The organism is Flavobacterium sp. TMP13, from assembly GCF_050847115.1.
GTDB lineage: Bacteria > Bacteroidota > Bacteroidia > Flavobacteriales > Flavobacteriaceae > Flavobacterium.
Map to the genome: position 1 here is coordinate 3190001 of NZ_CP193656.1, position 57671 is coordinate 3247671.

Here is a 57671-nt window from a genome sequence, read left to right on the forward strand (position 1 = left end):
GAGCCCTGTGTTTTTGATAAACAGTCGCCTGGACCTCTTCACTGCGGCCAGCATTGCTGCTGGCGACCTTTCTCCCGAAGTTACAGGTCTATTTTGCCTAATTCCTTAGCCATGAATCTCTCGAGCACCTTAGGATTCTCTCCTCGACTACCTGTGTCGGTTTGCGGTACGGGTACTAATTACCTGAAGTTTAGAGGTTTTTCTTGGAAGCCCTTAGGCGCACTATCTATTTGTCCGAAGACTCCTAGTACTATCGTATTTCCCCAAGCCGCGTGGATTTGCCTGCGCAGCTTATAGGTAGGTACTTCAACGAACTATTCCGTCAGTTCGCGGCGCTTTCATCACTCCGTCACCCCATCACAGTAATCAGTAGTACGGGAATATTAACCCGTTGGCCATCGACTGTCCCTTTCGGGTTCGCCTTAGGTCCCGACTAACCCACAGCTGATTAGCATAGCTGTGGAAACCTTAGTCTTTCGGTGTGCGGGTTTCTCGCCCGCATTATCGTTACTTATGCCTACATTTTCTTTTCTAACCAGTCCAGCATGCCTAACGACACACCTTCAACCCTGTTAGAATGCTCCCCTACCACTTACAATAAATTGTAAATCCATAGCTTCGGTAATATACTTATGCCCGATTATTATCCATGCTCGTCCGCTCGACTAGTGAGCTGTTACGCACTCTTTAAATGAATGGCTGCTTCCAAGCCAACATCCTAGCTGTCTGGGCAGACGAACCTCGTTCTTTCAACTTAGTATATATTTGGGGACCTTAGCTGATGGTCTGGGTTCTTTCCCTCTCGGACTTGGACCTTAGCACCCAAGCCCTCACTGTTATGAAACATTATATAGCATTCGGAGTTTGTCAGGAATTGGTAGGCGGTGAAGCCCCCGCATCCAATCAGTAGCTCTACCTCTATATAACTTTACGCATAACGCTGCACCTAAATGCATTTCGGGGAGTACGAGCTATTTCCGAGTTTGATTGGCCTTTCACCCCTACCCACAGATCATCCCAAGACTTTTCAACGTCAACGGGTTCGGTCCTCCACTGTGTGTTACCACAGCTTCAACCTGTCCATGGGTAGATCACACGGTTTCGCGTCTAACACTACTGACTAAAGCGCCCTATTCAGACTCGCTTTCGCTACGGATCCGTGGCTTAACCACTTAACCTTGCCAGCAACGTTAACTCGTAGGCTCATTATGCAAAAGGCACGCCGTCACCCCACGAAAGGGCTCCGACCGCTTGTAAGCGTATGGTTTCAGGATCTATTTCACTCCGTTATTCACGGTTCTTTTCACCTTTCCCTCACGGTACTGGTTCACTATCGGTCTCTCAGGAGTATTTAGCCTTAGCGGATGGTCCCGCCAAATTCAGACAGGATTTCTCGTGTCCCGCCCTACTCAGGATACCACTATCCTTTACATTCATTACCTATACGGGACTATCACCCTCTATGGTTCTACTTTCCAGTAGATTCTAATTCTTCATGCAAGAAATATCGTGGTCCTACAACCCCAATATTGCCGTAACAACATTGGTTTGGGCTAATCCGCGTTCGCTCGCCACTACTTACGGAATCACTTTTGTTTTCTTCTCCTCCGCCTACTTAGATGTTTCAGTTCAGCGGGTTTGCCCACCTATCGGTGTACTATGTCTTCAACATAGTGGGTTGCCCCATTCAGGTATCTACGGATCAATTCGTGTGTGCCAATCCCCGTAGCTTTTCGCAGCTTATCACGCCTTTCATCGCCTCTGAGAGCCAAGGCATCCCCCATACGCCCTTATTTTGCTTATTGTACTACTCTTTAAGTCTAAAAAAATAAGTACTACGTATTAAGTTTACACCAAATACACAAAACTTACTCATTCATAACTAAAAAGTGTTCTTTCTACTTATTTTTTTACTATTTTCTTATCTCAATATGTCAATGAACTTTTTTCCTTTCGGAACTGTGGAGAATAACGGAGTCGAACCGTTGACCTCCTGCGTGCAAGGCAGGCGCTCTAGCCAGCTGAGCTAATCCCCCAATTTAATTATGAATTGTGAATTATGAATTATGAATACCATTCATAACTCCTCAACTCTAGAATTTCTTCTTCTTTTTAAGTAATTAGTTGTCTCGGACAGACTCGAACTGTCGACCCCTACATTATCAGTGTAGTACTCTAACCAGCTGAGCTACGAGACAATATGATCTTTTGATTTAAGTGATTTGATTCCCTTTGCTCTAGATCCTAAAATCCAGGGCTGAAAATCAGCATTAAACAATCATAAATCTGTACCTTTTACTTAATTGTATTATTTGAACTAACAGCAGAGTAATAAAATAAATCCTTCTTGAAACCAATAAAAATCTTCGTCTTTTTCCCAAGAGTGCAATAAATTGCTAACACTTAGGCTCTAGAAAGGAGGTGTTCCAGCCGCACCTTCCGGTACGGCTACCTTGTTACGACTTAGCCCTAGTTACCAGTTTTACCCTAGGCAGCTCCTTGCGGTCACCGACTTCAGGCACCCCCAGCTTCCATGGCTTGACGGGCGGTGTGTACAAGGCCCGGGAACGTATTCACCGGATCATGGCTGATATCCGATTACTAGCGATTCCAGCTTCACGGAGTCGAGTTGCAGACTCCGATCCGAACTGTGACCGGTTTTATAGATTCGCTCCTGGTCACCCAGTGGCTGCTCTCTGTACCGGCCATTGTAGCACGTGTGTAGCCCAAGGCGTAAGGGCCGTGATGATTTGACGTCATCCCCACCTTCCTCACAGTTTGCACTGGCAGTCTTGTTAGAGTTCCCGACATGACTCGCTGGCAACTAACAACAGGGGTTGCGCTCGTTATAGGACTTAACCTGACACCTCACGGCACGAGCTGACGACAACCATGCAGCACCTTGTAAATTGTCTTGCGAAAGATCTGTTTCCAAACCGGTCAATCTACATTTAAGCCTTGGTAAGGTTCCTCGCGTATCATCGAATTAAACCACATGCTCCACCGCTTGTGCGGGCCCCCGTCAATTCCTTTGAGTTTCAAACTTGCGTTCGTACTCCCCAGGTGGGATACTTATCACTTTCGCTTAGCCACTGAGATTGCTCCCAACAGCTAGTATCCATCGTTTACGGCGTGGACTACCAGGGTATCTAATCCTGTTCGCTACCCACGCTTTCGTCCATCAGCGTCAATATATTAGTAGTAACCTGCCTTCGCAATTGGTATTCCATGTAATCTCTAAGCATTTCACCGCTACACTACATATTCTAGTTACTTCCTAATAATTCAAGTCTAGCAGTATCAATGGCCGTTCCACCGTTGAGCGATGGGCTTTCACCACTGACTTACTAAACCGCCTACGGACCCTTTAAACCCAATGATTCCGGATAACGCTTGGATCCTCCGTATTACCGCGGCTGCTGGCACGGAGTTAGCCGATCCTTATTCTTACAGTACCGTCAAGACTCTACACGTAGAGTTGTTTCTTCCTGTATAAAAGCAGTTTACAATCCATAGGACCGTCATCCTGCACGCGGCATGGCTGGATCAGGCTTGCGCCCATTGTCCAATATTCCTCACTGCTGCCTCCCGTAGGAGTCTGGTCCGTGTCTCAGTACCAGTGTGGGGGATCTCCCTCTCAGGACCCCTACCCATCGTAGCCTTGGTATGCCGTTACCATACCAACTAGCTAATGGGACGCATGCTCATCTTTTACCGATAAATCTTTAATTACATCTTGATGCCAAGTCGTAATACTATAAGGTATTAATCCAAATTTCTCTGGGCTATCCCTTTGTAAAAGGTAGATTGCATACGCGTTACGCACCCGTGCGCCGGTCTCTAAGTAGCAAGCTACCTATACCCCTCGACTTGCATGTGTTAAGCCTGCCGCTAGCGTTCATCCTGAGCCAGGATCAAACTCTTCATCGTATATTGTGCGAGACAGATAAATCTATCTCTATTTATTTTTGACTCCGAATTATCTAGTGGTTATTCTCAAAATCTCTCGATTCTATTACTCTTATTCTTTGTTTTGAAATCTCTCTCAAAACGGCTGTCAATTCAATATGTCTAGGAACGTATTCTTCTGTATTTTAAAACCTCAATTCTCACTTGTTTAAGTGTCTCTCAAGGCGGCTGCAAAAGTACAAACTCTTTTCTAATCTCACAAGAAAAAAATGAAATTTATTTTGAGCCTTTTTACAAACTCTAAAACCATTCTTCCTTGTCAGTATCTCAAATGACTTGCGCCTTTAGCGGGGTGCAAATGTAAAACGTTTTTTCTTAGTACACAAACTTTATTTTGATATTATTTTTGAAGAAAATCTCCGCTGTAATATCTCAATTCGTAGTCAGTAAAAAGTAGAACGTGTCGCTGTTGCGGGTGCAAAAATAGTCACTTTATTTACATAAACAACCCTTTTTATTGCATTATTTCAATCTTTTTTTTAATAAATTCTTAACTATTTGGAAACCTTAATCTTGTGAATACTTTATACTATTCTCTTTTTAGCATTTTACATCGCTTTCGATCGGTTTCTTAGGATTAACGTGGCTTATTTGCTTTTACTCTACTCCTCTTTCTTGCTTCTGGTGGGGTTTTAAGAGAATAAGTTGGGTATTAACTTTTAACTCTATCAAAACTTCCCTGTTTTTATTGGGTTTTGAGAGGTTTAGATATCGCTTTCCAATAATACTAGGACTTCGAACTCGATTCAGTTAATCTTACTGCTGTATTTACTCCTTATATATAGGTAACAGAAACTTGCTTGATCTGAAACGCAAAATTTAAACAGAATAGCTAAATCCTAGCCCTGGTAGCAGCGGCATCCTTCTATTGCTTTCTTTAAGCAATAGAAGATACAGCGAATGACAGGAAATAGCTCCTAAATATAAAAAACCTTCGTATACCTATATATTACGATAGATGTTGAAAGATTTATGAAAAGATGATTACCATGGAAATAATTTTTACTTAGATCGTAAATTAATCTCAAAGACGAATTGGAAATGTAAATGTTAATTTATAAAGCCAGAATATGAGATTTTTGAAATTCAACTCAGAGCAAGCAAGAAATTCAAATTTATCCATGCGCTTAACAATACCATTGATCCTTTACTAAAGCTATCATGAACAACAAAACACGTTTAACAAACTCAATGATTTATTGAATAGTTAAAAATAAAAAAACCTCCAAAATCAAAAGATCTTGAAGGTTTATATTCTGTGGGCGATGAGGGGTTCGAACCCCCGACCCCCTCGGTGTAAACGAGGTGCTCTGAACCAGCTGAGCTAATCGCCCTTTCTTAAAGGTGTGCAAATATACAGCTAGAATCGGTAATTGCAAGCCTATTTTAAAAAAATTTTGAATATTTTTTGTGTATCCCTATTTTAGGTTTAGAAACCAGCAATTTAGCCCACTTAGTAAAAATGTAATTTTTTTTGTATTCAAGTGGTATAGTTATACATTTGTAGCAATAAATTAAAAATAAATGGCAAGATTTAAAGAAAACGATTTACCGAAAGCTAAATTAGACTCTAATTCCCTTCAAAAAGCACTACGAATTTTCAAATATGCTAAAAATCATAAATGGAAATTTTTCCTCGGTTTATTCTTCTTATTGCTAACCAGCGCTACAGCACTCGCTTTTCCGAAATTAATGGGAATGCTGGTAGACTGCGTAACCAATAAAGATTTGGGAAAAGCAAACCAAGTCGCACTAGGACTAATGGTAATCTTAGTTCTACAAGCCATTTTCTCTTTCTTCAGAATTTATCTTTTTGTGAATTTTACCGAAAACTCACTCTCTAATATTCGTTTTGCACTGTACGAAAATCTGATTAAATTACCCATGTCGTTTTTCTCACAAAAGCGTGTTGGTGAACTAAACAGCCGAATTAGTGCTGATATTTCGCAATTGCAAGATACCTTTACTACAACAATCGCCGAATTTTTGCGTCAGTTAATTTTGATTATAGGTGGTTTTATAATTTTAGGAAACATTAGTCCTAAGTTAACTTTTATGATGCTTGCAATTGTGCCTTTGGTTGCTGTTGCTGCCGTAATTTTTGGTCGTTTTATTCGTAAATACGGTAAAAAAACACAAGATAAAGTGGCAGAAAGTCAAGTCATTGTCGAAGAAACTTTGCAGGGAATTACCAATGTAAAAGCATTTGCAAATGAGTGGTACGAACTGCAACGTTATAAAAATAAGATCACAGAGATTGTAAAAATTGCAATTAAAGGTGGACAATATCGCGGCTACTTTGCTTCATTTATTATTTTATGTCTGTTTGGTTGTGTAGTTGCTGTGGTTTGGTATGGTATTACGTTGACTATAAAAGGTGAAGTTGAAGGTGTTGGAGATCTTATCTCTTTCATTTTGTACACTACTTTTATAGGTGCTTCTTTTGGAGGAATTGCCGAAATGTATGCTCAAATTCAAAAAGCAGTTGGAGCAACGGAGCGTGTTTTTGAACTTTTAGACGAAGTACCAGAAAAGATAAATTCTAGTCCAAATCCGATTGTCGAAAAAATCAAAGGTAATGTTTCCTTCAATACTGTTTCTTTTAGCTATCCTTCACGTAGCGAAATTGCCGTTTTAAAAGATGTTAGTTTTGAAGCTAATTTTGGTCAAAAAATTGCTATCGTTGGACCAAGTGGTGCAGGAAAATCTACAATTGCTTCACTCCTGCTTCGATTTTATGATATCGATAATGGCGAAATACTAATTGATGGAAAAAGTATCTATGACTTTGAATTAGAAAATTTGAGAGGCAATATGAGTATCGTTCCTCAAGACGTTATTTTATTTGGAGGTACAATTAAAGAAAATATTGCTTATGGTAAGCCAGATGCATCTGATGCAGAAATTATGGAAGCAGCCAGACAAGCCAATGCATTGAACTTTATCGAAGGATTTCCAGAAAAAATGGAAACATTGGTGGGAGAAAGAGGAATCAAACTTTCGGGAGGGCAACGCCAACGAATTGCAATTGCTAGAGCTTTGCTGAAAAACCCTAGTATTTTAATTTTAGATGAAGCTACCTCGTCACTAGATAGCGAAAGTGAAAAACTAGTTCAAGAAGCACTTGAAATTTTGATGGAAGGAAGAACTAGTTTTATAATTGCTCACCGTTTATCAACTATACGTAGAGCAGATCAGATTTTAGTTTTAGATGGTGGGAAAATTACCGAAAAAGGAACACACCAAGAACTTATCAACTTAGAAAATGGGACATACAAAAATTTAAGTAATTTGCAGTTTACCAACAACTAATGATATAGGCACACAAGATTACAGTTCATTATAAAATAAAAAAGATTTCACAATACGTGAAATCTTTTTTGTTATTACTTAAATATTTTTTGTAAGTATTATTCTTTTCTTCTTTTTCGTTCTGTCTTAATCAGAGTCAACTCGCGATTGGTTTGACCGGCCACAGAAGTATTTTCTTCGGCACGGCGAATCAAGTACGGCATAACATCTTTCACAGGTCCAAACGGTAAATACTTCGCTACATTATATGCGTTTTCGGCGAGGTTGTAGCTAATATTATCGCTCATGCCGTATAGCTGCCCAAACCAAATGCGTTCATCATCATTTTTAATGCCTCGCTCTTGCATCATTCTCATTAATTTATAAGAACTAATTTCGTTATGAGTACCTGCAAAAATGGACATTTTATCAATATGATCTAACATATACATAACTGCTGCATCATAATTTATATCGGTTGCTTCTTTTGATACACAAATGGGCGACACATAATTTTTTTCTACCGCTCTCGCATTTTCTTTTTCCATGTAGGCACCACGAACTAATTTCATACCAATAAAAAAGCCTTCCTTTTTTGCAATTTCATGCAATTTTTTTAAATAATCCAAACGATCCCAACGATACATTTGCAACGTATTAAAAATAATCGTTTTTTGGGTATTGTATTTTTGCATCATATTAAAGACCAACTCGTCCGCAGCATCTTGCATCCAGCTTTCTTCGGCATCAATTAATAAAGCAACGTCTTTGCTATGTGCGGCACTACAAACAGTATCAAAACGAGCCACAACTTTTTCCCACTCTGCTTGTTCTCTATCATTCAATTGCTTTTCTGCACCTACTCTTTCAAACAATTCAAACCGACCTAAACCAGTTGGTTTAAAAACTGCAAATGGAATTGCCATACGTTCTTTTGCAAACTCAATTGTTTTGAGCGTCATCATTAGTGCGGCCTCAAATTGCGCCTCTTCTTCTTTTCCCTCTACAGAATAATCTAAAACTGAAGAAACTCCTTTAGTATACATTTTATCAACAACCGACAAACAGTCGTCTTCATTTACTCCTCCACAAAAATGATCAAACACAGTAGCACGAATTAATTTTTCGACTGGCAAATTCGCTTTCAAAGCAAAATTAGTAACGGCAGTTCCTATTCGAACCAAAGGTTGATTGGCAATCATCTTAAAAAGAAAGTAAGCGCGCTCTAACTCTGTATCGCTTTTTAATGAAAACGCAACTTGTGTGTTATTGAAAATATTTTCCATTATTTGTTATATTTTTATGCAAATATAGAGAGAGTTTAAATAGAATTTAGTTAAAAATGACTTATTTTGTACTTTCAATAAACCTATAAAAACATGGAATCAATACAAGCCAATAATTACCCTATTCATTTTAACGAGAAGGCTTATGAAGCGTTAAACAACCACTTGCAAGAGCACAAATATTCTAAGATTTTTATCATTGTTGATACTCAAACTAATGAATTTTGTTTGCCTGAGTTTTTACCGTTACTAGCAACCGAAATTAGTTTAGAAATTATTGAATTTGACTCGGGAGAAATCAATAAAAATATTGATACATGCATCGAGATTTGGAAAGTATTAACCGAATTAGGTGCCGATAGAAAATCGTTGATTATTAATTTGGGAGGAGGCGTTGTTACTGATTTGGGAGGTTTTGTGGCATCAACTTTTAAACGAGGCCTTAATTTCATACATGTTCCAACAACATTGCTATCCATGGTTGATGCTTCTGTTGGAGGGAAAACTGGAGTTGATTTAGGGAATTTAAAAAACCAAATTGGTGTTATTAATGTTCCTACAATGGTCTTAATTGATACCAATTATTTACAAACACTTCCACAAAATGAAATGCGTTCAGGCCTTGCCGAAATGCTAAAACATGGTTTGATTTACGATAAAAAATATTGGGAGCAATTTTTGGATTTAAATGCAATTGATTTTGCCGATTTTGATGCGCTAATTTACCGATCTGTTGAAATTAAAAATGAAATTGTAAAACAAGATCCTACTGAGAAAAACATTCGCAAAGCTTTAAATTTTGGTCATACCTTAGGTCACGCGATCGAAGGATATTTTCTGGAAAATGAAAATAAGACAACTTTGTTACATGGAGAGGCAATTGCCATTGGAATGATTTTAGAAAGCTATATTTGCTTAGATAAAAAGTTAATTACTGAACAAGAATACCAACAAATAAAACAAACTATTCAGAATATATACACGGATGTTGATTTTGAAGAAGCCGATATTGACCCAATTCTTGATTTATTGATACATGACAAAAAAAATGAGTACGGATTAATTCAGTTTGCGCTTATAGATGGAATCGGTAAAATAATTATTAATCAATCAGTTGAAAATGCTTTAATACTCGAAGCTTTTAAAGATTATAAATCTTAGTCTTTTTTTAGTACAAAAGCTTTGGTTTGCGTTTATATTATTTTTTACATTTGCGCCAATGAAACGGAATCAAAATACCAAGCAGTTTAGTTCGCATAGAAACAAAAGCAATAGTTCTTTGATAAGAATATTGAACCGTTTTTATGGCGTAATACGAAATTTTTGTTTCGATGTATTTCAACTCTCTAAAGCAGAGCATGGAAATTTAGAAATTGTGTATGCAAATATTAGGGTTTGATTTTTAGACCGCATTAATAATCTAAAATTTAAAAATCTCAAATATTTAAAAATAAATGAACACAAAATATTCAGATCTAATCAATCAAACCTATTATTTTCCTCAAGAAGAATTCAAACTAAATAAAGATAATCTTCAGTTTCATAACATTGACTTGATGAAATTGGTAGAGCAATATGGTACGCCCTTAAAGTTTACGTATTTGCCTCAAATTACAAACAATATAAAAAAAGCTAAAGCTTGGTTTAGAAGTGCGATGGAAAAAAACAATTATGATGGTAAATATTACTATTGTTATTGTACTAAAAGCTCTCATTTTGAATACATTATGAATGAAGCTTTTAAAAATAAAATTCACATCGAAACTTCATCTGCGTTTGATGTTAACATCGTTGAGAACTTACTAGAAAATGGTAAGATAAATAAGAGCACTTACGTACTTTGCAACGGATTTAAAAGAGACGAATACGTTACAAATATTGCACGATTAATCAACAACGGCCATAAAAATGCGATTCCGATTATTGATAATTTTGAAGAATTAGAGTTGTTGCAAGCTCAAATTAAAGGGAAATTTAAAATTGGTGTTCGAATAGCAGCTGAAGAAGAGCCTAAATTTGAATTTTATACTTCACGTTTAGGTATTGGTTACAAAAACATTGTTCCTTTCTATAAAAGAGAAATTAAAGAAAATAAAAATTTGGAACTGAAAATGTTGCACTTTTTTATTAATACTGGTATCAACGACAATGCCTACTATTGGAATGAGCTGGTTAAATGTATCAAGGTATATGTTTCGCTTAAAAAAGAATGTCCAACTTTAGACAGCTTGAATATTGGTGGTGGTTTCCCTATCAAAAACTCGTTGGCTTTCGAATACGATTATCAGTACATGATTAATGAAATTATTAATCAGATAAAAATTGCTTGTGACGAAGCTGAAGTGGCTGTTCCAGACATTTTTACAGAATTTGGATCTTTTACCGTAGGTGAAAGTGGCGGTGCTATTTATCAGATATTGTATCAAAAGCAACAAAATGACAGAGAAAAATGGAACATGATCGACTCTTCATTTATTACTACTTTGCCGGATACCTGGGCGATAAACAAACGTTTTATCATGTTGGCTGTAAACCGTTGGAATGATACGTATGAACGAGTTCTATTGGGTGGATTAACTTGTGATAGCGATGATTACTACAATTCTGAGCAGAACATGAATGCTATTTATTTACCAAAGTACAATAAAGAAAAACCGCTGTATATTGGCTTCTTTAACACTGGAGCGTACCAGGAAACAATTGGTGGTTTTGGCGGATTGCATCACTGTTTGATTCCTCAGCCGAAACACATTTTAATAGACCGTGATGAAAACGGAATCTTAGCGACCGAAGTATTTTCGGAACAGCAAACATCTGATGAAGTTTTAAAAATCTTAGGTTACCAAAAGAAACAATAAAAATTAACACTTTAAAAAACTTCTGTATATAAAATTTAGTATTTTGCAGAAGTAATTTTGTGTAAAAAAACTTTAAATAAAAAGGATAATGAAAGGACCAATAAGTCAATTTCTAGAGAAGCATTATTTGCATTTTAACTCTGCTGCTTTAGTAGATGCGGCCAAAGGCTATGAACAACAACTAGCTAATGGTGCTAAAATGATGGTAACTCTTGCAGGAGCTATGAGTACTGCCGAAATCGGAAAGATTTTTGCAGAAATGATTCGTCAAGATAAAGTACAAATTATCTCTACAACTGGTGCAAATCTGGAAGAAGACATCATGAACCTAGTAGCGCATTCTCATTATGAAAGAGTGCCAAACTATCGTGATTTAACTCCAGAGCAAGAGTGGGATTTAATGGAAAGAGGTCTAAATCGTGTAACGGATACTTGTATTCCAGAACATGAAGCATTCCGTCGTTTGCAAAAGCATATTTTTAAAATTTGGAAAGATGCTGATGACAAAGGAGAACGTTATTTACCGCATGAATATATGTACAAAATGCTTTTGTCAGGCGTTTTAGAAGAATATTACGAAATTGATTTAAAAGACAGTTGGATGTATGCTGCGGCAGAAAAAAACTTGCCTATTATTTGTCCAGGTTGGGAAGATAGCACAATGGGAAATATTTTCGCATCCTACGTAATCAAAGGAGAATTGAAAGCTTCTACGATGAAATCTGGAATTGAATACATGACTTTTTTGGCTGATTGGTATCCAAAAAATTCAGCTAACGGAATTGGATTTTTCCAAATCGGTGGTGGAATTGCAGGAGATTTTCCAATTTGCGTGGTTCCGATGTTGTACCAAGATATGGAAATGCCAGAAACTCCTTTTTGGAGCTATTTCTGTCAGATTTCAGATTCTACAACAAGCTATGGATCGTATTCTGGAGCAGTACCAAACGAAAAAATTACTTGGGGTAAACTGGATATTAAAACTCCAAAATTCATTATTGAGTCGGATGCAACCATTGTTGCTCCTTTGATTTTCGCATATTTATTAGATTTATAGTAGAACTTTATGAAAAGAGTAATAGTTGATTACGCTAAACTTACGAACGAAATTTTAAACTTATTAGTTGAAAAATTTCCTGATGGTTACGATGATTCGGATGTAATCCGTTTTCGAAATGCGAAAAACGAGCTGATTGAAGCCGTTGAAGTTCGTACCGAGGACACTATTTATTTAGTAAAAATTAGTACTAAATTAGCCGATAGAATCGAAAATTATGACGAAGACGACGAAATTGATGTAGAAGTTGATATTATCGAGCCAATCAAAGGCCTAGATATCGACGAGGATATCGATGACGAAGATGAAGACGATTCAGATAAACCAGACAAAGATGGCGAAGACGATGATGATGAAGACAAAGATGTTGCAGAAGACGATGAAGAGGACGAAGACTAATCACTCATTCTATTACAGATAAAAAAAAGGGCTATAAATTTTATAATTATAGCCCTTTTTCTATTTGCTGAAAATCAATCTATTTCTGGCGTTCTTTTAATACTGCAACCACATCATTCAATTGAAAACCTTTAGCTTGCAACAGAATAAGGTAATGAAAAAGTAGGTCGGCGCTTTCGCTTAAAAACAAGTCGGCATTGTCATCTTTAGCTTCAATAACCACTTCAACGGCCTCTTCTCCAACTTTTTGCGCGATCTTATTGATGCCTTTCTCAAACAAAGAAGCCACATAACTTTTCTCCGAATCAGCATTTCCTCTTCGTACCTTAATGGTATTTTCTAACTGCGAAAGAAATCCGAAATTCTCGTTGTTCGGCTCTTGCCAACAAGTATCTGCTCCTGTGTGACATGTTGGTCCAGCAGGTTTTGCCTGAATTAACAGCGTGTCACCGTCGCAATCGTTCTTGATGTCGACAAGGCTTAAAAAGTTACCACTCTCCTCGCCTTTCGTCCAAAGTCTTTGTTTAGAGCGGCTGTAAAATGTTACTTTTTGAGTATCTATGGTTTGCTGCAGCGATTCTTCGTTCATGTAACCCAACATCAACACATTTTTAGTTACTGAATCCTGAATTATAGCCGGAATTAAACCGTGTGCGCTTTTTGTGAAATCTACGTTCATATTTTAAGTATTAAGTTTTAAGCTGTAAGTATTAAGTAAGTCTATCTAAAAAGTTTTATTTATTGATACGATTTTGCACTTAATCCGTACTACTTACTATTTCATCCTTACGACGATATTATTATTCTTCAATTCTTCTTTTAACGCTTTAATTTCAATTTCTTTAAAGTGAAAAACACTGGCGGCTAAAGCGGCATCTGAATTTCCTTCTATAAAAGTATCTACAAAATGTTGGATATTTCCCGCGCCACCAGAAGCGATGATGGGAATGTTAATTAAAGTCGATAATTTAGCTAACGCTTCGTTTGCAAAGCCATTTTTGGTGCCGTCGTGATCCATTGATGTAAATAAGATCTCTCCAGCACCACGCGTCGCAACTTCTACTGCCCAATCAAATAAATTCAGTTCTGTTGGTACTTTTCCACCGACCAAATGCACGATCCATTGTCCGTCAATTTGCTTGGCATCGATAGCAACCACGACACATTGTGATCCGAATTTTTGTGCCAAGTCGTTGATTAATTGCGGATTTTTGACAGCCGATGAATTAATTGACACTTTATCTGCACCGTTGTTTAGCAAAACGGCAACATCTTCGACAGACGAGATTCCGCCACCAACGGTAAAGGGAATATTGACTTGTGAAGCCACAGAACGAACCATATCGATTAACGTTTTTCTGCCTTCCTCAGTGGCCGAAATGTCTAAAAAAACCAACTCATCTGCTCCTTCATCTGAATACAGCTTTGCCAATTCTACAGGATCTCCGGCATCACGCAAATCAACAAAATTTACGCCTTTTACGGTTCTTCCGTTTTTGATATCTAGACAGGGGATTATTCTTTTTGCAAGCATGATTTTTGTTATTGTTACGCAGAGATTCGCAAAAGAGTCACAGAGTTGCCCAAAAATTTTGTGGATCTTTGCGATTTCTTTGTGCTGCTTTGCGAAATTATCTATTTATTTAAAATATAGTTTTCCAATTGTTTCAACGTGATTCTTCCTTCGTAAATTGCTTTTCCAATGATTGTTCCTTCGCAACCTAATTCGCCTAATTTAGGTAATTCGTCAAAGGTTGAAATTCCACCCGAGGCGATTAGTTTTATACCTTTTGCTTCTGCTAAAATCTTTTCGTACAAATCAAAACTTGGACCTTCTAACATCCCATCTTTGGCAATATCAGTGCAAATTACATACTGAATTCCCTTAGATTGGTATTCTTGAATAAAAGGAACTAATTCTTGATCAGAATCTTCTAACCAACCTGAAATAGCTACTTTTTCATCTTTTGCGTCAGCGCCTAAAATGATTTTATCCGAACCGTATTCTGCAATCCATTTCTCAAAAATTGCTCTATTTTTTACAGCAATACTTCCACCTGTAATTTGGTTGGCACCACTTTCAAAAGCAATTTTCAAATCAGCATCCGACTTTAAACCGCCACCAAAATCAATTTTTAATTTGGTTTGAGAAGCGATTTGCTCCAATATTTTGTAATTGACAATTTTGCTCGATTTTGCACCATCCAAATCTACTAAATGTAAATATTCGATTCCGTGCGCTTCGAATGATTTCGCTACTTCTAGCGGATTTTCGTTGTAAATTATTTTGGTACTGTAATCTCCTTTGGACAAACGAACGCATTTTCCGTCGATGATGTCTATAGCTGGTATTATTCTCATTTATTTAAGTCTTAAAGTTTCATAGTCTAAAGTTGTAAAGTCTCTAAAATTCAAATTATATTTTTAAAAAATTGCCTAAAATTTTCTCTCCCACATCACCACTTTTTTCTGGATGAAATTGGGTTCCGTAGAAATTATTATTTTCTAAAGCCGAAGAATATTCTAACTCGTAATCTGTAGTTGCAATGGTTTCATCGCAAATTGGCGCATAAAAACTATGTACCAAATACATGTATTCTTTGTCGGCAATTCCTTTGAAAAGATCTGATTTCAAATTGTAAATAGTGTTCCAACCCATTTGAGGCACCTTTACTTGAGACGTAAATTTAATTACATTCACATCAAAAATCCCAAGTCCCTTTGTATTTCCTTCTTCGGATGATTTACACATCAATTGCATGCCCAAACATATTCCTAAAACGGGTTGCTTTAAGGTCTGAATCAGCTTATCCAAACCACTTTCTTGCAGCATTTGCATCGCTGAACTCGCCTCACCAACTCCTGGGAAAATAACTTTATCTGCGCTTTTTATTTCGTCAGGATTGTTACTCAAAACTGCTTTGTAACCCAATCTTTCGATAGCAAACATAATACTTTGAATATTTCCTGCACCGTAATTTATAATAACTATATTCACTTGTATAAGTATTAATTATTAAGTCGTAAGCATTAATTATTTAAATACTTAACACTTACAACTTACTTCTTACATTTAAAGCATCCCCTTCGTTGAAGGCAAAATCATTTTCTCTGTATCTCTTTTTACAGCGACTTTTATCGCTTTTGCGAAAGCTTTAAAGATGGCTTCGATTTTGTGATGTTCATTATCGCCTTCCGCTTTGATATTGATGTTGGCTTTTGCACCATCAGAGAATGATTTAAAAAAGTGAAAAAACATTTCTGTTGGCATCTTACCCACCATTTCGCGTTTGAATTCGGTTTCCCAAATCAACCAATTTCTACCACCAAAATCGATAGCAACTTGCGCTAAACAATCGTCCATAGGCAAACAGAAACCATAACGTTCGATTCCTAATTTATTTCCTAATGCTTTAGCGAAAACTTCACCAAGAGCAATAGCTGTATCTTCAATAGTATGATGCTCGTCTACTTGTAAATCACCAACCACTTTAATCTCTAAGTCCATTTGTCCGTGACGCGAAATTTGGTCTAGCATGTGGTCAAAAAAGGCAATTCCGGTATCAATTTTACTTTGTCCCGTTCCGTCCAGATTCAAATTAATGTAAATATCGGTTTCATGTGTTTTTCTAGTTATAGAAGCCGTACGTTCTTCGAGTTTTAAAAATTCATATATTGTTTTCCAATCCATAGATTGCAAAACAATGGTATCGTTTAGCTCTTCTCTTTTAGCACTGATTTCTTCGCTTCCAGCTCCATCAGTAGTATTCATAAAAATAGCTTTGGCACCTAAGTTTTTAGCTAATTCTACATCAGTCAATCGATCTCCAAGAACAAATGAATTTGCCAAATCGTAATTTGGATTATCAATATACTTAGTTAACATTCCGGTGCGTGGTTTGCGTGTTGGCGCATTGTCTTCAGGAAAAGAACGGTCCACAAAAATATCATCAAAAAGTACCCCTTCGTTTTCAAAAGCTCTTAAAATGAAATTTTGAGTAGGCCAAAAGGTATCTTCAGGAAAACTAGCTGTTCCTAAACCATCTTGATTGGTTACCATTACCAACTCAAAGTCTAACTCATTGGCGATTTTAGCCAAATATTGAAAAGCTTTGGGATAAAATTCTAATTTATCTAAACTGTCTAATTGGTATCCTTCTGGTTCCAAAACAATCGTTCCGTCACGATCTATAAAAAGTACTTTTTTCATTATTTATTTTTTTAAACGCAAATTTCACAAATTTTAATCTTTGAAAGTCTATTTGTTTTAAGTCTTATTTTAATATTCTATTCCAAAGCTATTGCTTTTTTTAAGTAAGGATCTCAAATTAATACACAAAAATAACATGCGCTAATTTGTCAAATCTCTGTTTAAATAGCCAATAGTGCTTCTATCAATTTTTTATTTTCTTCTGCTGTTCCGATAGTCAGTCGCAAAGTATTTTCGCAAAGCGGTTGTGTTGTTCTATTTCTGATCACAATTCCCTTTTCAATTAATGCTGCATAACGTTTGTTAGCATCGTCCACTTTTATCAAAATGAAATTCGCTTCCGTTGGATAAATCTTCTCTACAAATTTTACGTCTTTTAGAACGTTCAACAAAGATGCGCGCTCCTTTATAATAGCAACTATTTCAGCGTCAATTTTTCCTTGGTCGTTCAATCGCTTTATGGCTCTTTGCTGCGTTAGTTCGTTTACATTGTATGGCGGCTTAATTTTATTTAAAACTGCTATAATAGCTTCCGACCCATAGCAGATTCCCAAACGAATTCCCGCTAAACCATATGCTTTCGATAATGTTTGTGTAATTGCTAAATTTGGATAGTGCTCTAATTTAGCTAGCCAACTTGCTTTTTCTGAAAAATCGATATAAGCTTCGTCAATTACAATTAGACCACTAAATTTCTTCAATAAAGTCAAGACACTCGCTTCTGAAAACGAGTTTCCTGTTGGGTTATTTGGTGAACACAAAAAGATAATTTTAGTATTGGCATCAACATTTTCTAAAATTTGTGCTACTTGTGGTTGAAAGTCTGTAGAAAGTAATACTTCTCTATTCTCAACCGCATTGATATTTGCCAAAACGCTATACATTCCGTAAGTTGGTGGCAATGAAATAACGTTGTCTACTTTAGGTTCACAAAAAGCTCTGAAGAGCAAATCTAAAACCTCATCGCTTCCATTTCCTAATAGAATTTGTTTTGGATTTATATTTTTCATTTGTCCCAAAACTACTTTTACAGAAGCTTGTTGCGGATCTGGGTACCGATTTACTCCGTTTTGGTATGGATTTTCATTAGCATCCAAAAAAATCATATCTGCAGTATCAAAATCCTCAAACTCATCACGGGCAGACGAATATGGTTTTAATTTTTTTACGTTTTCACGTATTAGATTATTTATATCGAAACTCATTTTTAAATCTTTAAATTTTTAAATCTTTCAACCTCAACGTAACTGCATTTTTGTGCGCTTGTAATCCTTCTGCTTCTGCCATTAACTCAATAGCTGGTCCAATATTTTGAATACCACTTTCTGAAATTTTCTGAAAAGTCATTGCTTTCAAGAAACTATCTAAATTTACGCCGCTATAATTCTTCGCGTATCCGTTAGTTGGCAAGGTATGATTAGTTCCCGAAGCATAATCTCCTGCACTTTCTGGTGTATAATTTCCAATAAAAACTGAACCTGCGTTTCCAATATTATTTACATAAAAATCTTCGTCTTTCGTACAAATAATAAAGTGCTCAGGACCGTATTCATCAATTAACTCTAAAGCAACAGTATCATTTTCTACATAAATCAATTTAGAATTTGCAATTGCTTTTTCTGCAATTTCTTTTCTTGGTAGGAGTTCGATTTGTGACTGAATTTCATTTTCTACTTCGTCGATCAACGCTTTTGATGTAGATACCAAAATTACTTGACTATCTGTTCCGTGTTCCGCTTGTGACAGTAAGTCTGAAGCTATAAAAGCAGGAACTGCAGTATCATCAGCAACTATTAGCAATTCTGAAGGTCCAGCAGGCATATCAATGGCTACTCCAAATTGCGTTGCTAATTGTTTGGCTACTGTTACAAACTGATTTCCTGGTCCAAATATTTTGTATACTTTTGGAATTAATTCGGTACCAAAAGTCATTCCTGCTATCGCTTGAATGCCTCCTACTTTTAAAATTTTGGTAACGCCACATAAATTCGCAGCATATAAAATTGCTGGATGAATATTTCCTTTTTTATCTGGTGGTGAACACAATACAATTTCCTTACAGCCAGCAATATTTGCTGGAACAGCCAGCATTAATACCGTTGAAAACAAAGGTGCTGTTCCGCCGGGAATGTATAAACCTATTTTTTGAATTGGTCTTTTTTCTTGCCAGCACTGTACTCCATCAGTAGTTTCTATACTAATTGGAGCTGTTTTTTGAGCAGTGTGAAATTTTTCTATATTCGATTTTGCTAATTGAATGGCTTCTTTTAGTTCTTTTGAAACCGTTTCAATAGCAGTAGCTATTTCTGCTTGCGAAACTTCTAAAACAGGAACTGAAACACCATCAAAAAGCGAAGTATATTTTGCAACAGCAATGTCTCCTTTTGATTGTACTTCCTTAAAAATTCCTTTTACTGTAGATTCAATATCATCTACTGTTTTAGTTGGCCTTTCTAATATAGTGGACCAAGTTTCGGGTTTGGGATTGTATATTTTATTCATTTTTTTCAGTTGCTAAGTTTCTAAGATGCTGCGTCACTACGTTTTTTACAAAACCATTTTTTCAATAGGACACACTAAGATACCTTCTGCTCCTAATTCTTTAAGTTGGTCTATTACTTCCCAAAAAGTGTCTTTTTCAATAACCGAGTGTACACTACTCCAACCTTCTTGCGCCAATGGCAATACGGTTAAACTTCTTAAAACTTGAAGAATTTTTGCAACCTCATCGATTTTATCATTAGGCACATTCATCAAAATATATTTTGATTTTCTCGCTCTTAAAACAGATTCGATTCTGAATTTTAAAGTGTCTATTATTTTTTGAGATTCTGGACTTATTTTTGGAGAAACCGCCAAAACTGCTTCACTTTTAAAGATAACCTCAACCTCTTTTAAGTTATTCTTGAATAAAGTACTTCCGCTAGAAACGATATCTACAATCGCATCCGCCAACCCTATATTTGGAGCTATTTCAACAGATCCTGATATTTGGTGAATATCAACATTTATGCCTTGTGGGTTTAAAAAATCAAGTACTGTATTTGGGTATGAAGTCGCAATACGCAACCCTTCTAAATCTTTAACAGAGTTGTATTCAAATGTTTTTGGCACCGCTATAGATACTTTACATTTTGAAAAACCTAATTTCTGAATCACTTCAATATCTTTTCCTTTTTCAACTAATAAATTATCACCAACAATAGCAATATCAACTACTCCGTCAAGTAAATATTGAGGAATATCTGAATTTCGCAAATACAAAACTTCCAAAGGAAAGTTTGAAGCTTCTGCTTTTAATTGATCGATCCCGTTATCAATTGATATTCCCGCATCTTTTAAAAGCTGAATACTTTCTTCGTTTAAACGTCCTGATTTTTGAATTGCAATTTTTAAAGTACTCATTTTTCTTTTTTTTTATAATTAATAGTTTGAGTACAAAGAATAGGTAATAAAAAACCCGTTTGATGTACTCAAACGGGTTTTAAAATATGATGATTTACATGCATACCATTAACACATCGCTTGAGAGCAATTATGAAAATGATGATGATGTACTTGATTTGAAAACATTGTTGGTTGATTTTTTATTCTTTGATTCGATTGCAAATATACAGGTAATTTTCTTAAAAAGACTATTTTTAATTTAACTTAACAACTGTTTATTGTTAAAAACTTATTGTCCTGAATTACTTCCCCTTTATTTATAGTAGCTGGGCTCAATTTATTTATTTAAAAATTATAGTTTGAAATTCTAATTTTATTGTTCAGAATTATTCCGAGCCAAATAGCAACTAGCTGCGCTATTACAGTTCCAATCGCTAAAACTGCCACAATAAAAGAAAAATGATTTACTACTAAGGGCAAATATCCATCCTTGATATTTATTGTTTTTAAGGTTGATATTGACTACCGTTTTCTAAAAGATTTTTGTACTTATCATCCCGCTAAAGAAACTCCAATTAAAGATCCAATTCCGTAGGTAATTGCTGCGGCAGCCAATCCAAAACCAACTTGCCTTAAGCCTGAAAACAAAACATTTTTACCAGTCAATAGCGTAATAGCAGCACCAATGCCAAAAAGGCCAACTACACTGCTCCCAACACTTAATAAAATAGCATTTTTTCCTTCTAAAATCATGAATGGATATAATGGAATAATTGCTCCAATAGAAAAAAGAACAAAAGAAGCAATGGCCGCCTCCCAGGCTGAACCTCCTAACTCTTCTTTATCAATACCTAGCTCTTCTTTGATAATTGCGTCGATAGCGGTTTCGTGGGTTTCAAAAGCTTTATTGGCCAGTTTTTGTGCTTCAACAAAATCCATTCCCTTGGCTTGATACAACAAAACCAATTCTTTTTTCTCTTCCTCAGGTGACGCTTGCAATTCTTCTGTTTCTAAGTCAATTTGTCGCTGGTTCAATTCTCTCGAACTTTGTACCGAAAGCCATTCGCCTAAAGCCATAGAAATTGCTCCGGCCAAAAGTCCTGCAATACCAGTTAATAAAATAGTATTGTTAGAAACCGCAGCTCCCGCCACTCCCATCACCAAACTCATATTAGAAACCAAACCATCGTTAGAACCTAAAACTGCGGCGCGCAAAGCGTTTCCTCCTACTGATTTATGTCTGCTTTCGAATTTTGATAAAAAACCTCCTGAGATATTCAATGCCGCATTATTATTTACCGCTTCTATAATTTTGAGGTGATTGTGTTCGAAACCTGTCGGTTTTTCTCCACTTTGAAGCTTAGTTTTGACTCCATTTACTGCAAACTGTTTTTCTATACTAGAAAGGCTGCTGATGATTGAATTGTATCCGAAAATTTTACCTAATTTCAATTGCAATTTGGCTCTTGAAGATGGCAATGGCATTGTATATTTAGGATCAAATTTTGAAATTTTATGAAGTATATTTTCGGCATGTCCATTTTCAATTTCTGATAAACTTTGCAATACTCTTATCAAATTATCATCATTTTGAATAGCAGCAATGCGATCATATAAAAACGAAGTATCGACTTCCGTTTGCAACTGGTCTCTTAATTTATTTAGGTCCATTTATCTCCTATTTAATTAGTTGGCTACATCAAAAACGCCTTTTGTTAAAATTTTTGATACCGTATTAATTTGAGCATTTGGAATTATCTCCACAAACTTTTCAGATCTTTCTCCAATGGTAACACTTACTTTTTTAAATGAATATCCATCTTTTTCATTCTCTACTAAAAGTACAAAGTTTTTGTCATCCGATGTCAATAGTGCTTCAGTCGGAATTGCCAAACCTTTTTTAGTGTTTACAATAATATTTGCTTCAACAAACATTCCTGTCAATAATTTTTGCTTTATAGCATCGTCTAAATGCGCATGGACATTGATGGTTCTTTCGTTTCCTTCGATTGATTTGCCAACCAAATGTACTTCTGCATTAAAAATAGCTGCTGACGCTTCTGGAACTTTAAAATGAACTTTTTGTCCAATTGCAAGTTTTAAAATGTCTTTTTCAAATACAGCTAATTCTAAATGCAGGTGATCTGTGTCTACAATTTCTAAAATTACAGCTGATGGTGAAACATACATTCCTACGTTGGCATTCAGTATCACAATGTCGCCAGCTATAGGAGAAAAAACAGTAATCGTTGAAGTCAAGTTTCCATTCTCAACATTTTTAGGATTAATATTCAAAAGCGCTAATTTAGCACGCAAACTTTGATGCAGCGCTTTGGCTCTTCTGTATTCACTTTCTGCTTTTAAGTAGTTTTTTTGGGAAGTAATTTTTTCATCATACAAAATTTTTTGTCGGTCGTATTCTGATTTCAGGAAAGTAAGTTGCTCCGCCACTTCCATATAATCTTTTTGAATATCTAAAAATTCTGCATTCTCTAGTATCAACAAAGCTTGTCCTTTTTTTACTTTATCGCCAACCAAAAGCTTGGTTGACTTTACATATCCTCCCATAAATGTGGTTACTTTTGCCCGATTTTGCGGTGGTACATCAATTTTACCAGACGCCTTAACCGTTACATCAAAATTTTGTTCCGCCGGACTTGAAATTTCCATTCCTGAAGATTCAAATTGAGCAGCAGTTACCGAAATTAAATCACTTTCTTTTAAAGGTACTTCTTCTGTTTTTGTTTCTTTGCAAGAGAATAAAAGCAGAGATAAAGCGGTTATATAGAGTAGCTTTTTCATTGTAATAGTATTAAAAATTTAAGTATTGTAAATCCAGTTGGGTTTGGTTGAATTGTAAAATAGTGTCCAAGTAATCAACTTGAATTGTCGTTGCATTTTCTAAACTTTGTATGTATTGAAAAAAGTCAATCTCACCATGTTTAAAACTACTATTTCCGACCTTTATAATCTCATCGGATAATTTCTTGCCATAGATAGTATAGTAATTTATTGCCTCCTGATATTTGTCTAATTCATTAGTTTTTTGATTACTGTACTGTTCTATTTTTAATTCTTCGTTTTGTTTTTGCTGTTCCCAACTGAGCAATTGCAGTTGTGCTACTTTCGATTTAGAAACATTACCCGAAAAAAACAAAGGTACCGCTACCCCAACAGTAAACCCGTATAGCGATTGTGATATACCATTATTTTTACCCTGAAAATAATCTAAGCCAATATCCGGTAACCAAGACTGTTTTTCCAAATCAATTTGGCTTTGATAAGTTTTGGTAACACTCTCCAGATAAACCTTGTAAGACAATTCGATTGCTTTATCATTAAATGAATTTAAGGGTTCGATTGTGTTCTTTTGTATCTCTATCTTTTCATCACTTTGTAACAACGATTGCAGCAGTTCATACTGCGCTTTTTTATCTTTATCTATTTGAGAAAGCTTCGTTGCTATTTGTCTAAATTTTGCTTGAGCAGTAATTTTTTCTAGATAATTTGTTTCTCCTAGTTCAAAACGTCTGTCACTTGCTAGAGAGAAATTTTGATATAAACTATCAAGATACTGATACAATTTTTCTTGATGTTGCAGATAAACAATATGCTGATACGATTTAGAAACCGCTAATGATAGTTTGTTTTTCTGTATTTCGAAAAAGGCTTTTTCTTTTTCATATTCCGAAGTATACACTTTTTTCTGCGCAGCGTAAACCGTCGGAAAGGAAAAGCGCTGTTGCACTCCAAAAACCTTTAAAGGCTGATCATTCATTGCTAAATTATTCTGATCATAACTGTAATAAATAGTGGTTTTATCAAAAGTATAAGCCGTTTTTATCGAAGCATTTGTTTTATCTACCTGTAATTGAGCTGCTTTAATTCCTTTATTATTTTGCATCGCTTTTGACAATAGATCGTCTAATTCTGGATTAGAAGTTTGTGCAAATGCAAAAGAAGAACTCAGTAATAATAAAATAATAAAAGTGGTGTTTTGGTGTTTTTTAAACGTAGCTGTCTTGAATTCTCTACTTTCGAAAACCTTATACAAAATAGGTAGTACAATCATTGTTAAGATTGTTGCTGTAAATAAACCACCAATTACTACTGTTGCCAAAGGACGTTGCACCTCTGCGCCAGCCGATGATGAAATTGCCATTGGTAAAAAACCTAAAGCAGCAGCAGCAGCAGTTAACAGAACAGGGCGCAGTCGATCTGTAGTTCCTTTTAAAATTAACGCATCGATATCATTCATACCTTGGTGTCTAAGTTCTTTAAAATGCTCTATTAATACAATTCCGTTTAGTACAGCGATTCCAAAAAGTGCTATAAATCCCACTCCCGCCGAAATACTGAAAGGTAAGTCACGAATCCATAAGAATAAAACGCCACCCACTGCCGAAAGTGGAATAGCAGAATATACCATCAACGCTTCTTTTACCGACCCAAAGGCAAAATACAACAGGATAAAGATCAGAAATAAGGCGATTGGAACCGCAATCAACAAGCGAGCTTTGGCACTTTGTAAATTTTCAAATTGTCCGCCGTACTTCACATAATAACCATCTGGTAGCTTAATTTGACTCTCCACTATTTTTTGAATATCGGTTACAACACTTTGCAAATCACGATTTCTTACATTTATACCAACTGCAATAAGTCTGTTGGTATTTTCCCTTGAAATTTTCGCTGGACCTTCGGTATATTCAATTGAAGCCAATTCTTGCAACGGAATTTGTTCGCCATTTGGAGTGGCTACGTATAGATTGCGTAAATCCTCAATATCATGCCGATTATCTTGATTCAGTCGAATTACCATATCAAAACGCTTCTCTCCTTCAAACACATTTCCAACTGTTTTTCCGGCAAAACCAAGCGCAATCATTTCGTTTAAATCAGATATATTAAGACCGTAACGCCCAATTTTAGAACGATCGTAAACCACTGACATTTGTGGCAATCCTTCCGTTTTTTCAATAATAACATCCGACGCGCCTTCTACGTTGGCAATTGCTTTTTTAATTTCATGTGCTTTTTTAGCTAAAATATCTAAATCGTCTCCAAAAATTTTGACCGCAACATCAGATCGTGATCCTGAAATTAATTCGTTGAAACGCATTTCAATTGGCTGCGTAAATTCTATTTCCATGTTTGGAATTTCTTGTTCCAGTGCTGCTTTTATTTTATCTGCCAATTCATCTTTGCTCGCTGCTGATGTCCATTCTGATTTTGGTTTCAATTTTACGATAACATCACTCTCTTCCATTGACATCGGATCCGTTGGCACTTCCGCTGCCCCAATTCGGCTAACCACTTGCGTCACTTCTGGGAAATTTTTAAGAATTATTTGCTCAATTTTGGTTGTAATAGCAATTGTTTTGGTCAAAGAAGTTCCTGTTTTCAAGACGGGCTGAATTACAAAATCGCCTTCATCTAAGGTTGGAATAAACTCTCCGCCCATCGTTGTAAATAATCCCACAGCTAACAATAGCAATCCTAGTGCTCCGTATAATACTTTTTTAGTATTACCAATTGCCCAACTAATTACAGGCAAATACCAAGAATTGAGTTTACGTATTAATTTACTGGAAAGTGATTTCGGATTCTCCGCTTTTGGTTTTAAAAATAAAGAAGAAACAACTGGAACATAAGTGAAACAAAAGAGCATAGCACCAAGTAAAGCAAAACTAAAGGTCATTGCCATTGGTCTAAACATTTTGCCTTCGATTCCGGAAAGTGAAAGAATTGGAATAAATACTATCAAAATAATCAACTGACCAAAAATAGCTGAATTCATCATTTTGGAAGCACTTTTATACGTGATTTGGTCTATTTCTAATTGCCGTTCTTCTTTTTCTAAACCTACCAAATGAGCAGTTTTACTAGCAATCTGAAAAGCGATAAACTCTACTATAATTACCGCTCCGTCTATAATAATTCCAAAATCAATGGCACCGAGACTCATTAAATTAGCATCTATTCCAAAAATATTCATAAACGATATGGCAAACAACAAGCACAACGGAATCACCGATGCGACAACTAAGCCAGAACGCCAGTTGCCGAGCAATACAATTACCACAAAAATTACAATTAAGCAACCTAGAATTAAGTTTTCAGCAACAGTAAAAGTAGTTTTACCTACTAATTCACTTCTTTCAAGAAATCCATTGATATATACGCCATCGGGTAATGTTTTCTGAATTTCCACCACTCTGTCTTTCACATCATCAATAACCTGCTTGGAGTTCGCGCCTTTAAGCATCATTACTTGACCGAGTACTTTTTCGCCTTCGCCATTTCCTGTAATTGCTCCAAAACGGTTGGCATGACCAAAACGAACATCTGCTACATTTTTGATGTAAATAGGCAATCCATTTATGTTTTTCACAACAATATTACCAATATCTTCAAGAGACTTTACTTTTCCTTCTCCTCGAATAAAATAACTTTGATTTACTTTTTCGATATAAGCTCCTCCAGCAATACTGTTATTTTTCTCCAATGCGGTAAAAACATCACTGGTGTTTATATTCATCGCCTTTAAACTGGAAGGTTTAATTGCAATTTCGTACTGTTTTAAAAAGCCTCCCCACGTATTTATTTCAACCACTCCTTTGATTCCTGATAACTGACGTTTTACCACCCAATCTTGAATAGTTCGTAAGTCTGAAACGGAATAATTGTCCTTGAATTCAGGTTTTACTTCTAAAGTATATTGATAAATTTCGCCGAGACCTGTAGTTATCGGTCCCATTTCTGGTGTCCCAAAACCCTGTGGAATTTTCTCTGACGCCGCTTTAATTTTTTCTGCGATGAGCTGTCTTGGTAAATAAGTTCCCAAATCCTCTTCAAAAACAATGGTAACGACAGACAAACCAAATTTAGAAATAGATCGAATTTCGGTTACACCAGGTAAATTAGCCATTTCAATTTCGACAGGATACGTAATGTATTGTTCCATATCTTGAGTAGAAAGATTTTCTGAAGTAGTGATGACTTGAACTTGATTGTTTGTCACATCAGGAACAGCTCCAATTGAAATTTGAAATAAAGATAACATTCCATATCCAAAAATTCCCAGAGTGAAAAGTAAAACAATAAGTTTGTTTTTTAAACTGAAAGCAATAATTTTTTCAAGCATTTTTATCTTATTTAACATTTCAAAAGTAATGCTTAAAGATAAGGATTGTCTTAAGATTCGGTTAAGCTCGTCTTAGGAAAACTTAAGACAACACGAGTTCCGCTATTTTCTTTGCTTGAAATTGTAATGTTAACCTTCAATAAAAAACACAGTTTACGAACGATCGACAGTCCGAGACCAGTTCCTTTAATTTCAGGATGCTCGCCCACATTCGATCTGTAAAATTGATGAAATATCTTTTCCAAATCACTTTCTGCAATTCCAATTCCACTATCGATAATTGCACATTCTACCTGTTCAGTAGAGCTGAATAATTGAATTTGCAACGTTCCGTTTTCCTTCGAATATTTTAAGGCATTCGAGATTAGATTATTTAAAACAATCGCTAGTAAATAATGATCAGACTTAACAGTAAAATCTTCAGAAAAATTACTACTGATTTTACACTTTTTAGTCTCGATTACTGTTGAATAGCGAGATAAAACTTCTGAAATAATTGAATTTAAACTCAACTCTTCAATCTTTAGCGACTGGTTTTGATTTTCAAATCGTGCTAATAAGAGAAGTTGATCTACCAAATGATTGAGTCGATTGACTTCGGAAATACAATATTTAATTTTGTTTTGATACTCTTCATTATCTCTTGGTTTTCGTATCAAAACTTCCAAAGTTCCTTTGATAACGGTTAGCGGCGTGCGCAATTCGTGCGAAGCATCTGACGTGAATTGTTTTTCTCGATCAATGGTAGTTTCTATGCGATCCAGTAAACTATTTATGGTTTGTGATAAAACGAACAATTCATCTTTTTTTTGCGGCAAAACGATTCGAGATTTCAGGTTATCTTTTGTAATAATATTAGCTGTTTTAATAATAGCACTAATTGGTTTAATACTTCGACCAGCAATAAAACGCGCAATAAAAAAAAGTAGTACTAATATTAGAGGATAGGCAATAAGTAGAATTTCAGATAAGTTTGTTAATACCATCGCGGCGCCTTCTAGAGACATCGCAACAAGTAAGTAACCAATTAACTTCGACTCACTATAGATGGGAACTTGAATTTGCCGAATCTTATTGTTCAATAATTTAGTGTCATACAATTCATAGTTCTCGGTCGAAAAATTAAACTTTAAGTTTTCGCTTTTAAGATTTGGAGATTTTTCGATGGATTCTTTATTTTCATTTAAAAACTGAATAAAAACAGGATTTACATCTAAGGTATTGTGTTCGCGTTCGTTCCATTCTTCGAGATGAACGAGTCGAAAATTATCATCTTTTACTTCAATTTCGCTCAAATGATTTTGAACCTCTCTAGAAATGTCAGTATTTAGATGGTTGTAAACACTATATTTTACAATAGAATATATAGCCGAAAAGACCACAAAAATCAATAAAGCGGTTGTGATAATATAATGGAACGCAATTCTATTTTTAAAAGAAAGTTTTTGCATAGCTACTTAATCATTTGCGATATAACCGACACCTCTGATTGTTTTAATGCAATCTTCCTCGATCTTTATATTTAATTTTTTTCGAATCGCATTTATAAAGACGTCAATAACACCCGTATCATATTCAAAATAGATCTTCCAAACATCTTCGATAATTTGATTGCGCGTACACACTTTTCCTTTGTTTTTAATCAAGTAAGACAACAGCTCAAATTCGCGTTGTGTCAGAGAAACTAGCACATTATCACTAAAGACCAGATGTTGAACTGTATCTATTTTAATTTTACCTAAGTGCAAAAATTCGTCTGACGCTTGCGTTCTAAAATGTATTTTTATTCGTTCTACCAATTCTTCGAAGCTAAATGGTTTTTTAATATAATCGTTGGCACCCGATTGCAAACCTTCTACAGTTTCCTGAATGGTATCCTTTGCTGTTAAAAACAAGATTGGTATTTTTTTATCTCTAGTTCGAATGGCTTTACAAAGCTCTAATCCACTCATTTTAGGCAACATCCAATCTAGTAAAATTAAATCAAAGTTGTTTTTTTTGAACAATTCTAAACCCATCAATCCATCAGAAGCGGTAGTTATTGCATAGCCCTCTTCCTCTAATCCTTGTTGAAGAAATTGTATAATTCCGATTTCGTCTTCTACTATTAAAATATTCATTTTTATTACTCTACTATAAATTTAAATTCCAACGTACCAATATTCGCAGACAAGGCAGCACTTCTTTTATAAAGATTTAGAATGTAAATCTAAAAAAATTTAATCCAAAAGATAAATTCTAACCGAAGTCATCTTACCATAGAAAAGTTTTCAACTATTAAAAAACTTTTATTTAAAGAAACCAATAGTCCTATGATGAAAAATATACTTTACCACGACATTGAGTTAATCATTTAATTTTAAAGCTTTATATCACAAAAATAGAAACAGTTACGCTTTTAATTCGCTTTCTTTTACCATCTTAAGCTAATCTTAATACTATTCCTAAATCAAGATTATACTTTTGCTGTACATTTTATAAAAAATAATTAGCAATGAATCTATTAAAAAAAACAGCACCATATTATTATCTTGCTCTTTTCTACTTTATAATTAATTGTATCATTAGGATCATCCTGATATTTCATCCCATAACCCAATCAAAATTTGGTTTAATTGAGCTTTTAAAAATATTTGGATTCGGTCTAGTATCTGACTTATTTGTTTTTATAATCGCCAGCGTATTTCTATTCGTTTATCTCCTATTCATTTCCAATTCTAAATATAACAAGCCTACAGGTTTTATTATTTTAGGTCTATTCGTGCTTCTTTTTGCCTATGTAGCTTCTGGAAAAAGTATCTTAACCGAATATGGCGGCGGACTCGCTCGAGTTGGAATGATTTTTATTGGACTTAAAACTGCCTTGTTTGCTTTGCTTCTTTTTTTACCAAAATATAGAAATGCCATACGTTATTGGTTGTTTTCTTTTACCCTCTTTTTATATGTGTTACTGATTATTCAAAACGGAATTAGCGAATACTTTTTTTGGAACGAATTTGGAGTTAGATATAATTTTATAGCTGTTAATTATCTGGTATATACTAATGAAGTTATCGGAAATATAATGGAATCGTATCCTGTAGTTCCGATCTTTGCTGCACTGTTTGTAATTGCTGGAATCTTTACTTACTTAATTGTAAAAAGATCAAGAATTTACATTGATTCTATTCCGAGTTTTATTGAAAAAATAAAACTTTCGGTTGTCTATTTACTACTATTGGGAATTTCATTAGTTACAATTCCAGCTCTGGCAAAACTAGAGAACTCCACTAATCTATTTGCCAATGAACTACAATCGAATGGATTGTATAAATTTTATAAAGCTTTTAAAGACAGTGAATTGGATTATTTTAAGTTTTACAAAACGCTTCCTAATTCTGAAGCTTATCAAATTTTGGATGAGCAATTACCTGGTCTTAAAACAGAAAGCACGCTACGAACAATAAAAAGTGACAGTGCTGAAATTCATAAAAACGTAGTTTTAATCACTATCGAAAGCTTCAGTGCAGAGTTTATGAAAGCCTATGGAAATGAAGGTGCGCTAACTCCTTTTTTAGACAGTCTTGCCACTCAAAGTTTACAATTCACTAATTTGTATGCAACAGGAAACAGAACCGTTCGTGGATTAGAAGCAGTTACTTTATGTTTACCACCAACGGCTGGCGAAAGTGTACTAAAAAGAGTAGATAATAAAACTAAATTTTCTACAGGAGCTTTATTAAAGGAACGAGATTATACCGTAAAATTCATGTATGGTGGAAATGCATTTTTTGATAATATGCAGGATTTTTTTGGTGGAAACGGTTATGACATTGTAGATAAAAATAGTTTTTTGCCAAGCGAAATTACCTTCTCTAATGTTTGGGGTGTTTGCGATGAAGATATGTACAAGAAGGCATTGCAAGTAATGAATCAGGAAAGCCTTTCTGGTAAACCATTCTTTAATCATATTATGACGGTCAGTAACCATAGGCCTTTTACCTATCCAAACCATAAAATTGATATTCCTGGAGACATCAAATCACGTGATGGTGGTGTAAAATACACCGATTTTGCAATGAAGGAATTTTTTGAAATGGCTAAAAAACAAGCTTGGTTTAAAAATACGGTGTTTGTCATTGTTGCAGATCATTGTGCTTCTAGCGCTGGGAAAACATCTCTTCCTATAGACAAATACCGTATTCCGGCAATGATTTATAGTCCAGGTTTTGTGGCTCCTAACAAATACAATCAATTGATGTCACAAATAGACTTGATGCCCACTTTATTCGGAATTTTAAACTTTACTTACCAAAGCAAATTTTTTGGTCAAGATGTCTTAAAAGCAGACTATAAACCACGTGCTTTGATTGCGACTTACCAAGATTTAGGCCTAATTAAAGATGGAGTTTTGACTGTTTTATCACCTAAGCAGGACGTCAAACAATTTGAATTAAAATTGAATCCAAAGGAAGGAGTTGCGCCAGAATTTCAAATTTATTACGATCAAACTCCACTTGCAAAACCACGAACTGATTTAATTAATGAAACGCTTTCATTTTATCAAACCGCTTCGGATGTATTGAAAAAGAAGAAATATAATGCTTTGTAAGTAAAAAAGGTCTTGAACTTCAGAGGAGCAAAGATGTAAACGTTTTAAGCTGAGAATAACTTATGATGAAGCGAGAGTACTAGCCCTGATGGAAGCGGCATCCTTTTGGGGCGGGGTTCGCCCAAAAGATATAGTGCACAGCAGGAAGTAGCTCCAAAAAGAAAGCCTCAAACTGTACTACAATTTGAGGCTTTTATTGTACTCTAAATATTATTTTCAAGCTTTAACTTTGATCCTTTATAACTCTGAATCTATCAAACTCTAATCATTTTGATTTTTGAAACCGAATAATTGTCCTTTTGCGAATAACTTGACATCTTGTTTTAATGCTTTACTGTTTCTTTTGGTCAATTCGGGTGCGTCCAGATCACTTAAGTCCGGTTTTCCTGCATTTACCCAAGCAGTATACCAAAAACTGGCTGTTGCAGTAATGGCTTTTTTCATCTGACTTTCTACCATTCCGTTTAACTCAGTATGAAGTTTTAGCGCGTAAGCATCAGAAAATCGAGCTGAGTTGTATTTACTTTTTACAATTTTTCCTTCAGCGTCCACCAAAAATACTTGATTTTCTGGCGTAGCATCTCTCAGTTTTTTATCGACAGCTAAAAGTGGGTCAACCAAACTGTGTGTATCCTTCATTAAGTCCCAAGTGGCTTTGTGAACGTCTTCATAATACTCCGCTGGCGCAACATTAAATTTATAATCTTTCACAAACAATTCTGGCAGTCTGCTCTCCCAAAGAGAATGAATTCCTTTTTGGTTGGTCAATTGGCCATCGTGGTTTGCAGAAGTGTGCAACGGCATGTGCGCATCGCCAATATAATGTCCTAAATCGGCGGCCAAAAATAAAATTTCAGCTCTATTCTTATCTTTAAAAGCTTGCGTTAATTTGATCATCATTTCTTCAATGAACCAAGGTAAGGTACCATTGGTGTATAAAAACTTAGCGTCGTATTTTGCAGTGGATTCAGCCATTGTTTTCGGAATGCTATCTAAGTTACCGAAATTTTCCATGTCGAAATAATGTCTCGGATTTTCATCTTTGTATTTCAATGCATACTTTCGAATGTCAGGAACAGAAGATTCTTGCGTGATAAAATCGATATGATTGTAAAAAAAGGGCAACATCGATTCTGGTAGCGCCATAACTGCCGCTTTATTGATGCGCTCATGTCCTACGATTCCCCAAGATAGGGTGATAAAACCTATTACAAGTGCCACTATTGCACTTGTTTTTCGATTCATTTTTAAGTTTTTCATGTGTGATTAAATTTGAACGGCAAAGGTATTTCTTTTAAAGATAATTTAATCAAAGTTGGATTAAGAATCTGTTATTTTAACTTTTCTTAAAAAAAACCAACTCTAATTATAAATAGTGGATACCGTCAGATTTTTTAAACTAAATAAAGAATAGCTAAAAGTGCTGCAGTTGCAATAAAAAGCCACAGTAAAACACCTTGCAATAAAGGCATCACTCCTACCGCTTTTAAAACAGAAAAATTTAAACCTGAACCAATTAAAAAAAGTGTGATTGTTAAACCTATTTGTGCCAAATTTACAATTGTTGGCGCTACATATTTTATTTCAGGAACATAGCTGTTTAGCAACATTGCCACGATAAATAGACCAATAAAATAAGGAATTTGAATTTTAGTTTTTTTGTTTTTAAAGATAACTGAAGTTAGCAGCGCTACGGGAATGATCCATAAAGCACGCGCCAGTTTTACCGTTGTTGCAATTTGCAATGCCTCGGCACCGTAACGACTTGCTGCTCCTACTACAGAACTGGTATCGTGAATGGCGACCGCACACCACAAACCGAAATCTCTTTGCGACAAATTAAATTCGTGTCCTAAATACGGAAATAAAAATAATGCAATGGAATTTAGAATAAAAATAACTCCTAATGCGACTGAAGTCTGCTTTTCTTCAGATTTAATGACTGGAGCAATGGCTGCAATGGCACTTCCACCACAAATTGCAGTTCCGCAAGAGATGAGATGCGCTGTTTTTTTATCGATCGCAAACCATTTTCCTAGAAATGTTCCTAAAAGTAATGTAGAAAATATAGAAGCAACTGTTAAAGTAAAACCCTCTTTTCCAGCTGAAATCGCGCTCGCCACGTTCATTCCGAATCCCAAACCTACTACTGAAAATTGAAGTAAAAAAGGTATTGATTTACTGCTAAAACTTTGAAAAGGATTGCCTGTTAAATTCGCTACTAACAGGCCTAAAAGTAAAGCGATTGGTGCGGAAATTATTGAAAAAAGACATAAAGCGACAACTACAATATATATAAATTGTTGCATTCGTGGATTAATTTCTATTAACTGTTCTTGTGGTATTGAATTGACTTTCATGAGAATGATATGTTGGTTATTGTGTTGACAAAGGTCAGCAGAATAACTACAATTCGCCAATTGTAAATAACAATACGCTATAACTTTAAATTATAATGAGTAGCAAGATTATGAATAAAGAGTTCTGTTAGTGCATCCGATTTACCTTGCAGGGTAATGATGTAAAAATACCGCTCAATGTCGAGTGATTGCACATCTAAAACCATTAATTCATTATTTTTAAGTTCTTTACTAACCGCGTGAATGGACATGAAAGCCACACAGTCGGAGTTTAATAAATACGATTTAATACTTTCGGTACTTCCTAAGCGCATTTCTATTTGCAGTTGATTGGGTTTTAAACCTGCTTTTTTAAGCTCATGTTCTATTACCTCTAAAGTACCAGAACCTCGTTCACGTGTAACAAACTTGAGGTTTTTTAAGTCATGTATTGTAAGTTCTTTTTGAGTAATTAACGAATGACTGTTGTTGCAGACCAAAACCAATTCATCTTTTAAAAAGGGACTGTACTTAATAGATTGATTTTTAGACTGACCTTCAACAATACCAATTTCAATTTCTTTATTAAGCAAAGCCACTTCTATTTGCTCCGTATTTCCATTTAGCAAATTGACTTTTATATCTTGCATTTTCTGATGGAAACTAGCCAATAACGGCGGAATAACATACTGCGAAATAGTGGTGCTCGCACCCAAACGCAGCAAACCTTGACGCTCAGTAAGCAAGGTGCTCATGTCAAAGTCGATTGTGCGGTAAATTTCAAAGATGGTTTTCGTGTGTCTTAGAAGAACTTTTCCGGCCTCGGTCAGTTCAATTTTAGATCCGTTTCTTTCAAAAAGTTTAATTTTGTAGAGTTCCTCCAATTCTTGAATGTGCTTAGAAACCGCAGGTTGCGAAATGTACAATTCGGTCGAAGCTTTAGTAAAACTCAATCGGTTGGCAACTGCGTAAAAAACTTTAAGTCTGAAATCCATTGCAAAAATTTTAATTAAATGAAGTAATTTCTGGAAAACTATATAACGTCTTGGTCCTACTAGCACTTTACTACATATGAATTCTAGTATGTTCGACTAAATCACAAGTTGCTAGTAACGGCTATTATGTGTTATGCTTTACCTTATTTTGGCGTAGATTTTCCCTTTCCAAAACATTTGCTTTTTTGGATTTTCCACATGATTAAATTTCATATCAAATTCAGCTTTTAATATTCCTCTTTGCATTGCTTTTTTATCAACTTTAATTAATGCTTTATTGCAAAAAAAAGTTCGCTTTCCATCAGTTATACTATTTAATTCAATTCTCGGATTACTGACAATATCATTAATAATGTAAAAATTCAGAGTAGAATGTGTAGCAGCATTAGCTAAGGTGTAACATTCAATAGAATCTTTGTTAAGCTTTTTTACCGTAATTTCTGAAACTCCAGCATACTCATAACACCAAGCTTCACTTTTTAAACTATGCTTACGTGAAAATGAAAAATCTCCTTTGAGATTTTCAACCCATTCTATCTTAAATTCTTTCCATGAATATAAATTAAAAGAGCAAAATGCAAGTACCACTACTAAAGTCATATATTTCATCGCACTGTTTTTTTAGCATTACACATAGCTTCTATATTTTGCAACTTCCCATCTTTATAACTTCAAAACTTCTTAAAGCAGTCCATTGTATTTCCTGATAAACCACTCTAAACTAAGAGCTACAGCAATACTAATTAGTAACCAGTACCAATCTATTAACGCGGTTTTTTTAGAAACTTTTTTCTGAATGGCTTTATAATCTTCATTTTTAATTAATTCCGCTACTAAATCGGAAACCTGATTATCAAAATACGCTTTCCCATTCGTTTCTTGCGCCAGCTGTTGCAATTTATTTACATCTGGATTGACAAACTGCTTTTCGATATCAAAATCTAAAATTTCAAAACTACCAGAGTAGGAAGATTTCGACTGTAATTCTTTCACAGTAAACTTATATTTCCCAGCATCCAAACCGTCCAAATTAACAGCGTAAGAATTGCTTCCCTTTAATAAATCATAATTTTTTGTTTGTTTGGTAGATGAATTAACAACTGAAATTGTCAATTGTGCTTTCTCATCAAACTCATAATTTTTATTAAAATATTGCGCATTGATTACAATTGCTTCGCCCGAATTATAAAAACTTTCGTGTGTTACAACCAATGATTTTTTTGAACTATTAGAAGCTAAATATTGAATTATTTTATCAATAAACAGATCGTATTTAGCGAAGGATTGCTCTTGAACATGACTTTGCAAACGCCATTTCCAACTATTTTCTCCTAGTAGAAAAGCAGACCGTTTTCCACCGTTTTCGGCGAAAGCCAATAATGGAGCATTAGTTGCAACGTTTCTAATCTTACTACTTAATAAATTTGAAACCGATCCGTTTGTGGTAATGGTTCCAAATGCATTTTCTAATGGTGGAAAATTTTCAAAACCAATGTCTTCCAAAGCAAATAAATTAAACTGCGTGTTGAAATCTGCGAGATAATCTTCTTTCTGATTACTCAATTTAAAAATCAGCTCATTTTGCTGCTGATTTAAAAAATTAAAATCGGTCGAATTTCCTGTAACTACAAAAGCATTAATTCCCGCTTTGGCATTCGCTTCATAAAGTTTTTTGAAACTCGCATTGGGTTGATACAATACCAAAACATTATAATCTTGCACCGATTCGACTTGATTGGGCTTTAGCAAAATAACTTTACGTTGTGCATTCGACTCAATAGCACGCTTTAGCGCCGCTATATCAGGATGATTTATTGCTGAAACAATAGCAACGGTCGTTTTTTGGTCGATTACTTCAACCGCAAAATTCTTAACGTTATTATAGCTGTTTTTTTCTTTTTCTGAACTAAAAACGGATGCTTTAAATACTTGCAAACCTACTTGATCGGCAGGCAAAAGCACATTTAAAGTAGCTGTTCTTTTACTGCCAGAAAAACTTACTTTTTCTTTAACAACTACAGTATTACCATTTTTTATGGTAAAATCGGCAATACTATTTTTATTTCCAGAATAGCTCAAAAACACTTCTAGGGGAAATTTATTCTTTAAAAAAGCATACTTATTTACGTTGAGTTGGTCAATTTTTAAATCTAAAAAAGTAGTGGTATCACCCACAATTACAGGGAAAATTTTATTTGTAGCGTCAAATCGGTACACATAATCATTTCCTGTCGTTTGATTTCCATCGGTGATAATAATTGTTGGATAGACACTATTCTTGTAAATGGCTTTTAGACCTTTGGCAATTCCATCAAAATTGGTTTGTTTCCCTTTAAAATCAAATGTTTTGCTGGCTTTAAATTCCGAATCGAACTGAAATGATTCTACCGCAAATTTTTCTTGTAGGGCAGGATTTTTACTCAATTCCTGATACAATTCGAGTAATTTTTCTTTAGAATTAAGAGCTTCAATTGAACTCGAATTATCGACGACAATTGGTAATGGTGTTTTAATAATTTCGAGTGAATTACTAGTAATTACAGGATTAATCAACAAAACCAATAAAGCGAAAATCGAAGTAAAACGCAAAAAAGCCAAAAGCAATAGTACCTTTGACTTGCTTTTGGCTTTGTAATAATATTGAAAAAACGACAAACCGCCCGCTAATACAACTGATAAAAAGAGTAATAGAATGGTGTTTGTAGTCATAAAATGGATTGAAAAATTAAAAGATTGAAAAATTTAAGAATTATCAATCTTTAAATAGTTCAATTGTGAAATCATTAAATTATTAAGTTAACATTCCTCCACACACATTCATCACTTGTCCAGTCACGTAACCGCTCATGTCAGAAGCAAAGAAAAGACAAGCATTAGCTACATCTTCGGTCGTTCCACCGCGTTTTAACGGAATTCCGTCTCTCCAGCCTTTTACCACATCTTCACTTAATTTGGCTGTCATTTCTGTTTCAATAAAACCGGGAGCAATAACGTTACAACGAATGTTACGCGAACCTAATTCTAAAGCAACTGACTTAGAGAAACCAATAACTCCAGCTTTTGAAGCTGCATAATTGGTCTGTCCCGCGTTTCCTTTTACACCCACAACTGAACTCATATTAATGATAGAACCAGCGCGTTTCTTCAAAAAAGTTTTCTGAATCGCTTTGGTCATATTAAAAACTGATTTCAAATTGACGTCAATAACTTGGTCAAAATCAGCTTCAGACATGCGCATCATCAAATTATCTTTGGTAATTCCAGCATTGTTTATCAAGATATCCACGGTTCCAAAATCAGCCAAAACCGCATCAACAAAGGTTTGCGCTTCATTAAAATCAGCGGCGTTAGATTGGTAACCTTTCGCCTTAATTCCCATCGCGTTCAACTCTACTTCCAAAGCATTGGCCGACTCGACCGAAGAGCTGTAAGTAAAAGCAATATTAGCACCATTTTTGGCAAAAACTTCCGCAATTCCTTTTCCAATTCCACGACTAGCACCTGTAATTATGGCAACTTTTCCTTCTAGTAATTTCATTTTAAAAATAGTTTTAATTTTATTTAGGCCACAGTACGCTTTTTATTGAAGCTAATCCTGCTGTCCGTTCCAATCTTTTTTGTTTTAAAGAAAAACAAAAAAGGATTTCCTCTAGCATCAGGGCTAAAAACGGCTCGTCAAATATAAGATATTTACTTTTTAAAAAAAACCACAATAGCTATAAGATGCTTTTTTAGCTAAATTTGGTTTATCAAATAAAAAAAACCGCTTCTTACTCAGAAACGGTTTTTACTATACTAGATTAAAGCACAATTAGTCTATTGCTCTTTTAGTAATTTCACCAAAAGCATCAATTCTTCTGTCTCTAAAAAAAGGCCAATTCTGACGGACATTTTCTTGTAAATCTAAGTCGACTTCGGCAATTAAAATTTCTTCTTGATCGTTCGATGCTTGGGCTAAAATTTCTCCTTGAGGCCCTGCAATAAACGAAGATCCCCAAAACTGAATTCCTTCTGTTCCTGGTATGTATTGCTCTAAACCAATACGGTTTGCTGCTGCAACATAAACCCCATTTGCAACCGCATGTCCTTTCATTACATTCATCCAAGCACCATGTTGATTCTCTCCATACTGCTCTTTTTCTTGCGGATGCCATCCAATTGCTGTAGGATAAAATAATACTTCAGCACCTTTTAAAGCTGTCAATCGAGCTGCTTCTGGGTACCATTGATCCCAGCAAATTAAAGTTCCGACTTTTCCTTTTTGAGTTTGAAAAGCTTGAAACCCTAAATCACCTGGTGTAAAATAAAACTTCTCATAAAAGTGTGGATCATCTGGAATGTGCATTTTACGGTACAATCCAGCTTCTGTACCATCTGCATCAATAATGTATGCACTGTTGTGATAAATTCCGGCCATTCTTTTTTCAAAAAACGGAACAATAATAACAACGCCTAATTCTTTTGCTAAAGCGCTAAAGGCAATAAACGATGTGCTATATAAAGGTTCAGCCAAAGCAAAATTATCAACATCTTCGCTCTGACAGAAATAATGACTGCTGTATAATTCGGGCAATAAAATAACTTCCGCACCTTTATTGGCCGCGTCACGAACCCATTTTAAACATTTTTTTAGGTTGTTTTCGGCAACGTCATTTAAGTTCAATTGTATAACCGCAATTTTGTACTTTTTGTTTGGCATGATATAAAATTTAGTCAGCAAAAATAGGCAAATAAATGAAGAGATTTTGTAAATGAAATTATAAAGTTTGATCGTTTGTAATCACAATTCATTCCTTGAAAAAATAATAAAAATTATTCCAGCTGAAAAATAAAAGATTCTAAAGGTTGCATTTCAATTTGAAGCATTCCAACTCCATTTTTTACTAGTAAATTAGTATTGTTTTTTGGATACAACTGATCTTTCATCTGGTAGGCTCCATCTTTTAAATTCCATTTTAAAATTAAGTCAGACGGAAATATTAAATCAAATTTTATATTTTCTTCAGAATCAAAATTAGTAACAACAAGTAATTTTTGCTTAGTAGACCAACGTGCGAACGAATATACATTTTGAGGATAAGCCGCTGAATTAATTCTGTTGTAGGTTTGAATTTCTTGGTAATCGCCCATCAATGCAGGACTAGAAATTGTAAAATTCAGCAATCTCTTATAAAAATCACGCAATTCTTTTTCAGCTGTTGTTAATTGTGTTCCATCAAATTTACCCTTGCTCATCCAACGTTGATGATTAGGAACGCCGATGTAATCAAAAATTGATGTTCGAGATTCCGTTCCAAAACCCGCATTTTCGGCTGCCTTTTCACCTACTTCTTGTCCAAAGTAAATCATTGTTGGCGACGTACTCACGGTTGCCGAATACACCATCATTGGTTTACCTTTTTCTGCATTTCCTGCAAATTCTGGACTTGCAATACGCTGCTCGTCGTGGTTTTCTACAAAGTGCAACATCTGATGTTCAATATCACTCATTTCTTTTTGTATCCAACTCAATCCATCTGGATTTGATTTTCCGTGAATTACGTCTTTCAATTTATCATACGTTTCGACTTTATCATACAAATAATCCATTTTTCCTAAATGAATGTAATTGCGGTATTCCTTCGGATTATAAACTTCAGCCATTAAAAAAGCGTTTGGATTTTTTACTTTAATCGCCGAATTCATATAGCTCCAAAACTCATACGGAACCATTTCTGCCATATCGTATCGAAACCCGTCTACTCCTTTATCGATCCAATACAAAGCAATGTCTTTAAACTTTTTCCAAGAATCTGGCACGTCTTTGCTTTTCCAAAAATTAAAATGCTCTTGATAGTTTTTCTTTTCAAAACCCACAGGTAATTCTGAAAAATCTTTAGTTCCATCAGGACGAACGCCATAATTTACTTTTACAGTTTCGTACCAATCATTAAGATCAGGCTTTGTTTTTCGGGATCCATTTCCCGTCCATTTTGCAGGATATTCGTCAAATTCCCCATCAATCAGCGGGTTGCTTTCTTGATTTAACGGCACATCTCCATCCGGAATTTCAAATGCTTCATTGGGAATATAATAGAAGTTATTGTTACGTTTGTATTCCACGGAAGTGTCGTCATTTTTTCCAAAATCAACCACTCCATCAGGATTTGTTTTTCCGTCGTACTTACGAGCGATGTGATTGGGAACAATATCTATAATAACCTTTAAATCGGCTTTGTGTGTTCGCGAAATTAGTGCTTCAAATTCTTGCAAACGATTTTTTGGATGTACAGCCAAATCTGGATTTACATTGTAGTAATCTTTAACCGCATAAGGCGAGCCCGCTCGACCTTTTACGACTTCTGGATCATCATTAGAAATGCCTAAAGAAGTATAATCAGTAACTACGGCGTGATGTGGAACGCCAGTATACCAAACATAAGTCACACCCAACTCTTTAATTTCTTGCAATGCTTTTTGATTAAAATCATCAAACTTACCTACTCCATTTTCTACAATTGTTCCCCACGGCTTATTGTTTGTATTTTGATTACCAAACAAACGGGTAAAAACCTGATAGACGACAATTTTTTGATTTTTAGACTCAGAATCTTTCTCGGATACAATTGTATTTTGCTGGGTTTTACAGCCTGATGTAAGGAGTAAGACAGAAAGTGGTACGTATAGTAATTTGTGCATAATTTTTTGACTTGGAAATAATTAATAGTTTTAAAATTAAACTTTATTTTCAGATTGGATTGCACTCCACGAGCATAAACCTTTTTAAAGGCTACTTTTCTCGCACTACAACGAGAGAGTGATTGATTTTGTTAATAATTTAAAGGCAGACAATTCCAAAATCAATTATAAATAATTCCTAATTAACAGCGGGGTTGATTGGTTTTTGTTAAATTTGACAAAAATCTAAAAACGTTGAAAAAAATACTTTTTTTACTCTTTTTTGTTTCGCTACTGCTAAAGCTTAATTTTTCTTTCGCGCAAGCGCCAGCACCGAAAAAAATAAATATTGAGCATTCTGATTATGCTGATATGAATCAGACTGAAATTCCCGATGCTTTTTTACTAACTGGAAATGTAAAAGTGAGTCATGATGGTGTGGTTTTAACTTGTAATAAGGCTTATTTTTTTCAGAAGGAAAATTACCTAAAAGCGTTCGGAAATGTGCAATTAGTGCAAGGGGACACCTTATTTTTAAACAGCAAATATGCCGAGTACAACGGAAATGTAAAGAAAGCTTTTGCAACAGGTAATCCTGTAATGACTTCGCCTGATGCCACTTTAGAATCAGATACCATAAATTTTGATCGAAATATTCAGCAAGTATATTACAATACCAAAGGAACCATTGTCAACAAAGACAATACCTTGGTTAGTAAAGCTGGTCGCTATTTCGTGAAAGAAAAAAAGTTTATATTTTTAGATAAGGTGGTAATTACCAATCCGACCTACGTTATAAAATCCAATCATTTGGATTATTACACCAATTCGGGTCATACTTATTTATCAGGACCTTCTACAATTACTAGTAAGACCAATTATATTTATACAGAGAAAGGTTTTTACGATACCAAGAAAAACGTAGCACACTTGCTCAGAAAATCGTACATCAAATACGACGATCGACGTATTGAAGGCGATAGTCTGTTTTACAATAGAAATACCGAATTTGCGTCTGCTACTCGAAATGTAAAAATTACCGATTCTATTAATCGTGGCGTTGTAAAAGGACATTATGCCGAAGTGTACAAGCAAAAAGATTCGATGTTTGTGACTAAAAGAGCCGTTGCGATCAATTTTGTAGATAACGATTCCGTTTACATTCATGGAAAAAAACTAATGGTTACAGGCAAAGAAGACAATCGTATCATTCGTGCTTACAATAATGTTCGTTTTTATAAAACGGATATGAGCGGAAAATGTGACTCCATCCATTCGAGCGCCAAAACAGCTTTAACTAAATTAATTGGAAGCCCAATATTATGGAATGGCGAAAGTCAAATTACGGGAGACAGAATGCATCTTGTTGGTGACAACACAACAAAAAAAATTGATTCTCTCAAAGTTTTAAACAATACTTTTATAGTGTCAAGAGACACTTTAGGAACTGGATTCAATCAGGTAAAGGGTCTCAATTTATTCGGGAAGTTTAAAGAAGGTAAACTACACGATGTAGATGTGGTAAAAAATACCGAGGTTATTTATTATATGAGAAATGACGCCAATGAACTTATTGGAATAAATAAAAATAAGAGCAGTAAGATTAATATGATTTTGGAAGATAATGCAGTGGAAACTATTACGTTTTTCAATAACGTAGATGGTGATATTTTCCCGGAGGCCGACTTACCCGAAAGTGCTAGAAAATTGCGAGGTTTAGTCTGGCGCGGAGACGAACGCATCAAATCAAAAGACGATATTTTTTCGGAAGAAGAAAACCAGATGAATGATAAAATGATTGCAGAAGGAAAAAAAGAAGCAAGCAAAGAGAATACTCCAATGAAGATTAGGAAAGAGACTAAAAATTACGATAAAAAGAAAGGGAAGAAATAAGTCGTACGTATTAAGTATTAATTGTAATTTATTAACTGATTGTTTTTACGATTAAACATAAAATTCTTGTCCTATAAAAAGTCTTTGTAACTTTGCCCCTTTAAAAATAGCACCTCAAAATAATGAACTCCGATTTTATAAAATACCAAGCACAAACCTCTCCTTATCCTTTAGGAATGGAGGTTTCATACGCCAAAGGATCCTATATATACGATACGAATAATAAAAAATATTTAGACTTTGTAGCCGGAGTTTCAGCTTGTACTTTAGGACATCAAAATTTACGAGTAAATCAGGCTATAAAAGATCAATTGGATAAATATTCGCATGTGATGGTTTATGGTGAATACTCGCAAAGCCCAGCAGTAGAATATTGCAAATTGATGGCGTCGCTCCTACCAGAAACTTTAAATAAAACCTATCTGGTCAATTCTGGCACCGAAGCGATTGAAGGCGCTTTAAAACTGGCACGACGAGTAACAGGTCGTAGTCAGCTTATTTCGTGCTTTGATGCCTATCATGGCAATACCATGGGCTCTATGAGTGTAATGGGAAAAGAAGAGCGCAAGCAAGCATTTCGTCCTTTATTGCCAGATGTTGCTTTTATCACCTTTAATAATGAAGCTGATTTAGAAAAAATAACAACAAAAACTGCTGGAGTTCTTCTCGAAACCATACAAGGTGGAGCAGGATTTATTCAGCCAGAAAACAACTATCTGCAAAAAGTACGTGAACGTTGTGATGCCGTTGGCGCCATGATGATTTTAGATGAAATTCAGCCTGGATTTGGTCGTACTGGAAAATTATTTGGATTTCAAAATTACGATGTCATTCCAGATATTGTGGTTATGGGCAAAGGAATGGGTGGCGGAATGCCTGTTGGTGCCTTTACCGCTTCCTCAGAAAAAATGGACTTACTAACTGATAATCCTAAACTCGGACACATAACCACCTTTGGAGGTCATCCTGTCATTGCGGCAGCTTGTTTGGCAACCTTGCAAGAAATTACCGAGACTAGTTTGATGTCAGATGCTTTATCAAAAGAAAAACTGTTCCGATCCCTTTTGGTACACCCTTTGATAACGGAAGTCAGAGGCAAAGGTTTAATGCTTGCAGCAATGACCGAAACAGCCGAAATTACCAATCAAGTAATTTTAAATTGTCAAGATAAAGGTCTGATTTTGTTTTGGTTATTATTTGAAGGTTGTGCCATTAGAATCACTCCTCCGTTGACCATTTCAGAGACAGAAATTAAACAAGGTTGCGCTATCATCTTGCACGTTATGGATGAAATTTTAGAACAACAAAAAGCAAAGTAAAATCAAAGAAAGTTGGCTGACGAATAATTTTAAAGCTAATTTTAATTCAATAATAAAAGAAACGTTCCGCATTGTTAATTAAATTGTTCAAAACAATTCAATCTTTAATTTTTTAAGACAATCTGGTTGCCTAACTTTAGGTTGGGCTAATTTCAAAAAAACAGAGTATGCAGTTAAGCAACGAAGAAGAAGATTATAACCTATCTCTATCCAAATTTGAGTCGATGTTAAAAACTAACAAAGTGCTCTTTTTTGATTCTGAAGAATTTGAAGAAATCATTCTTCATTATTTAGACATGGGAAAGGCTAATTTAGCAAAAAAGGCCTTAAAGTTAGCACTAGATCAACATCCTAAATCTACCGGCTTAAAATTAGTTCAAGTAGAAATGCTAGTGTATGACGACAAACTCGAACTGGCAGAGAAACTCTTAAATGAGTTGTATGCGATAGAACCGACGAACGAGGAAATTTACATTCAAAAAGCCAACATCTGTTCTAAACGCGATCAACATGAAAAAGCAGTTGAATTGCTAAATATTGCTTTAGAATATACTGATGACTATGCGGATGTCTATAACTTAATTGGTATGGAGTATCTTTTTATGGATAATTTAGAGATGGCAAAAGACAGTTTTATTAAATGTTTAGAAGAAGATTTAGAAGACCAATCGGCCTTGTATAATGTGGTGTACTGTTTTGAATTTTTAGATCAAAATCAAGAAGCCATTGCGTATTTGAATAAATATATTGATAAAAACCCATACAGCGAGATTGCTTGGCACCAAATGGGCCGTTTGCATTATGGTGTAAAAGAATATGAAAATGCCATTCGTGCTTTTGATTATGCAACCTTAATTGATGACGAATTTTTGGGCGCTTTTATGGAGCGAGCCAAAGCTTACGAACGTCTTAAAAAATATTCTGAAGCAATTGAAAGTTACAACCGTACAATTGAGTTAGACGATGCCACTTCTTACGCCTTACTGCGCATTGGAAAGTGTTACGAACGTTTAGGCAACAATGTACTTGCTTTAAAATATTACAATAAAACGGTTCATGAAGATCCTCTTTTAGACAAAGGTTGGATTGCCATAACTGATTTTTATGTGCGCCAGAAGAACTATCAAAAAGCCTTATTTTTTGTCAATAAAGCCTTGGCTATTGACAATCAAAATCGCATGTATTGGAAGCGCTACGCAACGATTAACAAACACATGAACTTGTTCGAAGAGGCTGAATTTGGTTTTAGAAAAGCAGTTGAATTTGGTGATCACGCATTAGATACGTGGTTGTTTTGGGTAGATATTCTACAATTTTTGGGAGAATTTGATAGCGCCGTGCAAACATTGTTACAAGCAACTGAATATTTTCCAGAAGAAAATGAAATTGAATATCGTTTGGCTGGATTGTATTTTATGTTGCAAGAATTGACCAAAGCAAAGTTTCATTTGAGCAATGCGTTGCGATTGAACTTTGATAACTATATCTTGATAGAAGATTTATTTCCAGTAGTTTGGACTAAAAAATCAGTTCAAAATTACATTTCCAAACACAAAAAATAAATATGAGTACTATTTTAAGAAGGCGTTATGGTCTTTTAGGACGTAATATTGACTATTCATTTTCGAAAGGTTATTTTACTAATAAATTTGAAGGTGAAGTTTTTAAAGGTTGCAGTTACGAGAACTTTGATATTTCTGAAATTAATTATTTTACCGAATTGATAAAAAATAATCCCGATTTAAATGGGATGAATGTTACGATTCCATATAAACAACAAGTGATTCCTTTTTTAGATAAAATGTCTAAAAAAGCAAGTCAAATTGGTGCAGTAAACACCATTAAATTTACTAAAAAAGGAAAATTAAAAGGATATAATACCGATTGTCACGGATTTAAAAAGTCTTTAAAGCCTTTGTTGCAATCGCATCACAAAAAAGCTTTAATTCTTGGTACGGGTGGCGCGTCTAAGGGAGTTGCTTTTGCACTGGATGAGTTGGGTATTTTATACACTTTTGTTTCTCGTGAAGCCAGAGAAGACGTTATTGACTATAGTTTAATTAACGCTACGACTTTTGATAATTATCAAATCATAATTAACTGTACACCAGTTGGAACCAGTCCAAATATAGAACTTGCTCCCGATTTACCCTACGAGTTTTTTACAGAAAAACACATTGCTTTTGATTTAATTTATAACCCAGCAGAAACAGAGTTTTTAAAACGCGCCAAATCAAAAGGAGCTACTACTAAAAATGGATATGATATGTTGGTTTTTCAAGCCGAAAAAGCGTGGCAAATCTGGAACAGATAACCATTGATCGTAAAAAAACTGAAACCTTCTTACTACAGAAGGTTTTTTTATGACTTAAAAATAAATACTTTTAAGATATAAAAATAATAGTCAACTGTGTTCTTTCCAACTCAAATTATAATGAGTATACATTTACATTCCTCAACTAGATCCGATTAATTCTATACCGCTCTGTCGGATCGAATAGTACTTTAATCTAGACGTGAAAATTCAATAAAAAATCGCAAAAAGAGGTATTTAACCGATTACTAATTAAACACATAGCTATTTAATTCTCAAATCGCTAAATACCTTGTGAAACAATAACAGATTCATCCTAAATTGTCTTATAATTAACACTTTTGTTTTGTATTTTAAAACTGCTTTATTATCTTTCGGTCAAATAATTAAATAAAACCTTAAACATTAATTACGATGTTAGAAGAAACGAATGATAACCTGCCACAAGCAGACGGAAACTACGATCGAGAAAAAGCACCTTCTGTGCAAACTGACCCTGCAGACGATTCTGTACTTAACAATGTACTTGCTGTAGGTGAAGATGGGGATGTACTGAAAAAAAAATCAGCACAAGATGCGATTGATGATTCTAATGCAGAAGAAAGCGAAGATGAAACACTTAAAGAACGTCATACGCTTCCGATGAAAGATTACGGAACTTTTTCTTTAGAGCAATTAGTGGATGCCTTAAAAGAACTGGTTGTTACCGATACAGTAATGTCGATTAAAGAGCATGTAGATGAGATAAAGAAAGCATTTACGGTAGAATTCAATCATTTAATTGAAGAGAAAAAAGAAGAGTTTAACGCTGAAAACACCGATTCAAATGAAGAATTTGAGTACCACTCTCCATTAAAATCAAAATTTGATGAAGCGTATAGCGTTTATAAAACAAAACTAAATACACATTTTAAAAGTCTTCAGACCAATTTAAAAGGTAATTTAGAAGATCGCTTAGCTATTGTAGAAGAGCTAAAAAACTTAATTAACCCGCAAGAAAACATAAAAGATACGCTTAAGCATTTTAACGAACTGAGAGAACGTTGGAAAAATGCTGGACCTATCCCAAAAGATAAATACAACCACGTTTGGAACAACTTTCACTTTCACGTAGAGAATTTTTATGATTATTTACACTTAGATCGAGAAGCGCGTGACTTAGATTTTAAACACAATTTAGACCAAAAGCAAAAAATTATTGCACGCGTCGAAGAATTAACACAAGAAGCTGACGTAAATAAAGCATTTAGAGAATTGCAAGATTTACATCGCATGTGGAAAGAAGATATTGGACCCGTTTCTAAAGATCATCGTGATGAGATTTGGAATCAGTTTAGTGAGTTAACTAAAAAAATTCACGATAAACGTGAGGTTTTATTTGAGAATTTAAAAGAATTAGAAGTTGAAAATCTAATTAAAAAGAAGGAAGTAATTGTAAAACTAGATCAATTAGCAATCGAAAAAGTGAATACACATTCGCAGTGGTTAGCACAAATTGATAAGGTAGAAGCGTTGCGTTCTGATTTTTTTGCTATCGGAAAAGTTCCTACCGAGGTGAACGAAGCGACTTGGGCAGGTTTTAAATCGGCTGTTCGAAAATTTAATTCTTTAAAAAATTCGTTCTACAAAGAAATTAAAAAAGACCAAACAGACAATTTGAATAAAAAAATGGCTTTGGTCGAAAAAGCGAAAGCTTTACGAGAAAGTACCGACTATTCTAGCTCTACTCCTGTTATGAAAAAAATTCAGGACGAATGGAAACAAATTGGCCATGTTCCTCGAAAATATTCAGATAAAATCTGGAAAGAATTCAAAGAAGCTTGTAATCATTATTTTGACAATCTAAAAGAACATAAAAGCGAAGAAAACAGTGAAGAAGTAGAATCTTTCGATAAAAAGAAAGCCTATTTAGAAACTTTGCGTTCTTTTGAAATGACAGGCGATCATAAAATCGACTTAGATGCGATCAAAATGCATATTGAAAATTGGAAACAATTAGGAAAGGTTCCGTTTTCAAGACGTCATATCGAAGGCAAATTCAATAAGATTTTGGATGCTCTTTTTGAAAAATTAAGTTTGAGTAAGAAAGAAACAGACATGCTCCGTTTCACCAACCGAATTGATTCTTTGTCAGAGAATAATGATACACGCAAATTAGATAACGAGAAAATTTTCTTGATGCGAAAAATTGATGAAGTACAAAACGAAATTTTTCAATTGGAAAATAATATTCAGTTTTTTACAAATACAAAAAATGCTAAAAAAGAAAATTCAATTGTTTTAGAAGTGCGTAAAAATATTGCTGTTCATAAAGAAGGACTGGCTGTTTTAAAAGACAAACTACACCAATTGAGAGAATTAGATCAATAAACTAAAAATATGATTTTATAGAAGCGAGGTACATGTGCCTCGCTTTTTGTTTTCAATAACTTTTCTAATTAGCATTTTTTTCTTTAAAACTGTAGTGTGTTTAACGACCGGATAAATTGATTGTATGCAAACTGCGACTTAATTACAACTAAAGATTTCCGTCAATCGTCTATTATAGTATAAAATTAAAAGCTTTACCTCTTTTACATGTAAATTCTCTAATCGATGCTTACCTTTGCCAAAAAAAAATCATCATGTCAAATATATATTTAGGATATCATTTTACAATTGAACCAAGAGAATTAGGTTCAGAAATACTTATTGCTGAACTGGGCGAGAAAGCTTTTGAAAGCTTTACTGAAACTGAAACTGGTATTTCTGCTTTTGTAAAAAAGGATTTGTGGGATGAGAATATTCTTGACGATATTTTTATTTTAACCTCTGATGAATTTACAATTACGTACACTTTTGAAGAAATTGATCAAGTAAATTGGAATGAAGAATGGGAGAAAAATTTTGAGCCGATTGACGTAGACGGAAAATGCCACGTTCGCGCTCCTTTTCATCCAAAAACGACTGCAGAATATGATATTATCATTGAACCTAAAATGAGTTTTGGAACGGGTCATCATGAAACAACACATATGATGATTCAACATTTGCTAGAAACTGATGTAACCGGAATGAAAACGCTAGACATGGGCTGCGGAACCGCAATTTTAGCAATTTTAGCAGAAATGAAAGGAGCACAACCTACAGATGCGATCGACATTGACAATTGGTGTTATCTTAATTCAATTGAGAATGTAGAGCGCAATAAATGTAAACAAATTACCGTTTACGAAGGAGATGCTGCGATGTTAGCCGGTAAAAACTATGATCTTATTATTGCTAACATTAACAGAAATATTTTGTTGAATGACATGCAAAGTTACGTCGCTTGTTTAAATCCAAAAGGAACCTTGCTTCTAAGTGGTTTTTATGAAGAAGACATACCATTTATCGATGCTTCTTGCACAGAAAAAGGATTGACGTATGTTAAAAAATTTCAAAGAAACAATTGGGTATCTTTAAAATATGTAAATTCGTAAAACATTCATTAACAGTATGAGAACTTTACAATGAGTACTAAAGAAAAAGTAAGAGAACGCGTTCGCGAAAAGGAATCGGTTGATTTTAATAACGAAATAATTATATACAATGACGATGTTAATACATTTGATCATGTGATAGATACTTTAATGCGCGTTTGCAGTCACACACCCGAACAAGCCGAACAATGTTCGCTTATCATTCATTATAACGGTAAATGCACTGTTAAAACAGGAACTTTAGATAAACTGAAACCGCAATGTTCGCAACTTCTCGACGCAGGTCTGAGTGCCGAGATCGTTTAAACTCTACTATTTTAAAAAAAGAGTCTATTTTATTCTATATTTGATTAAAATAGACTCTTTTTTCATGGAAGAATACGGTAAATTACTCATCATTACGATGCCTATTTTTTTGACTCTCATAGTGATTGAGAAATTATATGGCTGGTACAAAAAAGAAGATCATACACCGATAATTGACAGTGTTGCAAGTATTAATTCTGGAATCACTAATTCAGTAAAAGACATTCTTGGAATCAGCATTACGTTACTTTCTTATGAGTGGATGGTCTCTAAAGTGGCGTTCTTTCCTGTTGAAAATACACTTGCAATTTACCTGATTGCCTTTATCGCAATCGATTTTTATGGTTATTGGAGTCATAGACTAGCGCATCAAATAAATTTTTTATGGAATAAACACGCCATACATCACAGTAGTGAAGAGTTTAATTTGGCTTGTGCTTTGCGACAACCCATTGCAAGTTTGACTAATCTATTTATTTTTTTACTCTTTCCAGCAGCACTTTTAGGTGTTCCTGCAACTGTAATCGCACTTATATTGCCCTTGCATTTATTTTTGCAATTTTGGTACCATACCAGATACATCAAAAAATTAGGGTTTCTGGAAAATATTTTAGTAACGCCCTCTCATCATCGCGTACATCATGCTATCAATTCAGAATACCTAGATCGAAACCATGGCCAAATATTTATTTTCTGGGATAAAATTTTCGGAACTTTTCAAGAAGAACTCGACACAGTTCCTCCAGTTTTTGGCATTACAAGACCTGCGCAAACGTGGAATCCGATAAAGATTAATTTTCAACACCTGACTTTATTAGTTAAAGACGCATGGCGCGCCGAACATTGGAATGACAAATTAAGCATTTGGTTTAAGCCAACAGGATGGAGACCTGAAAATTTTGAAGAAAAATATCCCGTTGTAAAGATTGAAGACGTTTATAATTTTGAAAAATACGGTTTAAAAAATTCTAGAAAATTAGAGTATTGGTCCATTATTCAAATGCTAATTACTTTATTATTCGTAACTTATTTGTTCTCTAATATTGCGACAATTGGTTTTCCACAGATTTTCGTGTATGGTTTTTTTATTTTGGTAAGCATATACAGTGCTTCCGAATTATTGGACAAGAGCGCCGGAGCTGTTTTCTGGGAATTTACTAGACTAGTTTTGGCCGTAAGCGTAATCGTTATTTTTAAAGATTGGTTCGGTTTAAACACAGTTTTTACAGGAAGTAGCTACATAGTAATTGTCTACTGCTTACTATCCACTCTTGTTGCATTTTATTTTATGAAGAACGAGTTTCAACTACAGAAAAAATTATAATTGCTTAAATAACAACTATGAATCAAAAATTATTTTTTAAAGGTTACATCGTAATTAGTAGTATCTATTTAATTCTGGTTCTTTTTGGATTAGAAAATACCGCTTGGTTCTTGAAACCTGTGCTATTGCCTTTTTTAATTTTAGGCGTTTATTGTGCTCCACATTTTACAACTAAAAGACTATTACTTGTTGGTTTGATACTTTCTTGGTTAGGTGATATTTTACTATTATTTGAAGAAGTAAAAGACATTTATTTTATACTCGGGTTACTTTCATTTTTGGTAGCGCACATAAGCTATACTTTAGTATTCAAAAAACAAAAAGAGAACTTGAACCACAAAAAGGAACTTCTTTACGGAATTGGTTTAACTATAATTGTAGTGTATCTAATTACTTTATTGACTTTACTTTTCCCGACTTTAGCAGATTTAAAGATTCCCGTTATTATTTATTCAATCGTTATCTCAGTAATGCTGTTGTTTGCTTTTAAAGGCTATTTTGTATGGAAATCGCCCGAAAATAAAATTATATTAGTGGGAGCAATTATTTTTGTTGCCTCAGACAGTATTTTAGCAATTGATAAATTTTATGAGCCTGTAGAAAAAGCTACATTTTGGATCATGAGCACCTACTTAATTGCCCAATATCTAATAAGTACCAGCATTGTAGATTTAAATAAAAAAAAATAATGTGTTCCTTAATTTATAATACAATCCATTGCTTCGCTGCTAGTAATGAATCGTTCGCAAAAACACGTACTTCACAGGGCATCAAATAACTAAAAAATTTGACAAAAGTATTGATGGTTCGATGATTTGAAACTAACGCTACTTTGTCCCATTGTGCCAAATGTTTCATTCCAATTTTTGAATCGTCAATCATTGCGGAAACATCAAAATTTTCAAAATTTTCTGCTAACTGATAAATTATTTTAATTTTTTCATTCTGTTCTAAAAGCTTATCTACAGCAGGAATTAACACAGTTTCATAATCATCTGGTGTAATTTTTCCTTCAGCAACAATGCCTAAAACATCGTCAGGCAAGTCAGACATTAGTTTCATCATAATACAAGTTTTTTCAGGTTTTACTCACTTTATTCTTATAAATTTAAAACAAATATGTGAAACCTCAGAAATTAATTACTTTATAAATCAATATTCTACCATTAAAAGTGCAAGTATTAGCCTTATTTTTGTATTACATTATTGAAAATCCTTTATTAGTATGAAAAAAATTAGTATTACCATTTTCTGCCTTATCGTTTTAGCTTCGTGCGTTAGTTCAAAATCAACCCTCAAGAATGTAGATGATAACGCACCCAATTTAACATTATCCAAAAATAATACTTTTGTAATTACGGAGTTTTGTACAGACAAAAAATACGGCTATGATAAAGATTATCCGATCAACATCTTTTTTAGAACTACTCGTGACGAATTAGCGAACGAGAAAAGATTTTTAGAAGCATTAGCAGGACCAAAAGGAGAAGCGATTGCCTATACAAAATTAGAAAGTTGTTGTCCTTTTCCATCTAAAAGAAGTGACATGGGAGCTGGTTTTTTAGACGTTTATGAAGTAAAATGGGAGGGACAGAAAAAGCCCATTATACTATATCTAAATATTTATGAAAAAGGAATTTTAATGGTTCCAGTCGGCCTGACTTTGCGTAAATAAGTAACAGCATTCGCTTCCTAAATAAATCCTAATTACTAGACCTTAAGTGATAAATCCTAATTACCTTTGCACACTCAAAAACTCTTATTATGAACATACACCATATTCCACAAATTAAGCATACAGAAAGCGGAAATTTCTTTTTATTAGCAGGACCTTGCGCGATCGAAAGTGAAGAAATGGCTCTTCGAATTGCTGAAAAATTAGTTGGTATTACAGATTCATTACAAATTCCATTTGTTTTTAAAGGTTCGTTTAAAAAAGCTAATCGTTCTCGAATTGATAGTTTTTCTGGAATTGGAGATGAAAAGGCATTAAAAATATTACGAAAAGTATCAGAAACTTTTCATGTTCCTACCGTTACCGATATTCATACCAATGAAGATGCAGCTATGGCAGCTGAATATGTAGATGTTTTGCAAATTCCTGCTTTTTTAGTTCGTCAAACTGATTTGGTTGTCGCTGCGGCAAATACCGGAAAAGTGGTGAATTTGAAAAAAGGACAATTTATGAGTCCAGAAAGCATGAAACATGCCGTACAAAAAGTATTGGATTGCCAAAACGAAAACGTAATGGTTACCGATCGCGGAACGATGTTTGGATACCAAGACATGATTGTAGATTACCGTGGTATTCCGACAATGCAACAGTACGCAACAACCGTTTTAGACGTTACGCATTCTTTACAACAACCCAACCAAACAGCGGGGGTTACAGGTGGTCGACCAGACATGATTGAGACCGTTGCCAAAGCTGGTATTGCAGTTGGTGTGGACGGTATTTTTATCGAAACTCATTTTGATCCCGCTAATGCCAAAAGCGACGGTGCTAATATGTTGCACCTGGATTATTTTGAAGGTTTGATGAAGAAATTAGTTGCCATCAGAAAAACCATAAATCAATTTTAATTTCACTTTTTTTCAGTTTAAAATTAAATACCACAACATTGAAAACAAAATTTTTAGTATTAACATTTTTCGCTTTGAACTTTTCAACAGCATTATTTGCTCAAGATGAAATTGATGTTCAGCAAAAATACACCGCTCACAACAAGGGAAAATTCTTTGTAATGTGGGGCGGGAATAGAGAAACCTTTACCGATTCTGATGTTCATTTTAGAGGTACAGATTATAATTTTACGGTTCATAATATGTCGGCTCACGACAAACCAAAAGGTTGGCACGTAGATTATATTAATCCTGCGCGAATGACGATCCCACAAACAAATTTACGTTTGGGTTATTTTTTTAGCGACCATTATAGCGTAACAATTGGTGTGGATCACATGAAATATGTGATGACTCAAAATCAAATTGCAAGTGTTTCGGGAACTGTAAATTTGCCAGCTGATGCTGCAGGATCAGTGCACAATGGTGTCTATAATGATACTCCAATTCCATTTGAGGACGGAACTTTTTTAAAATTTGAGCATACAGACGGCTTGAATTACGTGCATACCGAAATTTCGCGCTTTGACGATATCTCGAGGTGGTTTGGACTTCCTAACATTGATAAAGTACAGATTAATCTAACCGAAGGCGTTGGTGTTGGTGTTTTATATCCAAAAACAAATACAACTTTATTGGGTAAAGACCGAAATGATGCTTTTCATGTTTCTGGTTTTGGGACTTCTTTAAAAGCAGGTTTAAATGTGACATTTTTTAAACATTTTTATGTGCAAGGAGAGGTTAAAGGTGGATACATAAATATGCAAGACATTCGCACTACCGCTAGCTCTGATGACAAAGCTTCACAAGATTTTTTCTTCTTTCAAAAGATTATAGCTTTTGGGGGGATTTTTAGGATCTAAACTTAAAATATTTTACATAAAAAAGCAACATTTAAAAATTATTAAATGTTGCTTTTTTATTTTAATACTAATTCCTATATGATCTTAAAATATCTTCTTAGTCAAAAATATTTTTAGTGACTGCATTGACCTAACAAAACCCAAAGAAGAATAAAAACGAAAATTGTTCCGAAACAGCCTCCACCCAATTTTTTTGCACCGTAGCCTGCTAAAAGTCCTCTAAATATATTGTTCATAATAATGTGTTTTAAGGTTAAATGTTTTATTTTAATTAATTACAATTCGATAAAGTAAATTTCGGAATTTAAATTAAGTACATTTTATATAAGATTTAAAAAAAGTTTCAAAATTTCAGCTTATCAATAGAAAGAAAAAAGTATTATATTTAAATTCTATTCAGAGGATAATTCGACTTTATCGCATTAATTCCTAGTAAAGTAAGTTATGAATTAAAGCTCTATTGCTCGCATTTATATCTATAACCTTCAGGAAATTGAGACTGTTAGGTTTCTAAAATCGTAAGTAATAAAAAAGATTTTAAATTTAATAAAACTTTCATTTCGTTGGATAATTTATTGTAATTTACAACTCATTATCCCTCACATTTACAACAAATAGCATCTCAGTTGATTTGACCCTCAAAATCATTCTGACGCCTGTTAACATAAATTTCCTACGTTACTTTTATAATTTTATCCTAAACAAAAGTATGTCTACAACTAATACCACCAAACAAGAAGTTGATTTAGAACGGGCTTTTTCTCTCGAAGATTTTTTTGAAACCTCTCCAGATTTTATGTGCATCGCTGGATTTGATGGGTATTTTAAAAGCATAAATCCTGCGGTTTCCCAACTACTGGGATATTCGGAAGAGGAATTATTTTCCAGACCCATTAATGATTTTATTTTTGAAGCTGATCAAGATAAAACCGCAAGTGCAAGAATAAATTTGACGAAAAAAGTTGGTTTGTTTAATTTTGAAAATCGTTACATATCTAAATCAGGAACTATTATTTGGCTTCACTGGACGTCGCATCCAGTAGAGTTTAAGCAAGTCATTTACGCCATTGGTAAAAATGTAACGGCAAAAAAAGAAGTGGAACTAGAGCGTAAAAAGCATCTAAAAATGCTAACGCAGTCTAATACTGATTTATTAAAGCTCGCTTATGCAAATGCCCATGATTTACGCTCGCCTATTAATAACTTATTGTCGGTTTTTGACTTAATCGATACCACAAAAATTACTGACGGAGAAACGCTAGAGCTGTTAGAAATCGTGGAGCAATCTACACAGAACCTTAAGAAAACGATTACGGAAGCCATGAAAAGCTTGGATAAGAAAAACGCGAACGACAAACAGTTAGAACTACTAAATTTTGAAAG

General features: G+C 34.7%; 43 protein-coding genes, 3 tRNA genes and 2 rRNA genes (2 of these 48 running past the window's edge). 19 read left to right on the top strand and 29 right to left on the bottom strand.

The window, feature by feature from the left end:
- From ACRASX_RS13795 to ACRASX_RS13815, 5 genes are all read right to left on the bottom strand, one after another.
- A 23S ribosomal RNA gene (locus tag ACRASX_RS13795) occupies window positions 1-1805 on the bottom strand (it extends 1081 nt beyond the left edge of the window).
- Between the two features lie 157 nt (window positions 1806-1962).
- A tRNA-Ala gene (locus ACRASX_RS13800) sits at window positions 1963-2036 on the bottom strand.
- Window positions 2037-2124: 88 nt separating this feature from the next.
- Window positions 2125-2198, bottom strand: a tRNA-Ile gene (locus tag ACRASX_RS13805).
- A gap of 216 nt (window positions 2199-2414) precedes the next feature.
- A 16S ribosomal RNA gene (locus tag ACRASX_RS13810) occupies window positions 2415-3930 on the bottom strand.
- The 16S and 23S rRNA genes sit together here with 2 tRNA genes alongside, the layout of an rRNA operon.
- A gap of 1298 nt (window positions 3931-5228) precedes the next feature.
- Window positions 5229-5303, bottom strand: a tRNA-Val gene (locus tag ACRASX_RS13815).
- 190 nt (window positions 5304-5493) lie between these two features.
- Here ACRASX_RS13815 and ACRASX_RS13820 point away from each other — a divergent pair.
- Entirely contained in the window at window positions 5494-7281 is a 1788-nt protein-coding gene (locus tag ACRASX_RS13820; protein ID WP_432221647.1) for an ABC transporter ATP-binding protein, read from the top strand.
- A 98-nt stretch (window positions 7282-7379) separates the two neighbouring features.
- Here the strand turns inward: ACRASX_RS13820 and ACRASX_RS13825 are convergent, their stop codons facing one another.
- Window positions 7380-8546, bottom strand: a complete 1167-nt coding sequence (locus ACRASX_RS13825; RefSeq protein ID WP_066306788.1) for a proline dehydrogenase family protein — start codon at window positions 8544-8546, stop codon at window positions 7380-7382.
- A 93-nt stretch (window positions 8547-8639) separates the two neighbouring features.
- Here ACRASX_RS13825 and aroB point away from each other — a divergent pair, with 93 nt between their 5' ends.
- From aroB to ACRASX_RS13845, 4 genes are all read left to right on the top strand, one after another.
- Complete coding sequence (gene aroB, locus ACRASX_RS13830; RefSeq protein ID WP_066306789.1) at window positions 8640-9707, top strand: 3-dehydroquinate synthase; 1068 nt, start codon at window positions 8640-8642, stop codon at window positions 9705-9707.
- A gap of 293 nt (window positions 9708-10000) precedes the next feature.
- Window positions 10001-11404 (top strand): arginine decarboxylase, encoded by a 1404-nt coding sequence (locus tag ACRASX_RS13835; RefSeq protein ID WP_066306791.1) that lies wholly within the window; start codon window positions 10001-10003, stop codon window positions 11402-11404.
- An 88-nt stretch (window positions 11405-11492) separates the two neighbouring features.
- Window positions 11493-12461, top strand: a complete 969-nt coding sequence (locus tag ACRASX_RS13840) for a deoxyhypusine synthase family protein (RefSeq protein ID WP_066306792.1) — start codon at window positions 11493-11495, stop codon at window positions 12459-12461.
- Window positions 12462-12470: 9 nt separating this feature from the next.
- The gene (locus ACRASX_RS13845; protein ID WP_066306793.1) at window positions 12471-12860 is read left to right on the top strand and encodes a DNA primase; all 390 of its coding nucleotides are present in this window, start codon (window positions 12471-12473) and stop codon (window positions 12858-12860) included.
- A gap of 79 nt (window positions 12861-12939) precedes the next feature.
- On the opposite strand, the gene hisIE is transcribed toward ACRASX_RS13845, so the two are convergent.
- The 13 genes from hisIE to ACRASX_RS13910 form a co-directional block, all read right to left on the bottom strand.
- Entirely contained in the window at window positions 12940-13539 is a 600-nt protein-coding gene (gene hisIE, locus ACRASX_RS13850; RefSeq protein ID WP_066306795.1) for a bifunctional phosphoribosyl-AMP cyclohydrolase/phosphoribosyl-ATP diphosphatase HisIE, read from the bottom strand.
- A 96-nt stretch (window positions 13540-13635) separates the two neighbouring features.
- Window positions 13636-14394 (bottom strand): imidazole glycerol phosphate synthase subunit HisF, encoded by a 759-nt coding sequence (gene hisF / locus ACRASX_RS13855; protein ID WP_432221648.1) that lies wholly within the window; start codon window positions 14392-14394, stop codon window positions 13636-13638.
- 101 nt (window positions 14395-14495) lie between these two features.
- A complete protein-coding gene (hisA, locus tag ACRASX_RS13860) occupies window positions 14496-15221 on the bottom strand; it encodes a 1-(5-phosphoribosyl)-5-[(5-phosphoribosylamino)methylideneamino]imidazole-4-carboxamide isomerase (RefSeq protein ID WP_432221649.1) in 726 nt (241 codons plus the stop codon).
- A 55-nt stretch (window positions 15222-15276) separates the two neighbouring features.
- Complete coding sequence (gene hisH / locus ACRASX_RS13865; protein WP_066306799.1) at window positions 15277-15858, bottom strand: imidazole glycerol phosphate synthase subunit HisH; 582 nt, start codon at window positions 15856-15858, stop codon at window positions 15277-15279.
- 75 nt (window positions 15859-15933) lie between these two features.
- Window positions 15934-17070: a bifunctional histidinol-phosphatase/imidazoleglycerol-phosphate dehydratase HisB gene (gene hisB, locus ACRASX_RS13870; protein ID WP_066306800.1), complete on the bottom strand. Its 1137-nt coding sequence runs from the start codon at window positions 17068-17070 to the stop codon at window positions 15934-15936.
- Window positions 17071-17231: 161 nt separating this feature from the next.
- Complete coding sequence (gene hisC, locus ACRASX_RS13875; RefSeq protein WP_432221650.1) at window positions 17232-18275, bottom strand: histidinol-phosphate transaminase; 1044 nt, start codon at window positions 18273-18275, stop codon at window positions 17232-17234.
- 10 nt (window positions 18276-18285) lie between these two features.
- Window positions 18286-19572 (bottom strand): histidinol dehydrogenase, encoded by a 1287-nt coding sequence (gene hisD, locus ACRASX_RS13880; protein ID WP_432221651.1) that lies wholly within the window; start codon window positions 19570-19572, stop codon window positions 18286-18288.
- Between the two features lie 45 nt (window positions 19573-19617).
- Window positions 19618-20475 (bottom strand): ATP phosphoribosyltransferase, encoded by an 858-nt coding sequence (gene hisG, locus ACRASX_RS13885; RefSeq protein ID WP_432221652.1) that lies wholly within the window; start codon window positions 20473-20475, stop codon window positions 19618-19620.
- Between the two features lie 534 nt (window positions 20476-21009).
- Entirely contained in the window at window positions 21010-22128 is a 1119-nt protein-coding gene (locus ACRASX_RS13890; protein ID WP_432221653.1) for a VIT1/CCC1 transporter family protein, read from the bottom strand.
- 15 nt (window positions 22129-22143) lie between these two features.
- Window positions 22144-23259 (bottom strand): efflux RND transporter periplasmic adaptor subunit, encoded by a 1116-nt coding sequence (locus ACRASX_RS13895; protein ID WP_432221654.1) that lies wholly within the window; start codon window positions 23257-23259, stop codon window positions 22144-22146.
- 10 nt (window positions 23260-23269) lie between these two features.
- Window positions 23270-27604: a CusA/CzcA family heavy metal efflux RND transporter gene (locus ACRASX_RS13900; protein WP_432221655.1), complete on the bottom strand. Its 4335-nt coding sequence runs from the start codon at window positions 27602-27604 to the stop codon at window positions 23270-23272.
- A 50-nt stretch (window positions 27605-27654) separates the two neighbouring features.
- Window positions 27655-29055, bottom strand: a complete 1401-nt coding sequence (locus ACRASX_RS13905) for a sensor histidine kinase (protein WP_432221656.1) — start codon at window positions 29053-29055, stop codon at window positions 27655-27657.
- A gap of 6 nt (window positions 29056-29061) precedes the next feature.
- Complete coding sequence (locus tag ACRASX_RS13910; RefSeq protein ID WP_066306814.1) at window positions 29062-29724, bottom strand: response regulator transcription factor; 663 nt, start codon at window positions 29722-29724, stop codon at window positions 29062-29064.
- Window positions 29725-30098: 374 nt separating this feature from the next.
- Here ACRASX_RS13910 and ACRASX_RS13915 point away from each other — a divergent pair, with 374 nt between their 5' ends.
- Window positions 30099-32195: an LTA synthase family protein gene (locus tag ACRASX_RS13915; RefSeq protein ID WP_432221657.1), complete on the top strand. Its 2097-nt coding sequence runs from the start codon at window positions 30099-30101 to the stop codon at window positions 32193-32195.
- A 261-nt stretch (window positions 32196-32456) separates the two neighbouring features.
- On the opposite strand, the gene ACRASX_RS13920 is transcribed toward ACRASX_RS13915, so the two are convergent.
- From ACRASX_RS13920 to ACRASX_RS13955, 8 genes are all read right to left on the bottom strand, one after another.
- Complete coding sequence (locus ACRASX_RS13920; RefSeq protein WP_432221658.1) at window positions 32457-33455, bottom strand: zinc dependent phospholipase C family protein; 999 nt, start codon at window positions 33453-33455, stop codon at window positions 32457-32459.
- Between the two features lie 134 nt (window positions 33456-33589).
- The gene (locus ACRASX_RS13925; protein WP_432221659.1) at window positions 33590-34555 is read right to left on the bottom strand and encodes a YeiH family protein; all 966 of its coding nucleotides are present in this window, start codon (window positions 34553-34555) and stop codon (window positions 33590-33592) included.
- Between the two features lie 77 nt (window positions 34556-34632).
- The gene (locus tag ACRASX_RS13930) at window positions 34633-35529 is read right to left on the bottom strand and encodes a LysR family transcriptional regulator (RefSeq protein WP_432221660.1); all 897 of its coding nucleotides are present in this window, start codon (window positions 35527-35529) and stop codon (window positions 34633-34635) included.
- A gap of 138 nt (window positions 35530-35667) precedes the next feature.
- Window positions 35668-36138 (bottom strand): hypothetical protein, encoded by a 471-nt coding sequence (locus tag ACRASX_RS13935; protein ID WP_432221661.1) that lies wholly within the window; start codon window positions 36136-36138, stop codon window positions 35668-35670.
- Window positions 36139-36210: 72 nt separating this feature from the next.
- Window positions 36211-38238 (bottom strand): hypothetical protein, encoded by a 2028-nt coding sequence (locus ACRASX_RS13940; protein ID WP_432221662.1) that lies wholly within the window; start codon window positions 38236-38238, stop codon window positions 36211-36213.
- Window positions 38239-38320: 82 nt separating this feature from the next.
- The gene (gene fabG, locus ACRASX_RS13945) at window positions 38321-39067 is read right to left on the bottom strand and encodes a 3-oxoacyl-[acyl-carrier-protein] reductase (RefSeq protein WP_432221663.1); all 747 of its coding nucleotides are present in this window, start codon (window positions 39065-39067) and stop codon (window positions 38321-38323) included.
- A gap of 273 nt (window positions 39068-39340) precedes the next feature.
- Window positions 39341-40228 (bottom strand): carbon-nitrogen hydrolase, encoded by an 888-nt coding sequence (locus ACRASX_RS13950; RefSeq protein ID WP_066306831.1) that lies wholly within the window; start codon window positions 40226-40228, stop codon window positions 39341-39343.
- Between the two features lie 113 nt (window positions 40229-40341).
- Window positions 40342-42207 (bottom strand): alpha-amylase family protein, encoded by a 1866-nt coding sequence (locus tag ACRASX_RS13955; protein WP_432221664.1) that lies wholly within the window; start codon window positions 42205-42207, stop codon window positions 40342-40344.
- A 234-nt stretch (window positions 42208-42441) separates the two neighbouring features.
- On the opposite strand from ACRASX_RS13955, the gene ACRASX_RS13960 reads away from it, so the two are divergent.
- The 9 genes from ACRASX_RS13960 (at window position 42442) to ACRASX_RS14000 (ending at window position 53492) form a co-directional block, all read left to right on the top strand.
- Window positions 42442-44079 (top strand): OstA-like protein, encoded by a 1638-nt coding sequence (locus ACRASX_RS13960; protein WP_432221665.1) that lies wholly within the window; start codon window positions 42442-42444, stop codon window positions 44077-44079.
- A gap of 122 nt (window positions 44080-44201) precedes the next feature.
- A complete protein-coding gene (locus tag ACRASX_RS13965) occupies window positions 44202-45398 on the top strand; it encodes an aspartate aminotransferase family protein (RefSeq protein ID WP_432221666.1) in 1197 nt (398 codons plus the stop codon).
- 167 nt (window positions 45399-45565) lie between these two features.
- Entirely contained in the window at window positions 45566-46960 is a 1395-nt protein-coding gene (locus tag ACRASX_RS13970; RefSeq protein WP_066306835.1) for a tetratricopeptide repeat protein, read from the top strand.
- Between the two features lie 2 nt (window positions 46961-46962).
- The gene (locus ACRASX_RS13975; RefSeq protein WP_432221667.1) at window positions 46963-47712 is read left to right on the top strand and encodes a shikimate dehydrogenase family protein; all 750 of its coding nucleotides are present in this window, start codon (window positions 46963-46965) and stop codon (window positions 47710-47712) included.
- A gap of 414 nt (window positions 47713-48126) precedes the next feature.
- Window positions 48127-50082: a DUF349 domain-containing protein gene (locus tag ACRASX_RS13980; RefSeq protein ID WP_432221668.1), complete on the top strand. Its 1956-nt coding sequence runs from the start codon at window positions 48127-48129 to the stop codon at window positions 50080-50082.
- Window positions 50083-50336: 254 nt separating this feature from the next.
- On the top strand, window positions 50337-51173 hold the full coding sequence (gene prmA, locus ACRASX_RS13985; RefSeq protein WP_432221669.1) for a 50S ribosomal protein L11 methyltransferase: 837 nt from the start codon (window positions 50337-50339) through the stop codon (window positions 51171-51173).
- A 30-nt stretch (window positions 51174-51203) separates the two neighbouring features.
- Window positions 51204-51479, top strand: a complete 276-nt coding sequence (locus ACRASX_RS13990) for an ATP-dependent Clp protease adaptor ClpS (RefSeq protein ID WP_432221670.1) — start codon at window positions 51204-51206, stop codon at window positions 51477-51479.
- Window positions 51480-51543: 64 nt separating this feature from the next.
- On the top strand, window positions 51544-52803 hold the full coding sequence (locus ACRASX_RS13995; RefSeq protein ID WP_432221671.1) for a sterol desaturase family protein: 1260 nt from the start codon (window positions 51544-51546) through the stop codon (window positions 52801-52803).
- Between the two features lie 17 nt (window positions 52804-52820).
- A complete protein-coding gene (locus tag ACRASX_RS14000) occupies window positions 52821-53492 on the top strand; it encodes a lysoplasmalogenase (protein ID WP_432221672.1) in 672 nt (223 codons plus the stop codon).
- 13 nt (window positions 53493-53505) lie between these two features.
- Here the strand turns inward: ACRASX_RS14000 and ACRASX_RS14005 are convergent, their stop codons facing one another.
- On the bottom strand, window positions 53506-53868 hold the full coding sequence (locus ACRASX_RS14005; RefSeq protein WP_432221673.1) for an STAS/SEC14 domain-containing protein: 363 nt from the start codon (window positions 53866-53868) through the stop codon (window positions 53506-53508).
- A 160-nt stretch (window positions 53869-54028) separates the two neighbouring features.
- Between ACRASX_RS14005 and ACRASX_RS14010 the strand changes: the two genes are divergently transcribed.
- From ACRASX_RS14010 to ACRASX_RS14020, 3 genes are all read left to right on the top strand, one after another.
- Complete coding sequence (locus tag ACRASX_RS14010; RefSeq protein ID WP_432221674.1) at window positions 54029-54478, top strand: 2-dehydro-3-deoxyphosphooctonate aldolase; 450 nt, start codon at window positions 54029-54031, stop codon at window positions 54476-54478.
- A gap of 89 nt (window positions 54479-54567) precedes the next feature.
- A complete protein-coding gene (gene kdsA, locus ACRASX_RS14015) occupies window positions 54568-55386 on the top strand; it encodes a 3-deoxy-8-phosphooctulonate synthase (protein WP_432221675.1) in 819 nt (272 codons plus the stop codon).
- Window positions 55387-55424: 38 nt separating this feature from the next.
- On the top strand, window positions 55425-56288 hold the full coding sequence (locus tag ACRASX_RS14020) for a hypothetical protein (RefSeq protein WP_432221676.1): 864 nt from the start codon (window positions 55425-55427) through the stop codon (window positions 56286-56288).
- 113 nt (window positions 56289-56401) lie between these two features.
- Here the strand turns inward: ACRASX_RS14020 and ACRASX_RS14025 are convergent, their stop codons facing one another.
- A complete protein-coding gene (locus tag ACRASX_RS14025; RefSeq protein ID WP_255357070.1) occupies window positions 56402-56524 on the bottom strand; it encodes a hypothetical protein in 123 nt (40 codons plus the stop codon).
- A 473-nt stretch (window positions 56525-56997) separates the two neighbouring features.
- On the opposite strand from ACRASX_RS14025, the gene ACRASX_RS14030 reads away from it, so the two are divergent.
- Window positions 56998-57671, top strand: partial view of a PAS domain-containing sensor histidine kinase gene (locus ACRASX_RS14030; RefSeq protein ID WP_432221677.1) — the 5' portion only. The gene runs 427 nt beyond the window's last position; only the first 674 of its 1101 coding nucleotides appear in the window; the start codon lies at window positions 56998-57000; the stop codon falls past the right edge of the window.

Bases quoted from the DNA above. Each gene is read 5' to 3' on its own strand.
- ACRASX_RS13970 (WP_066306835.1), top strand. From the start codon at position 45,566: ATGCAGTTAAGCAACGAAGAAGAAGATTATAACCTATCTCTATCCAAA.
- ACRASX_RS13950 (WP_066306831.1), bottom strand. From the start codon at position 40,228: ATGCCAAACAAAAAGTACAAAATTGCGGTTATACAATTGAACTTAAAT.
- ACRASX_RS14025 (WP_255357070.1), bottom strand. From the start codon at position 56,524: ATGAACAATATATTTAGAGGACTTTTAGCAGGCTACGGTGCAAAAAAA.
- hisG (WP_432221652.1), bottom strand. From the start codon at position 20,475: ATGAGTACTTTAAAAATTGCAATTCAAAAATCAGGACGTTTAAACGAA.
- ACRASX_RS13900 (WP_432221655.1), bottom strand. From the start codon at position 27,604: ATGCTTGAAAAAATTATTGCTTTCAGTTTAAAAAACAAACTTATTGTT.
- ACRASX_RS13935 (WP_432221661.1), bottom strand. From the start codon at position 36,138: ATGAAATATATGACTTTAGTAGTGGTACTTGCATTTTGCTCTTTTAAT.
- ACRASX_RS13955 (WP_432221664.1), bottom strand. From the start codon at position 42,207: ATGCACAAATTACTATACGTACCACTTTCTGTCTTACTCCTTACATCA.
- hisB (WP_066306800.1), bottom strand. From the start codon at position 17,070: ATGAAAAAAGTACTTTTTATAGATCGTGACGGAACGATTGTTTTGGAA.
- ACRASX_RS13910 (WP_066306814.1), bottom strand. From the start codon at position 29,724: ATGAATATTTTAATAGTAGAAGACGAAATCGGAATTATACAATTTCTT.
- ACRASX_RS13895 (WP_432221654.1), bottom strand. From the start codon at position 23,259: ATGAAAAAGCTACTCTATATAACCGCTTTATCTCTGCTTTTATTCTCT.
- ACRASX_RS13835 (WP_066306791.1), top strand. From the start codon at position 10,001: ATGAACACAAAATATTCAGATCTAATCAATCAAACCTATTATTTTCCT.
- ACRASX_RS13965 (WP_432221666.1), top strand. From the start codon at position 44,202: ATGAACTCCGATTTTATAAAATACCAAGCACAAACCTCTCCTTATCCT.
- hisC (WP_432221650.1), bottom strand. From the start codon at position 18,275: ATGAGTTTCGATATAAATAATCTAATACGTGAAAACGTAAAAAAATTA.
- ACRASX_RS13990 (WP_432221670.1), top strand. From the start codon at position 51,204: ATGAGTACTAAAGAAAAAGTAAGAGAACGCGTTCGCGAAAAGGAATCG.
- ACRASX_RS13975 (WP_432221667.1), top strand. From the start codon at position 46,963: ATGAGTACTATTTTAAGAAGGCGTTATGGTCTTTTAGGACGTAATATT.
- ACRASX_RS13845 (WP_066306793.1), top strand. From the start codon at position 12,471: ATGAAAAGAGTAATAGTTGATTACGCTAAACTTACGAACGAAATTTTA.
- ACRASX_RS14005 (WP_432221673.1), bottom strand. From the start codon at position 53,868: ATGATGAAACTAATGTCTGACTTGCCTGACGATGTTTTAGGCATTGTT.
- ACRASX_RS13995 (WP_432221671.1), top strand. From the start codon at position 51,544: ATGGAAGAATACGGTAAATTACTCATCATTACGATGCCTATTTTTTTG.
- ACRASX_RS13925 (WP_432221659.1), bottom strand. From the start codon at position 34,555: ATGAAAGTCAATTCAATACCACAAGAACAGTTAATAGAAATTAATCCA.
- hisA (WP_432221649.1), bottom strand. From the start codon at position 15,221: ATGAGAATAATACCAGCTATAGACATCATCGACGGAAAATGCGTTCGT.
- ACRASX_RS13930 (WP_432221660.1), bottom strand. From the start codon at position 35,529: ATGGATTTCAGACTTAAAGTTTTTTACGCAGTTGCCAACCGATTGAGT.
- ACRASX_RS13825 (WP_066306788.1), bottom strand. From the start codon at position 8,546: ATGGAAAATATTTTCAATAACACACAAGTTGCGTTTTCATTAAAAAGC.
- ACRASX_RS13890 (WP_432221653.1), bottom strand. From the start codon at position 22,128: ATGGACCTAAATAAATTAAGAGACCAGTTGCAAACGGAAGTCGATACT.
- ACRASX_RS13840 (WP_066306792.1), top strand. From the start codon at position 11,493: ATGAAAGGACCAATAAGTCAATTTCTAGAGAAGCATTATTTGCATTTT.
- fabG (WP_432221663.1), bottom strand. From the start codon at position 39,067: ATGAAATTACTAGAAGGAAAAGTTGCCATAATTACAGGTGCTAGTCGT.
- ACRASX_RS14000 (WP_432221672.1), top strand. From the start codon at position 52,821: ATGAATCAAAAATTATTTTTTAAAGGTTACATCGTAATTAGTAGTATC.
- hisD (WP_432221651.1), bottom strand. From the start codon at position 19,572: ATGAATAAAATATACAATCCCAAACCCGAAACTTGGTCCACTATATTA.
- aroB (WP_066306789.1), top strand. From the start codon at position 8,640: ATGGAATCAATACAAGCCAATAATTACCCTATTCATTTTAACGAGAAG.
- ACRASX_RS13940 (WP_432221662.1), bottom strand. From the start codon at position 38,238: ATGACTACAAACACCATTCTATTACTCTTTTTATCAGTTGTATTAGCG.
- ACRASX_RS14010 (WP_432221674.1), top strand. From the start codon at position 54,029: ATGAAAAAAATTAGTATTACCATTTTCTGCCTTATCGTTTTAGCTTCG.
- ACRASX_RS13915 (WP_432221657.1), top strand. From the start codon at position 30,099: ATGAATCTATTAAAAAAAACAGCACCATATTATTATCTTGCTCTTTTC.
- prmA (WP_432221669.1), top strand. From the start codon at position 50,337: ATGTCAAATATATATTTAGGATATCATTTTACAATTGAACCAAGAGAA.
- ACRASX_RS13920 (WP_432221658.1), bottom strand. From the start codon at position 33,455: ATGAAAAACTTAAAAATGAATCGAAAAACAAGTGCAATAGTGGCACTT.
- hisF (WP_432221648.1), bottom strand. From the start codon at position 14,394: ATGCTTGCAAAAAGAATAATCCCCTGTCTAGATATCAAAAACGGAAGA.
- kdsA (WP_432221675.1), top strand. From the start codon at position 54,568: ATGAACATACACCATATTCCACAAATTAAGCATACAGAAAGCGGAAAT.
- hisIE (WP_066306795.1), bottom strand. From the start codon at position 13,539: ATGAACGTAGATTTCACAAAAAGCGCACACGGTTTAATTCCGGCTATA.
- ACRASX_RS13980 (WP_432221668.1), top strand. From the start codon at position 48,127: ATGTTAGAAGAAACGAATGATAACCTGCCACAAGCAGACGGAAACTAC.
- ACRASX_RS13905 (WP_432221656.1), bottom strand. From the start codon at position 29,055: ATGCAAAAACTTTCTTTTAAAAATAGAATTGCGTTCCATTATATTATC.
- ACRASX_RS13820 (WP_432221647.1), top strand. From the start codon at position 5,494: ATGGCAAGATTTAAAGAAAACGATTTACCGAAAGCTAAATTAGACTCT.